The 57671-nt window shown below is 38.0% G+C and carries 48 protein-coding genes and 1 tRNA gene (2 of these 49 cut by a window edge); 19 read left to right on the top strand and 30 right to left on the bottom strand.

Features of this window, described 5'->3' with window-relative positions; translation table 11 throughout:
* From HCO57_RS09005 to HCO57_RS08985, 5 genes are all read left to right on the top strand, one after another.
* On the top strand, positions 1-296 hold the 3' end of the coding sequence (locus HCO57_RS09005; protein ID WP_167989102.1) for a mevalonate kinase. It extends 637 nt beyond the left edge of the window; only the last 296 of its 933 coding nucleotides appear in the window; the start codon falls outside the window, past its left edge; its stop codon occupies positions 294-296.
* 9 nt (positions 297-305) lie between these two features.
* Positions 306-1211 (top strand): geranylgeranylglycerol-phosphate geranylgeranyltransferase, encoded by a 906-nt coding sequence (locus HCO57_RS09000; protein WP_167988771.1) that lies wholly within the window; start codon positions 306-308, stop codon positions 1209-1211.
* Positions 1208-2161, top strand: coding sequence for a carbon-nitrogen hydrolase family protein (locus HCO57_RS08995; RefSeq protein WP_167988770.1), 954 nt, complete (start codon positions 1208-1210; stop codon positions 2159-2161). Before HCO57_RS09000 ends, HCO57_RS08995 begins: the two co-directional genes overlap by 4 nt.
* A 51-nt stretch (positions 2162-2212) precedes the next feature.
* Complete coding sequence (locus tag HCO57_RS08990) at positions 2213-3055, top strand: pseudouridine synthase (protein WP_167988769.1); 843 nt, start codon at positions 2213-2215, stop codon at positions 3053-3055.
* A 100-nt stretch (positions 3056-3155) separates the two neighbouring features.
* Positions 3156-4064, top strand: a complete 909-nt coding sequence (locus tag HCO57_RS08985) for a YihY/virulence factor BrkB family protein (RefSeq protein WP_317171141.1) — start codon at positions 3156-3158, stop codon at positions 4062-4064.
* Here HCO57_RS08985 and HCO57_RS08980 read toward each other — a convergent pair.
* The 4 genes from HCO57_RS08980 to HCO57_RS08965 all read right to left on the bottom strand — a co-directional run bounded on the left by HCO57_RS08980 (position 4061) and on the right by HCO57_RS08965 (position 14564).
* On the bottom strand, positions 4061-4984 hold the full coding sequence (locus tag HCO57_RS08980) for a PorP/SprF family type IX secretion system membrane protein (RefSeq protein WP_167988768.1): 924 nt from the start codon (positions 4982-4984) through the stop codon (positions 4061-4063). The genes HCO57_RS08985 and HCO57_RS08980 overlap by 4 nt on opposite strands.
* 3 nt (positions 4985-4987) lie before the next feature.
* Entirely contained in the window at positions 4988-12118 is a 7131-nt protein-coding gene (locus HCO57_RS08975; RefSeq protein ID WP_167988767.1) for a BspA family leucine-rich repeat surface protein, read from the bottom strand.
* A 270-nt stretch (positions 12119-12388) separates the two neighbouring features.
* Complete coding sequence (locus HCO57_RS08970) at positions 12389-13996, bottom strand: AraC family transcriptional regulator (protein WP_167988766.1); 1608 nt, start codon at positions 13994-13996, stop codon at positions 12389-12391.
* A 34-nt stretch (positions 13997-14030) separates the two neighbouring features.
* Entirely contained in the window at positions 14031-14564 is a 534-nt protein-coding gene (locus HCO57_RS08965) for a hypothetical protein (protein WP_167988765.1), read from the bottom strand.
* A gap of 369 nt (positions 14565-14933) precedes the next feature.
* Here HCO57_RS08965 and HCO57_RS08960 point away from each other — a divergent pair, with 369 nt between their 5' ends.
* Positions 14934-16010 (top strand): endonuclease/exonuclease/phosphatase family protein, encoded by a 1077-nt coding sequence (locus HCO57_RS08960; RefSeq protein WP_209066122.1) that lies wholly within the window; start codon positions 14934-14936, stop codon positions 16008-16010.
* On the opposite strand, the gene argH is transcribed toward HCO57_RS08960, so the two are convergent.
* The 17 genes from argH to HCO57_RS08875 all read right to left on the bottom strand — a co-directional run bounded on the left by argH (position 16007) and on the right by HCO57_RS08875 (position 33249).
* Positions 16007-17287: an argininosuccinate lyase gene (argH, locus tag HCO57_RS08955; RefSeq protein ID WP_167988764.1), complete on the bottom strand. Its 1281-nt coding sequence runs from the start codon at positions 17285-17287 to the stop codon at positions 16007-16009. The genes HCO57_RS08960 and argH overlap by 4 nt on opposite strands.
* 38 nt (positions 17288-17325) lie before the next feature.
* Positions 17326-17682, bottom strand: coding sequence for a four helix bundle protein (locus HCO57_RS08950; RefSeq protein ID WP_167988763.1), 357 nt, complete (start codon positions 17680-17682; stop codon positions 17326-17328).
* A 29-nt stretch (positions 17683-17711) separates the two neighbouring features.
* Positions 17712-18785, bottom strand: coding sequence for a M20 family metallo-hydrolase (locus tag HCO57_RS08945; RefSeq protein WP_167988762.1), 1074 nt, complete (start codon positions 18783-18785; stop codon positions 17712-17714).
* The gene (argB, locus tag HCO57_RS08940; RefSeq protein WP_167988761.1) at positions 18782-19558 is read right to left on the bottom strand and encodes an acetylglutamate kinase; all 777 of its coding nucleotides are present in this window, start codon (positions 19556-19558) and stop codon (positions 18782-18784) included. Before argB ends, HCO57_RS08945 begins: the two co-directional genes overlap by 4 nt.
* 19 nt (positions 19559-19577) lie before the next feature.
* Complete coding sequence (locus HCO57_RS08935; protein WP_167988760.1) at positions 19578-20516, bottom strand: N-acetylornithine carbamoyltransferase; 939 nt, start codon at positions 20514-20516, stop codon at positions 19578-19580.
* A 2-nt stretch (positions 20517-20518) separates the two neighbouring features.
* Positions 20519-21283 carry a glutamate 5-kinase gene (proB, locus tag HCO57_RS08930; RefSeq protein WP_167988759.1) on the bottom strand — a complete coding sequence of 255 codons (765 nt, stop codon included), beginning with the start codon at positions 21281-21283 and terminating at the stop codon, positions 20519-20521.
* 1 nt (position 21284) lies between these two features.
* The gene (locus HCO57_RS08925) at positions 21285-22409 is read right to left on the bottom strand and encodes an aspartate aminotransferase family protein (RefSeq protein WP_167988758.1); all 1125 of its coding nucleotides are present in this window, start codon (positions 22407-22409) and stop codon (positions 21285-21287) included.
* 40 nt (positions 22410-22449) lie between these two features.
* Positions 22450-23244 carry a pyrroline-5-carboxylate reductase gene (gene proC, locus HCO57_RS08920; RefSeq protein ID WP_167988757.1) on the bottom strand — a complete coding sequence of 265 codons (795 nt, stop codon included), beginning with the start codon at positions 23242-23244 and terminating at the stop codon, positions 22450-22452.
* 23 nt (positions 23245-23267) lie between these two features.
* A complete protein-coding gene (argC, locus tag HCO57_RS08915) occupies positions 23268-24242 on the bottom strand; it encodes an N-acetyl-gamma-glutamyl-phosphate reductase (RefSeq protein WP_167988756.1) in 975 nt (324 codons plus the stop codon).
* Between the two features lie 2 nt (positions 24243-24244).
* Entirely contained in the window at positions 24245-25426 is a 1182-nt protein-coding gene (gene argG, locus HCO57_RS08910) for an argininosuccinate synthase (RefSeq protein WP_136951449.1), read from the bottom strand.
* The gene (locus tag HCO57_RS08905) at positions 25423-26040 is read right to left on the bottom strand and encodes a GNAT family N-acetyltransferase (protein ID WP_010518203.1); all 618 of its coding nucleotides are present in this window, start codon (positions 26038-26040) and stop codon (positions 25423-25425) included. Before HCO57_RS08905 ends, argG begins: the two co-directional genes overlap by 4 nt.
* A 233-nt stretch (positions 26041-26273) precedes the next feature.
* On the bottom strand, positions 26274-27620 hold the full coding sequence (locus HCO57_RS08900) for a mannosyltransferase (protein WP_245167573.1): 1347 nt from the start codon (positions 27618-27620) through the stop codon (positions 26274-26276).
* Positions 27621-27623: 3 nt separating this feature from the next.
* Complete coding sequence (locus tag HCO57_RS08895) at positions 27624-29108, bottom strand: cellulose synthase family protein (RefSeq protein ID WP_010518208.1); 1485 nt, start codon at positions 29106-29108, stop codon at positions 27624-27626.
* A 2-nt stretch (positions 29109-29110) separates the two neighbouring features.
* Positions 29111-29800 carry a glycosyltransferase family 2 protein gene (locus HCO57_RS08890; RefSeq protein ID WP_136951448.1) on the bottom strand — a complete coding sequence of 230 codons (690 nt, stop codon included), beginning with the start codon at positions 29798-29800 and terminating at the stop codon, positions 29111-29113.
* On the bottom strand, positions 29800-30273 hold the full coding sequence (locus HCO57_RS08885) for a toxin-antitoxin system YwqK family antitoxin (protein WP_167988755.1): 474 nt from the start codon (positions 30271-30273) through the stop codon (positions 29800-29802). Before HCO57_RS08885 ends, HCO57_RS08890 begins: the two co-directional genes overlap by 1 nt.
* A gap of 4 nt (positions 30274-30277) precedes the next feature.
* Positions 30278-31882, bottom strand: coding sequence for a 4Fe-4S binding protein (locus tag HCO57_RS08880; RefSeq protein WP_167988754.1), 1605 nt, complete (start codon positions 31880-31882; stop codon positions 30278-30280).
* Positions 31883-31902: 20 nt separating this feature from the next.
* The gene (locus HCO57_RS08875) at positions 31903-33249 is read right to left on the bottom strand and encodes an NAD(P)/FAD-dependent oxidoreductase (protein ID WP_167988753.1); all 1347 of its coding nucleotides are present in this window, start codon (positions 33247-33249) and stop codon (positions 31903-31905) included.
* Positions 33250-33482: 233 nt separating this feature from the next.
* Here HCO57_RS08875 and HCO57_RS08870 point away from each other — a divergent pair, with 233 nt between their 5' ends.
* From HCO57_RS08870 to HCO57_RS08855, 4 genes are read left to right on the top strand one after another with little or no spacing between them, the layout of a single operon-like run.
* Positions 33483-34202 carry a DUF547 domain-containing protein gene (locus HCO57_RS08870; RefSeq protein WP_167988752.1) on the top strand — a complete coding sequence of 240 codons (720 nt, stop codon included), beginning with the start codon at positions 33483-33485 and terminating at the stop codon, positions 34200-34202.
* 25 nt (positions 34203-34227) lie between these two features.
* A complete protein-coding gene (locus HCO57_RS08865; RefSeq protein ID WP_167988751.1) occupies positions 34228-35118 on the top strand; it encodes a hypothetical protein in 891 nt (296 codons plus the stop codon).
* 47 nt (positions 35119-35165) lie between these two features.
* Positions 35166-36188: a glycoside hydrolase family 113 gene (locus HCO57_RS08860; RefSeq protein WP_167988750.1), complete on the top strand. Its 1023-nt coding sequence runs from the start codon at positions 35166-35168 to the stop codon at positions 36186-36188.
* Positions 36189-37442 carry a POTRA domain-containing protein gene (locus HCO57_RS08855; protein WP_167988749.1) on the top strand — a complete coding sequence of 418 codons (1254 nt, stop codon included), beginning with the start codon at positions 36189-36191 and terminating at the stop codon, positions 37440-37442.
* 139 nt (positions 37443-37581) lie between these two features.
* On the opposite strand, the gene HCO57_RS08850 is transcribed toward HCO57_RS08855, so the two are convergent.
* The 6 genes from HCO57_RS08850 to HCO57_RS08825 all read right to left on the bottom strand — a co-directional run bounded on the left by HCO57_RS08850 (position 37582) and on the right by HCO57_RS08825 (position 41660).
* Positions 37582-38283: a TIGR04283 family arsenosugar biosynthesis glycosyltransferase gene (locus tag HCO57_RS08850; RefSeq protein ID WP_167988748.1), complete on the bottom strand. Its 702-nt coding sequence runs from the start codon at positions 38281-38283 to the stop codon at positions 37582-37584.
* 7 nt (positions 38284-38290) lie between these two features.
* Positions 38291-39256, bottom strand: a complete 966-nt coding sequence (gene arsM, locus HCO57_RS08845) for an arsenosugar biosynthesis arsenite methyltransferase ArsM (protein WP_167988747.1) — start codon at positions 39254-39256, stop codon at positions 38291-38293.
* A complete protein-coding gene (locus tag HCO57_RS08840) occupies positions 39253-40068 on the bottom strand; it encodes a purine-nucleoside phosphorylase (RefSeq protein WP_167988746.1) in 816 nt (271 codons plus the stop codon). Before HCO57_RS08840 ends, arsM begins: the two co-directional genes overlap by 4 nt.
* Positions 40068-40679, bottom strand: coding sequence for a TIGR04282 family arsenosugar biosynthesis glycosyltransferase (locus HCO57_RS08835; RefSeq protein ID WP_167988745.1), 612 nt, complete (start codon positions 40677-40679; stop codon positions 40068-40070). The genes HCO57_RS08840 and HCO57_RS08835 overlap by 1 nt, the downstream gene beginning before the upstream one ends.
* A gap of 18 nt (positions 40680-40697) precedes the next feature.
* A complete protein-coding gene (locus HCO57_RS08830; RefSeq protein WP_167988744.1) occupies positions 40698-41204 on the bottom strand; it encodes a rhodanese-like domain-containing protein in 507 nt (168 codons plus the stop codon).
* 383 nt (positions 41205-41587) lie between these two features.
* Positions 41588-41660 (bottom strand) — tRNA-Phe (locus HCO57_RS08825).
* 137 nt (positions 41661-41797) lie between these two features.
* Here HCO57_RS08825 and HCO57_RS08820 point away from each other — a divergent pair.
* The 7 genes from HCO57_RS08820 to HCO57_RS08790 all read left to right on the top strand — a co-directional run bounded on the left by HCO57_RS08820 (position 41798) and on the right by HCO57_RS08790 (position 49617).
* Positions 41798-42526, top strand: coding sequence for a type III pantothenate kinase (locus HCO57_RS08820; RefSeq protein WP_167988743.1), 729 nt, complete (start codon positions 41798-41800; stop codon positions 42524-42526).
* Positions 42527-43792, top strand: a complete 1266-nt coding sequence (locus tag HCO57_RS08815) for a hypothetical protein (protein WP_167988742.1) — start codon at positions 42527-42529, stop codon at positions 43790-43792.
* Positions 43793-43891: 99 nt separating this feature from the next.
* Positions 43892-45265, top strand: coding sequence for a tetratricopeptide repeat protein (locus HCO57_RS08810; RefSeq protein WP_167988741.1), 1374 nt, complete (start codon positions 43892-43894; stop codon positions 45263-45265).
* 3 nt (positions 45266-45268) lie between these two features.
* Positions 45269-45877, top strand: a complete 609-nt coding sequence (gene lptC / locus HCO57_RS08805) for an LPS export ABC transporter periplasmic protein LptC (RefSeq protein ID WP_317171140.1) — start codon at positions 45269-45271, stop codon at positions 45875-45877.
* Positions 45870-46070 (top strand): hypothetical protein, encoded by a 201-nt coding sequence (locus HCO57_RS08800; protein WP_167988740.1) that lies wholly within the window; start codon positions 45870-45872, stop codon positions 46068-46070. The genes lptC and HCO57_RS08800 overlap by 8 nt, the downstream gene beginning before the upstream one ends.
* 6 nt (positions 46071-46076) lie before the next feature.
* Positions 46077-47366, top strand: coding sequence for a hemolysin family protein (locus tag HCO57_RS08795; protein WP_167988739.1), 1290 nt, complete (start codon positions 46077-46079; stop codon positions 47364-47366).
* 130 nt (positions 47367-47496) lie between these two features.
* Positions 47497-49617 carry a SurA N-terminal domain-containing protein gene (locus tag HCO57_RS08790; RefSeq protein ID WP_167988738.1) on the top strand — a complete coding sequence of 707 codons (2121 nt, stop codon included), beginning with the start codon at positions 47497-47499 and terminating at the stop codon, positions 49615-49617.
* Here HCO57_RS08790 and HCO57_RS08785 read toward each other — a convergent pair.
* Both HCO57_RS08785 and HCO57_RS08780 read right to left on the bottom strand, forming a co-directional pair.
* Entirely contained in the window at positions 49614-50522 is a 909-nt protein-coding gene (locus HCO57_RS08785) for a GYDIA family GHMP kinase (protein ID WP_136951430.1), read from the bottom strand. The genes HCO57_RS08790 and HCO57_RS08785 overlap by 4 nt on opposite strands.
* Position 50523: 1 nt before the next feature.
* On the bottom strand, positions 50524-51831 hold the full coding sequence (locus HCO57_RS08780) for a hydroxymethylglutaryl-CoA reductase, degradative (protein ID WP_136951429.1): 1308 nt from the start codon (positions 51829-51831) through the stop codon (positions 50524-50526).
* Between the two features lie 134 nt (positions 51832-51965).
* Here HCO57_RS08780 and HCO57_RS08775 point away from each other — a divergent pair, with 134 nt between their 5' ends.
* On the top strand, positions 51966-54122 hold the full coding sequence (locus HCO57_RS08775) for a S9 family peptidase (RefSeq protein ID WP_167988737.1): 2157 nt from the start codon (positions 51966-51968) through the stop codon (positions 54120-54122).
* A 25-nt stretch (positions 54123-54147) separates the two neighbouring features.
* Complete coding sequence (locus HCO57_RS08770; protein ID WP_136951427.1) at positions 54148-55683, top strand: peptide MFS transporter; 1536 nt, start codon at positions 54148-54150, stop codon at positions 55681-55683.
* On the opposite strand, the gene HCO57_RS08765 is transcribed toward HCO57_RS08770, so the two are convergent.
* Positions 55680-57671 carry the 3' portion of a ComEC/Rec2 family competence protein gene (locus tag HCO57_RS08765; protein WP_167988736.1) on the bottom strand. 21 nt of this gene lie beyond the right edge of the window, so 1992 of the gene's 2013 nt are visible here — the last part of the coding sequence; its start codon lies off the right edge, out of view; the stop codon is at positions 55680-55682. The genes HCO57_RS08770 and HCO57_RS08765 overlap by 4 nt on opposite strands.

Below are 57671 nucleotides of genomic sequence, written 5' to 3'. Positions count from 1 at the left end.
TAAAAGATAAGTTTGTAAAACATACAAATGCATGCGTGGACCATTTTCTTAATGGAGACATCAAAGGTCTTTTTGGTCACGTAAAGCAACTTTCCCACGTAGTATTAGACAATTTTAAACCCATGATTCCAAAGCAGTTTCACCAACTTTGGCAAAAAGGTATTGAGTCTAATGAGTATTACCTAAAACTTTGTGGTTCTGGTGGTGGCGGCTACATATTAGGCTTTACAGAAGATATAGAGAAGGCAAAAAAAGCATTGCAAGGGCACAAATTAGAGGTAGTCTATAATTTCTAGAGAATAGGCATGTTGAATAGGCGGAATAAGCTCCTACTTTATAAGTTATTGAGTCTTTTTTCCGTGGTCAGGGGGTATAATATTTTAATGATAACCCTTGCCCAGTATTTGGCTTCTATTTACATTCTTGCTCCAGATAGACCACTTAGGTCGGTAGTTTTTGATGTTAATCTTTTTTTAATTGTCACAGCATCTGCTTTAGTTATTGCTGGTGGCTATATTATCAATAATTTTTACGATGCAGAAAAGGATTTAATTAACAAGCCCACCAAAAGCATGTTAGACCGCTTGGTGAGTCAGAAATTTAAGCTAACTACTTATTTTGTACTTAATTTTGTCTCTGTTGTTGCGGCAAGTTACATTTCCTTTAAGGCCGTACTATTTTTTTCGGCCTATATTTTTGGCATTTGGTTGTATTCTCACAAATTAAAGCGCCTGCCATTTATTGGGAATTTGGTATCAGCAACCTTGGCAATTTCTCCTTTTTTTGTGGTGTTTGTGTACTATCAAAATTTTCAATTGGTCATTTTTGTACACGCCATTTTTCTTTTTTTACTCATTCTAGCAAGAGAAGTCATTAAAGATTTGGAGAATCTGGCAGGGGACTTGGCACAAAATTATCGTACAATCCCCATTCTATACGGCACAAAAAAAGCGAAGATGCTCATCGCATTACTCATCTTACTTACCTATATCCCAGCTTTTCTTCTAGTTAAAAAGTTCATAGTGGGCCATATGTATATTTACTTTTATGCCTGTATTGTTCTTTTTGCTGTTTGCCTTTTTGTACTTTACAAAGCAAAGGAAAAAAAGCATTTTGTCTGGTTGCACAACATCCTTAAATTTATCATAGTTGTAGGGGTATTTAGTATCCTATTAATCAATGTAGATTTGTTCCTCAACCGGATTATATGAAAGACTCCATTTTAAAAGTAGCCCTCGCACAAATAGCGCCAGTGTGGCTTAATAAAGAAGCAACCTTAAAAAAGGTAGTGACCACCATAGAAGAGGCCGCTACAAACGAGGCAGAATTAGTAGTATTTGGTGAGGCTTTTTTACCAGGATATCCGTTTTGGTTAGCTTATACTGATGGAGCTGCTTGGGATTTAAAGGTTAATAAGACTGTACACGGACACTACGTAGCTAACGCAATACAAATAGAAGCCGGTGATTTAGATGAGGTTTGTACAATAGCTAAAAAACTTAAAATTGCCGTTTATCTAGGAATTATGGAGCGCCCACAAGACCGCGGTGGTCACAGCATTTATTGTTCATTGGTATATATTGATGCCAATGGGGTGGTACAATCTGTACACCGTAAATTACAGCCCACCTATGACGAAAGGCTAACGTGGGCACCAGGGGACGGTCATGGATTGCGCGTACATCCGCTTAAAAAGTTTACTGTCGGTGGCCTAAATTGTTGGGAAAATTGGATGCCTTTGGCAAGAGCCTCATTATATGGTCAAGGAGAAAATTTACACGTTGCCGTTTGGCCAGGCAACCTTAATAATACCCAAGATATTACACGCTTTATAGCGCGGGAATCTAGAAGCTATGTTATTTCTGTTTCGTCTTTAATGCAAACTAAAGATTTTCCTAAAAACACCCCTTTCTTAGATACTATTCTAGAAAAAGCACCAGCCGTATTGGGTAATGGTGGTTCTTGCATTGCAAGTCCAGATGGTGAATGGTTAATAGAGCCTGTTGTAGATAAAGCAGGACTTATTTATGCCGAATTAGATTTTGAAAGAGTCTACCAAGAAAGGCAAAATTTTGACCCCGTAGGGCACTATTCTAGGCCAGATGTTACCAAATTAAGCGTAAATAGAGAACGGCAATCTACGATAGAAATTAAAGACTGAAAATCCTTGTGAGACAAGGAATTGATTACCTTTGCAAAAAATTGAAGACTGATGAGAAAATCAGACAACGAACGCAATCGTAGACCTTCTAACAATAAAGGAGGCGGTTTTAAAAAGAAACCTTTTAATAAAGGAGGTTCAAAGCCATTTAAATCGGCTCCTAAAAAAACGAATAGCAATCCAGATTTAATTCGTTTAAACAAGTACATTGCCAACGCTGGCATTTGCTCACGTAGAGAAGCAGATACCTTTATTGCAGCTGGTAACGTAACGGTAAACGGGAAACCGGTAACAGAACTTGGTTATAAGGTAAAGAAGACAGATGACGTTCGTTTTGACGGCAGGAGATTAAATCCGGAGAAAAAAGAATATGTTCTTTTGAACAAGCCAAAGAATTTTATAACTACGACCAACGATGAGCGAGGTAGAAGAACGGTTATGGAATTAATATCTAATGCCTCTAACAATAGATTGTATCCTGTTGGGCGTTTAGACCGTAATACTACAGGACTGCTGTTGTTTACTAATGATGGAGAACTAGCTAAGAAGTTAACACACCCCAAACATAACGTACGCAAAATCTACCATGTACACTTGGACAAGGCTCTTACCATGAGAGACCTTCAACAAATTATGGAAGGACTAACCTTAGAAGACGGACCTATTACTGTAGATGAGGTTAGTTATGTGCAAGGAGCTACTAAAAAAGAGGTGGGAATAGAAATACATTCTGGAAAAAATAGAATTGTTCGTCGCATATTTGAACATCTTGGATATACAGTAGTTAAGCTAGACCGTGTGGTATTTGCCGGACTTACCAAAAAAGATTTACCAAGAGGGCATTGGCGTTTTCTAACAGAACAAGAGGTAATTAATCTTGGAATGATACGATAAACATAAAGACCGACTTACACGTCGGTTTTTTTATGAATTGAAGTCGTAATTTGTGGTTTTACGTTCACCTATATTAGGTTGATGTAATATCTTTCTTTGAGTGAAGAAATGGTTAGACATACTGTTTAAATCTCCAGAAAAAAATACTGGTTTTAGCTGGAAACACATGCCGTATTTGCTGAAAGAAACCTATCTATCTTGGATAGATAAAGAACCTTTTAAGCTCAGTGCGGTGACTGCCTATTATGCCATTTTGTCTTTACCAGCATTTTTAATTATGGTGCTTAATTTGGTTGGTTCTGTTTGGGAAAGGGACTTGGTTCATGGTAAATTATTTGGAGAAATTGCTAGTGCCTTAGGGCCAGATACCGCCCTTTCCATTCAAAATATGATTGCCAATAAGGGTAGTGAAAATACGTCTTTAACGACTACTATTTTGGGAGTAGGAATTTTGTTGTACGGTGCTACAGGAGTTTTTTATCAATTACAAAATGCCTTAAATGAGATTTGGAATGCAAAAACCAATTATGCCAATGGTATTGTGGCTATGTTTATTGGCAGAATAAAAGGTTTGGGGTTTATTGTAATTCTTGGTTTTTTATTGTTAGTCAGTTTTATTCTCACTTCTTTATTATCATTATTTTCAGAGCAACTATCAAGTTTGTTTAGTATTGTAGATTTAAGGTGGGCTATGGTGGTAGATTTTCTCTTTTCTTTTGTGTTTATCTCAATGCTTTTTTCGGCCATGTTTAAATATCTACCTAGTACTGTAGTTCCATGGAAAGCAGTAAGTAGGGGAGCCACATTAACCGCAATTTTATTTCTGATAGGAAAATACGTGTTAGCCTTTTATTTTAGCAAGGCAGAGCCTAGTTCTACTTACGGAACAGCAGGCTCTGTTATATTGGTGATGCTTTGGGTGTCTTATTCTAGTTTAATTGTATTTTTTGGAGCTAATTTCACCAAGGTATTTCAAGATAAATACCTAACTGATTCTAGTTTGGATTAATCAAACGCAAAACCCCTGCCACCTCTATAATTTAATACGATACCATGAAAATTCCCTAAGGGTGAATTTGCGTTGGCGCTAGAGTAATTATATAATACCCTAAAGTTTTTAAAGGCATACAGACCGGCGAATAAATTTAAGCTACTACTACTTCTAAAGCCCGCACCTACTTCTATTATATTTTTATAGCTTACGGATATGTTCGCATCTACCTGAAAGGGAGCCCCTGCTTCGTGTTTAAGTAAAACACTTGGTTTCATTATGTAAGTTGGGTCGTATTTGTTAGTGATGAAATGATAACCTAAGTAGCCATAGATAGGCCGTGTTAGGTTTAAGTTTTGAGAATTGGCAAAAGTATCCCCCAAAATATTTGGTGTGGATATACCTGCAAAAAAGTTTTCATGCCCAAATAGAAAGCCTAATCCAGCCATTGGCAAAGTCTCGTTAATGTTTTCGGAGAAATTGGCATCGTTCTGAATTTGCAGACTCAGCAGGTCTTCATTATAACTAAGTACACCTGCCGTTACGCCAAAAGAGAGCACGGTTCGTTCAAAGACCTGCCAATAAGGCCTGTTCTTCTTCCAATCAAAAAATAGTTTGTATGAAAATGCAGCAAAACCTTGCGTGGCCTTTGTAACGCCTATTTCGTCTGAAATTACGGCCGCACCCAGTCCCATTTTACCTTGTTGTAAAGGCGCAGTAAAGCTAAAGCTTAGGTTTTTGGGCGTGTTTTGTATTTCACTTCCAAATCCAGAATTGCTCAATACCGCCTCTGTACCATTAAAGGAGCCAGAATACGCGGGGTTAATCAAAAACGGATTTGCATTATATTCTGCGAACACGGGTGTTTGTTGGCCAAAGGAAAAATGAGTTCCTGCCATTAAAAGACCTAGGTAAAGTAGTTTTTTTATTTGGTTCATAGCTTATCTTTTTAAGACAACAAAGCCTTTGGTTGTTTGTAGGTTATGATTTTCAGGTAAGATTATCGTGAAGAAATAGGTTCCTTCCGGTAGTTGGTCCGCGCCCAATCCCATAAGTTGGTTCGCCTGCCCGTTGAATACGTTGTCCGCATTGTTATAGCCTTCTATTTTAAAGACCAAGTCTCCCCATCTGTTATAGATGTATACGGTGTTCTCCGGATAGGCTTCTATACCGTTAATTTCCCAGAATTCGTTAACTCCGTCGCCATCTGGTGAAAAGCCATATTTAGAAGCAACTTTTTCCTCCTCTGGCTCTTCTTCCGTTACGAACGATGCTATGCCGCAATTTTCAGCATTTCCTAAGGCATTATACGGGGTTACGGTAACAAATATTTCCTGTCCATATGGTAAGTCGGCCGTAAAGGAATAATTGGTCAAGATACCAAGGTCGGTTCTTGGTACTATTTCATCACCTCCAGCGGTGGTTCCTACGGTCAAATAGTACCCATCGGCATTGGCAACTGCGTTCCAATTTAAATCGGTAGCAACAGATACACCTGTGGCAGCATTAAGTGGTGCACTTAAACTAGTACAATTTGGAACAGTAGCCACGGTCTCGGTTGTAAACGATTCTTCGGTACAACCTGTTGCATCACCTACAGCATTATACGGAACTAGCGTTACGAAAATTTGTGTATTCTCCGGTAAATCGGTAGGCAAATCAAAAGTAGTACCGGTAACATCCTCGGCATCCAAGATATCGTTGCCACCAGCTGTAGTACCTACGGTCAAGTAATAGCCATCAGCGTTAGCAATAGCGTTCCAACTTAAATCGGTAGAGATTGAAACATCAGTAGCAGCGTTAAGTGGAGCACTTAAACTGGTACAACTTGGAACAGTAGCCACGGTCTCGGTAGTAAATGATTCTTCGGTACAGCCTGTTGCGTTACCAACACCGTTGTACGGAACAACAGTTACAAAAATTTGCGTGTTTTCCGGTAAATCGGTAGGTAAATCAAATGTAGTACCGGTAACATCCCCGGCATCCAAGATATCGTTGCCACCAGTAGTTGTGCCTACAGTTAAGTAGTAGCCATCAGCATTAGCAATAGTATTCCAACTTAAATCGATAGAAACGGAAACTGATGTTGCCCCGTCCAAAGGAGTTATCAAGTTGGTACAGCTTGGTATGGTAGCGACCGTTTCGGTAGTAAAGGATTCTTCGGTACATCCGGTAGCATCACCTACACCGTTATACGGAACAATAGTTACGAAAATTTCGGTGTTCTCCGGTAGATCGGCAGGCAAATCAAATGTAGTACCGGTAACATCCTCGGCGTCCAAGATATCGTTGCCACCAGTAGTTGTACCTACAGTTAAATAGTAGCCATCTGCATTGGCAATAGCGTTCCAACTTAAATTGGTAGAAACGGAAACTGATGTTGCCCCGTTCAAAGGAGTTGTCAAGTTGGTACAGCTTGGTATGGTAGCGACCGTTTCGGTAGTAAAGGATTCTTCGGTACATCCGGTAGCATCACCTACAGCATTATACGGAACTAGAGTAACGAATATCTGGGTGTTTTCCGGTAAATCGGCAGGCAAATCAAATGTAGTACCGGTAACATCCTCGGCGTCCAAGATATCGTTGCCACTAGTAGTTGTACCTACGGTTAAATAGTACCCATCTGCATTGGCAACTGCGTTCCAACTTAAATCGGTAGTGATTGAAACATCGGTAGCGCCGTCCAAAGGCGTATTCAAATTGGTACAACTAGGTACGGTTGGTAAGGTCTCGGTGGTAAACGATTCTTCTGCACATCCAGTAGCACTTCCAAAAGAATTGTAAGGAACTAATGTCACGAATATTTGTGTGTTCTCCGGTAAATCGGCTGGTAGGTCAAAGCTAGTTCCAGCAACATCTTCGGCATCCAATATATCGTTGCCGCCAGTAGTTGTACCTACAGTTAAATAGTATCCATCGGCATTGGCTGATGCATTCCAACTAATATTGGTACCTATAGCTACGTCTGTTGCAGCGTTTAATGGGTCGCTCAATGATGTACAGTTTGGCGGGTCTGATAAAGTTCCGGCTCCCGTGGTGAAAGATTCTTCGGTACAACCAGTTGCATCTCCTACAGCGTTGTAAGGAATAATACGAACGTAATGCATCCTATTTGCTTGTAGGTCTGAACTAAAGGAATAGGTGGTGGTATTACCAACATCTATATTATTTACTACTTCTATTCCACCAGAGGTTATACCAACACTAACTAAATACCCAGTAGCGTCCGCAATGGCATTCCAGCTTAAACCTGTATCAACAGCAACATTTACTGCCCCGTTAGCCGGGCTAGTAATTGAAGTACATGATGGAGGAACTGGAATAAATTCCGTTCTAAAAGATTCTTCAATACAACCAGTGGCAAGGCCTTCTTCATTGTAAGGTAAAATAGTTACATAAATTAAAGTGTCTTCTGGTAAATCCGTAGAAAAATCATATTTCGTTACATTGCCTACATCCTCATTGTTAACTAAATCCGTGCCTCCAGAGGTCGTTCCTACGTTAATTCTATATCCATCTGCATTGCCAACAATAGTCCAATTTAAATCCGTGTCAAAAGCAACATCGGTAGCGTTATTCGGGGGTAAAGTTAAGTTAGTACAATCTGGAACGGTTGGTGGGTCATTTGTAACGATAAAACTCTCTTCCGTACAAGGCCCAACCGCATCGCCATTTTCATTAGATGGAATAATGGTAACATAAACGGTAACACCAGGGTTAAAATCCGCAGCGAATTCAAATGAGGTGTTATTCACCACCACTTCGTTATTTAAGATATCTGTTCCGCCTGGTGAGGTGCCAACAAATAATTTGTATTCCCTAGCAAATTGAACCGCTTCCCAGGTAATGTTCGTATTAACGGGAACATCCGTGGCACCATTCAAGGGTGCAACCAGTTGGGTACAATCTGGGATGGGGCAATCAAGTACATCGCCCGTAAAAGTCCATCCAAAATTGTCTATCATAGATTGGCGTTCTTCAACCGCATCACAGTAAGGTAGCGTATTGGCTCCTAGGTTAATACCTGGGGTTAATGCCTGTTCTGACCATGCGATTAAGGTATTGTCGTAATTTTCTCTTGATAGGGCCGTATCGTCCAACATGCCTTGCATGTTGGTTACATTACTTACATCCCAATCCCCTAAAAATTGATTAAACGAAGTCGCATCATGAAACATATCTCGCATTGAAACGGTACCAATCAGCCATTGATCAAAAGATTGGTCTAGAGCACTAGCACCAAAGAACATTCTCTCCATATTGGTTACCCCGGTTACCCGCCAATTGTTTAAACTTTGATTGTAACTACTGGCACCATTGAACATATCTTGCATAGTAGTTACCGCTCTAACATTCCAATCGTTTATGGAGCTATTAAAGGAAGTAGCTTCTTGGAACATGCCACGCATATTGGTTACAGATGCTACGTTCCATGCGTTTAAAGATTGGTTGAAAGCACTTGCCTCTCTAAACATTTCTTGCATGGTGGTGACAAAAGAAGTGTTCCAACTAGCAATATCTTGGTCAAAAACAATTGCTCCAAAGAACATTCCGGCCATATTTTGAGCCTCACCGGTATCCCAAGTATTAAGAGGTTGGTTAAAAGATTCTGCCTCTTTGAACATGGAATCAAAGTTGGTTACCACTGCTGTATCCCAATTGTTCAAGGGTTGGTTAAAAGCAAAAGCCGATTCGAACATGGATGGCATTAGGGTTACCGAACTTACATTCCATGTGTTGATTGGTTGATTAAATACTTCGGCATGTTCAAACATATCGCTCATATTAGCAACCGCACTCACATCCCAATTATCTAAGGGTTGGTTAAAAACTTGGGCGCCCCTAAACATACCGCTCATGTTTACAACAGAGTTTACATCCCAATTGTTCATGGGTTGATTGTAAGAAATGGCGTAATTAAACATGCTACTCATGTTAGTTACGTTAGTAACATTCCAACTATCAATATTTTGATTAAAAGCTTCAGCTCTAGAAAACATGGAATTCATGGTGGTAACAGCACCAACATTCCAGTTATTAAGTGGTTGATCAAATGCTATTGCTGCGTAGAACATCTGGCTCATATCTGTAACAGATGATACATCCCAACTATTGATGTTCTGGTTAAACAATTCTGCATCATAGAACATGGCAGACATGTCTATGACGTTCCCTGTATTCCAGTTATTTAGAGGTTGATTAAATACTTCTGCTCTTTGGAACATTTCTGACATATCTGTTACCTGACTTACATTCCAACTGTTAATAGGTTGGTCAAAAGCCTGTGAGCTTTGAAACATACGTCCCATATTCGTAACACTACCAGTATCCCAACTACTTAAATCTTGGTTAAAATCCTTTGTTTGGGCGAACATAAAATTCATGTTGGTCACTTGGCTAACATCCCAATTGTCCAAAGGTTGGTTAAATAATTGAGCAGCCCCAAACATTCCATACATATTGGTAACATTGCTGGTATCCCAACTGTTTAATGGCTGATTAAAAATTCGTGCAGAAATAAACATGCTCTGCATGTTGGTAATATTGCTTACATCCCAATTGTCTATTGCACCATCAAATAGGTAACAACCAGAAAACATGTTGGAGGCTATCTCTACTTGCGAAAGGTTGGGGACATCTGTAGCGTTGTATTCCATATTTTCGCAACCATAAAATGCATAATTCATAGATTGCCAAACTTGGGTGCCCCATTGATCAATAGAAATAAGTTTAATATGATCAGAATTACTAACCCAATGATAAGGGGCTGGAAAATCTCCTATAATAGCTACTGTATAAACACCTGGTGTTAAGTACGTATGTGTAATTTCACCCGTAACATTATTATTATACTGTCCGTCTCCCCAATCAATAGAATAATTATAGGTTAAATAACCTGGATAACCTGTATTTGCTTCAATTTTTAACTGATTGGCAGGTGTTGAGCCTGATTCTGTGATGCTAGTATCATAGGTTAATTTGAAGGCATCAGGACTATTTACCCAACTTTCAACCACGGTAAATGATAGTTCTTGGCAGCCTGTTGCAGGACCCTCGGCATTATATGGAACCACTGTAACGTAGACTGTGTCACCGGCTTGAAATTCATTGGAAAAACTAAGACCAACCACATTACCTACATCATAGTTGTTTAATGTGTTCCCGTTTAGAGAAGCGTAGTTTCTATTACCGCCACGTTCAATTTCTAAGGTAATACGATAACCATCGGCATTTGGAGCAGGATTCCATCTAATATCACTGTTGGCAGGTGTCATAGTGTCTCCTGCGGCAGGCATGGTAATTTCCGTACAAAGTACATAAGTACAGTTTACATTGTCTCCTGTAATGGTCCAACCGTTGGAGTCTATTAAATCTTGCCTTTGATTTAGGGCGTCACAATACTGTAAGTTATTAGCCCCAAAAGTCACGTTATTTTGAACGGTCTGTGATGCCCAACCTATCAGTGTATTGTCATAATTTTCTTGGGAGAGTGCGCTGTTGGAGAGCATATTGCCCATCTGAGTGGCAGCAGTAATGTTCCAGTTGCCCAAATTTTGATTAAAAGTGCTGGCATTGAGAAACATTGCTGCAAACTCACTTGTGTTGGAAACGTCCCAAACGGTAATGTCTTGGTTAAATGCCGTGGCCGAACGGAACATATCCCTTAGTGAATTTTTTCCTGTCATGTCCCATAGGTCCAATGGTTGGTTGAATGAAGTGGCTCCGTAAAACATTCCAGAGATATTGGAAACGGTACTAACATTCCATGTATTTAGGGGTTGATTGAATGCTGTAGCATTTCTAAACATCCATGTCATATTCCCCGCACTACTCGTATCCCAACCACTGATATCCTGATTGAATATCTGGTTATTATAAAACATTTCGCTAAATGAAGTAACCGAGGAAACATCCCAATTGTTCAACGGTTGATTAAAAGCCCTTGCGCCTTCAAACATCTCAGACATATTTTCAACATTGCTCACATCCCAGCTATTGATGTCTTGATTAAATGCGGTTGACTCCTTGAACATAGCCGTCATATTTGTTACATTGGTCACATTCCAATTGTTCAAAGGACTGTTGTAATTTGGTGTGGAGTCAAACATACCAGACATATTGGTCACTTTAGAGACGTCCCAAGAGTTCAGGGGATAACTAATGGCGCATTCGTCGAACATTCTGGACATATCGGTCACATTACCTACTTGCCAACCGCTAAGGTCTTGGTCAAAATTGTTTGTTCTGAAGAACATCAAATTCATATCGGTTACACGGCTAACATCCCAGTTATCTAAGGGTTGATTAAATTGCCTACAAACAACAAACATTTCAGACATATCTGTAACTTGGCTTACATTCCAATTATTGATATTTTGGTTAAACTGAACACAGGCGTATAGCATTTGCCTCATATTAGTAACGCGATTTGTATTCCAATTATCTAGCGGTTCATTAAAAGCGTTACAATTATAAAATAGACCCTCCATAGTTGTTACACCACTTGTATTCCATTGGTCTAAAGGCCTATTAAAAATCATACAATTGTTAAAGAGATTGGCCATATTAGTTACGGTGCTAACATCCCAATTATTAACAATGCCATTAAAGGAACTGCAATCCCTGAACATATTTTGTAGTGTGGTAACCTGAGAGAGGTCTGGTGCATCAATAGCGTCAAAATTGAGATTCTCACAACCAAAAAAGGCATTTTCCATAGTTTGCCATTGGATGTTACCCCATGCCAATATTTCTATAATTTTTAGTTTATCGCTTGCGTTTTCATCGTTAAAATAGATAGATGGAAAGGTGCCGCTAATTTCTATAGTATACGTGCCAGCAGTTGCATAGGTGTGGGTTATGTTTCCGGTAACGCCCGTATCTATGTTGCCGTCTCCCCAATCAACATCATAATTATAAGTAGTGTAGGCTGGGTTGGTGGGTATGGTGACTTCGTTGTTGGCAGAAGAACCCGATTCTGTATTGTTGGTATTCCATACAGATCTAAAAGACTGACCATGTACATTTACTATTAGTAAAAAAATACAACTAAAAAGTAATTTTTTGAACATATACTTAGGTTTGGTTTGGTAACAACGATGATTGGTTAGTGGTTATTTTTTTTCTGTAGAAACCACCATTGGTTTTGTTGTAAAACTACGTTTTACCGTGGTTTAATGATTACCCTGAAAACAGGGTATTTTTAAATAACTGGTTAACCTTAACCAGAAAATCGTTGTCTTTGTTTTTTTGGTTAACGGCAGAGAAAAGCTAGGTAGTATGCCATTTGTACCACTCGGACGAGTGGTACATGTTTTTTTAAGATGTAGTAGAATTAAGGGTTACCCCAAGAACTTACTTCTGTATTCAGAAGGGGTAAGACCGGTATAATCTTTAAACAATCGGTTAAAGGTAGTTTTGCTTTTAAACCCGGAATCAAATGCAATGGCTATAAGTTTGGTCTCTTTATGCTTTTTGTTCTTAAGCATTTCTTGTGCGGCCCGTATACGATAAGAATTTATATAATTGTAAAAGTTTTGATTGAATCCTTTATTTAAAACTTCAGAAAGATGATGGCTACTGATGTTAATTTGTTCCGCTAAATCTTTTTGTGATAGTTCGCTATCTAAATAAGGTCTATTACTTTTTATATGTGAGGTTAATCTTGCCTTGTATGCTTCAAAATCTTCATCATTAATAGAAGAGCTCTTATAGGAGGCCTTCTGTTTTGTTTCCGTTTCAGAAGATTTTTGTTGAGTATCCAAAGGTTCTTCTGTTTCTTTTTGAAGTACCAAAAATTGTTCTCTTAATAGTGCATTTTGTTTTTTGGTTTTAATCCTATAAAACAACAATAACGAACTCAACAACACCAAACAACCACCAAAGACCAAACTAAATTTTTTAAACTTGCTTTCATTTTGTGCCAAGTCAAATATTGCGCGGTCCTTATCTTTTATAATCGCATTTTTGTCAGATAGGTCTTTTTGTAAATCAACTTTTATGGCATCTTGCTGCGTTGCCAAAATCTCATTTTGTATTTGTAGATAACTTTCCTTGGCTTTGCTACTAGCTTCTAGATTACCGGTAGCTTTTAAAACATCGCTTAAATGTAAATAGGTCTTCGCTTCAATTTGGTTAAGTTTTTTGGTTTGGGCTATTTTGGTGGCTTCCTCTAAGAATGTTATGGCTGCCTCAATTTCTCCTAGTTTCCATTTGGCCAATGCCAAACTAGTGAGTAGCCAAGCACGTTCTTTTGTTGGTGCGGCGGTATGTTTTAAGTTTAAGCCGTCCAATGCGGCAAGTTTAGCTTTTTTAAATTTTTTCTCTTTAAAATAAAGTTCACTAATACTGTTAAAGGCCGTTGCTACAATTATTTCATTATTAATAGCCAAACCTAATTCTTTGGTTTTGGAGTGGTATTCTAACACTTTATCTAGCTGCCCTATTTTTTGATAATTGGTAGCAAGACCGTTATAGGCAGAGGCTCTTATTTTGGGGTTGTCTTCATTTTCGTCTAAAAGGGATAACACGGTTTGCATTGCATTAATGGCTTTATTGTGTGATCCAATAGCATTATAAACGTTGCCAAGATTTACCAATACAATAATTTTAGACCTATAATCTTCTGGTGACGCATCACAAAGTTCCAATGCATTTCTATAAAGTCTAATTGCCTTATCCTGTTGTGCTCTATTGTTAAAATAGATAGCTTGGTTAACCATGCCAAGTACTTGAAATTTGGTGTTTTGGTAGGTTTTTCCAAGAAGTACAAGAGAATCACTCAATAGCTTATGCTGTTCATAGTCACCATTGGCATATGCCGTTTGTAGCTTTTTAAGATAGCTATTGGCTTTTTGGTCTATGTTGCTTTTTAAGGTGTCAACTTCCTGTCCGTAAATAAATAGTTGACCTAAAAAGAGTAAAATAAATAAGTTGGGGGATAATCTCATTTAAAATTAAATCTTTAAAGTAAACTAAATATAGTTAAAACCTGCTAATTGTTAAATCATGTTGTTTGGCATAGGGTATAGACAATTGCATCAATTTTATATATATTTTTTTAAATTCAGGTACCCGTTCTCTATCTAATTGAAGTAATATTTCATCTATTTTCTCTGAATTTTCTTTAGCGTCTATTAATTGTGCTGCCGACAAATATTCATTTACATAGGTGTCTTTAGCAAAATGATACAATTGCAAGGAAGTATTTATCAAGTCTTGTGTTTCTGGCGTAGGTTTTAACTCTTCAATCTGTGTGATGCTAGAATCTATTGCAGGAATTAAAAACGTCTGTATGTGTTGTTGTAGACTTATTGTTTTTACCTTTCGGTTGTTTTGTACTGCTACCAGATTTCCCGCATCTCTAAATTCTATAAAGCTTTTTACATTGGTACTCCCAAATCCCCACAAAATATCAGTGGATTGCGTGGTCCTCGTGTAATAAGATTCTGGTGTGTGGGTAGCGCAAGAATTTAGGACTGTTGTTAAACTTAATAGGATAAGCGTTGCTGTTTTCATCGTGGTTTTGTTTGGTTTTTTAAGACGATGTAAAATTATTAGTAGGCCTGAGGCTGCTTATCACGGTTTTCAGGGGTCTGTACCTAGCGGAATAGGGTGAATTTTACTGTTGTAAGATTTTACTAAAAGTGGTCATACGTATTAATTGAGCTAATAGTTAATTGAAAAGCAATACATTAGATTGATGTATGCCAGTATCTTGCCCCTAAAAAACATGAAAGCAGGCTCGTTATTAAGCATAGCAAAAGTTTTTGCTAAAAGTAAAAAGGTAAAGATTCTATTGGTTGGTGCCCAGTTGGGGTATCTGGGTTATACATATCTAAAGAACAGAAATCAAAATAAGACGGAAATTACTCAAGAGTAAATAAAATGATAGTAAAATGGATTTTACGGGTGTTTGCTATTCTAGTTATTATACTAACCTTATTTCCGTATTTATCTTTTAATCAATGGTACGTTCGCATTTGGGATTTTCCACACCTACAGATTGCACTTTTGACTTTATTCGCTTTAGCATTTTATTTTATTAAGTTCGATTTTAAAAGTAAATCGGATTATGCAGTAGTTATTGTCTTATTGGGATGTTTTATGTTCCAAAGCGTCAAGATTTATCCCTATACGGCTTTTGCTGATAAGGAGATGGGCAATGCCAGCGCCAATGCCACCACCACTTTGAGCGTATATGCCGCCAATGTGTTGCAGAAAAATAAAAAAGTAGAAGCGGTAGTAAATGACGTTTCAAAATACCAGTCTGATGTGGTTTTGTTAACCGAAACCAACGAAAGGTGGAAAAACGCTTTAGTGAATACATTAGAAGCAGCGTATAAACATTCCTTCTTAGTACCAAAAGATAACACCTATGGCATGTTGTTGTTTTCTAAACATCCATTGTATGAAGCAAAGGTAAAGTATCTTGTTGAAGACACCATACCGTCTATACATACCAAGGTAATAATAGATACAAAAGATACTATTCAGTTATTTGCTATTCATCCCGCACCGCCTACGCCACAACACAATCCTTCTTCCGTAGATCGGGATGCAGAGATGATGAAGATTACCCGGTTAACTCGAGAGACAGAATACCCTGTAATTGTTATAGGAGACTTTAATGATGTAGCATGGTCAGAAACCACAGCATTATTTCAAAGGGTTAGTGGACTGTTGGATATGCGAAAAGGAAGAGGGTTTTTTAATACTTACAATGCCAATAGTTGGTTGATGCGGTGGCCGTTGGATCACGTATTTACCTCTGCAGATTTTAGGGTGATGCAAATAGAACGTGGTGCCGATATTGGCTCTGACCACTATCCATTTTATGCTAAACTTTCCTTAGAACCCAAATTGGCAGAAGAACAAAAGCTTCCGCCACCTTCAAAAGAAGAAGTAGCAAAAGCTTTTGAACAAATCTCTGAGAAAGAAACTAGCCAAACAGCTAGCCATTAGGCAATAGCTTTCATCTTCTTTTTTATTTCTTCTAAACACAGATTTCCCAAACTACCTTCATGAGTGTGCTTTATGTCTCTTTTGGGTTTAAAATTGCCATTTTCTATGGCCTTGCCCATGGTTTTGTAAGCATCCCTAAAGGGCATACCGCTTTTAACCATCTCATTTAACGTATCTACGCTAAACAGGTAATCGTATTTGGTGTCCGTTAGAATGTCCGCATTCACTTTTATTTCTTTTAAACTAAAGTGGAGCATTTCCAAACAGGCTTTCATATCCTGTATAGCAGGTACAATTACTTCCTTTACCAACTGCAAATCCCTATGATATCCACTGGGTAAATTATTCATAATTAGGATTAACTGATTGGGAGTAGCTTGTACTTTATTGCATTTGGCACGTATTAGTTCAAATACATCCGGATTCTTCTTGTGTGGCATTATACTACTACCCGTAGTAAGCTCATTTGGAAAAGAGATAAAATTGAAATTCTGGCTCATATACAGCGTAATATCCATAGCCATTTTAGACAAGGTGGCTCCTAAACTAGAAATGCCAAAAGCCGTTGCTTTTTCCACTTTTCCACGTCCCATTTGAGCTGCGACCACGTTGTACTTTTGTGTAGCAAATTCTAGTTCTGCTGTTGTAAAACTTCTATCTATAGGAAAAGAGCTTCCATAGCCGGCTGCGCTGCCTAACGGATTTTGGTCCGCAATTTTATACGCAGCATCTACAAAGTACAAATCGTCTATTAAACTCTCCGCATAGGCCGAAAACCATAACCCAAAAGAAGATGGCATGGCAATCTGCAAATGTGTATAACCAGGCAAAAGGGTTTTTTGATGTTTCTCGGCCAGTTTCATCAGTAGATCGAACAGCTGCTTGGTCTGATTTTTAATTTCTGAGAGTTCTGCCTTTAAATACAATTGCATGGCAACTAAAACTTGGTCGTTTCTAGAGCGTGCGGTATGAATTTTTTTACCAACGTCTCCCAATTTTTCGGTAAGAATGTACTCTATCTTTGAGTGCATATCCTCAAAATCGTCTTCAATGGTAAAGTTTCCTTTTTCTATGGATTTACCAATAGCCGTCAATTCTTTGACCAAAAGCTTCGCTTCCTCATCAGATATCAATCCTACTTTGGCCAACATTTTTGCATGCGCTGTGGAGGCGATTACATCATATTTGGCCAATAGTAAATCGAGCTCCCTATCGTTACCAACAGTGAATGTGTCTATTTTTTTATCGGTACTGAATCCTTTGTCCCAGAGTTTCATTTTCTAGTTATTAGATTTTAGTTAGTAGTTATGAGTAATTAACTAGTACTATATTTTTTTATTAGTGCTACGGTTATTTTTTGAACTTCATCACAGTTGTCAAATAATGTGGTTAGAACATCATTGTCTAGATATCCTATTCTGTTAGAAATCTCTAATTGAGTTTTAAGTTCGTTTATAGAGCCATTTGTTATCTCTAAAAAACTTCGAAAAGATTTTTTTGAATTTCTACCAGCTCCTTCGGCAATATTACTAGGAATTGATACCGCACTTCTTCTAATTTGGCTTACGATTCCATATTTCTCTTCTGATGGAAAATCGGACGTAATTCTATACGTTGTTTCAACTAAATTCATTGCTTTTTGCCAAACAATTAAATCCCTATAATTATACATTTCTATTAACTTCTAACTACAAACTAGTATCAATTAGCCAAAAATCCCTCTAAAATATCTATATAAAGTTGTACCCCTTCATACACTTCATCCACATAGATAAACTCATCTGCAGAATGACTTCTAGGGCTATAACCAGGGCCTAGTTTTAAGGATTGACAGCTAAGTTCCGCTTGGTCTGATAGTGTAGGGCTACCATAAGTTTCCCTACCCAAGGCAATGCCAGATTGCACCAATGGATGCTCAATAGGGATAGAACTACTGCTTAAATTCAATGACCGTGGTCTTAACTTACAAGGAGCTTCACGCTGTAGCATTTCATTGATTTCTTCATTGGTGTAACAATCGTTAACACGGGTGTCTATAACCAAATCAACTTGAGCGGGTACTACATTATGTTGGCTACCCGCTTTAATTTGGGTAACCGTCATTTTTACCGGACCTAATACATCAGATACCTTTTCAAATTGGTAGTTTTTAAACCATTCCAACACTTGTATGGTATTGTAAATGGCGTTATTATCGTTTGGGTGGGCGGCGTGCGAGGGTGTGCCTTCTACGGTACCTTCAAAAACTACCAAGCCTTTTTCCGCAATAGCCAATTGCATTTGAGTTGGCTCACCCACTATGGCCACATCAATCTCAGGTAGAATGGGTAACAAGGCCGAAATACTTTTATCGCCAGCATCTTCTTCTTCTGCTGTGGCACTCATGATAATGTTATAGCTCAAATCTTCTCGCTCATAAAAATGCACGAAAGTGGCCAACAAGGAACACAGAGCACCACCAGCATCATTACTCCCTAATCCGTATAATTTGCCGTCTTCTATATGCGGATGAAAAGGGTCTTTGGTATAGGCTTTGTTTGGCTTAACCGTATCGTGATGGGAATTCAACAATAAATTGGGTTTGTTCTCATCATAAAACTTGTTAAAAGCATATATATTATTATACTGTCTTTTGGTTGCCACCCCATGACCTTGTAACCAATTGTCTATTAACGTAGCCGTTTCATCTTCCTCTTCAGAAAAAGAAGGTATAGCGATTAATTGCTTTAGTAATTCTAGGGCTTCTGTGCCCAAGGCTTTTTTATCTAACTTCATAAAACCAATGTTGTGTAGTTGGTGTTTGCTGTTTGAAACATTCCTAAATTTCCAATTTTTACTTGTTTTACCCCATTTTTTAAGGCGTGAAAACAATTATGCATCTTTGGCAACATACCGTCTGCAATAATGCCTTTTGCAACCAAGGCATCGTAGGTAGTTGTACTAATATGTTTAATAACAGAATCTTTTCTGTTGATGTCTTCCAAAACCCCATCTAGTTCAAAACAATAATAGATGGTCGTGTTAAAATGGCTGCTTAGACCAATAGCTACTTCGGCGGTAATGGTATCGGCATTTGTGTTCAGCAATTGCCCTTTTTGATTGTGCGTTAGTGCACAAAATACGGGAGTTAAACCTATGTGTATTATTTTACCAATAGTTTCTCCATCCACTCCTTTAATATCACCAGCAAACCCGTAATCAATTTCTGTAACGGGGCGTTTTTGTGCTTGTATGGTATTTGCATCCGCACCGCTTAGCCCAATGGCATTTATGCCTTTGGCCTGTAATTGTGCTACCACGTTTTTATTAACGAGTCCGCCGTAAACCATGGTAACCACCCCTAGCGTCGCCGCATCGGTAATACGGCGGCCGTTTACCATTTTTGGTTCTATACCTAACTGGGGTAACAACTGTGTTGCCTTTTTGCCACCGCCATGCACTAAAATTTTATGACCGGGCAATTGGGCAAATAGGGTAAGGAACTGGTCTAGCGCATCGCTATCCTCAATTATATTACCACCAATTTTAACGATACTTAAATCTTCCATTTAAATTTTTTGTGTAGGCTTATAAGTCTTTTAATAGTTGCTTTAGCACCACCTGTGCGGCAAAAGTTCTATTGTTTGCCTGTTCCATACATAGGCTTTGGTCACTATCCATAACGGCATCTTCTACCACTACATTTCTACGTACCGGTAAACAATGCATAAACTTGGCCTTACCCAATTTTTCTTTGGTCATCATCCAGTTGCTATCGGTGTTTTTTACTTGACCATAATCTTGGTAATTACTCCAGTTTTTAACGTATACAAAATTCGCATTTTTAAGCGCTTCTTCCTGGTCGTGCACAATTTTACATCCTTTTGTTACTTCCGGGTTTAATTCATATCCCTCTGGATGGGTAATTACAAAATCGGCATCTTGCAATTTCATCATAGCTACAAAACTATTGGCAACCGCATGCGGCAAAGCGCGTGGATGTGGTGCCCAAGACAAAACTACTTTAGGTTTTTGAGCGGTTTTGTTTTCTTCCAAGGTAATGGCATCTGCCAATGCTTGTAGAGGATGGCCTACAGAGCTTTCCATATTTACCACGGGAATGTTCGCATATTTTTTAAAGGCGTTTAAAACCAACTCGGCTTCGTCGGCCTCTTTATCCGTTAAACCAGCAAAAGCACGTATCGCTACAATATCTGCGTATTGACTCACCACTTGTGCCGCTTCTTTTACGTGTTCAGCTTTGCCTTGGTCCATAACGGCACCTTCTTCAAACTCTAATTGCCACCCTTCACTGCCAAAATTCATAACAATGGTATCCAATCCTAAATTTATGGCAGCTTTTTGTGTGCTTAAACGGGTACGTAGGCTATTGTTAAAGAACAACAAGCAAATGGTTTTGCCTGCACCTAGCTCTTTAAACTGGGTGGGTTCTTTTTTTAGTTCGATAGCTTCTTGTACCGTTTGTTGTAAACTGTCTAAATCGTTGATTTGTAAGTAATGCTTCATTGTTATGTTGCTATTATTTTGGTGAAAGGCTGCGTAGCATTAAAACTATCTAGGATAAAATTATCCAATAAGCCGTTCACTATCCAAGTTTCTATTTGTGCTTCTTGCGCAATTGCAGAAGCTTCTATTTTTGATTGCATGCCGCCTGTTCCGTGAGAGGATTTTGTGGTACTAATTTCCTTTTGCATGGCTTGCAAATCACGTACTTCTAAAATGGTTTCTGGTCTTCCCTTTTCCATGGATGCTTTGCTATACACGCCATTGGTATTGGTAGCGATTATAAGTAAATCTGCCTCTAAAAAAGCCGCGGTGTAGGCCGCTAGCTTGTCATTGTCACCAAACTTAATCTCCTCTGTGGCTACGGTGTCGTTCTCATTGATGATGGGTACTACGTTGTTTTGTAATAACACATCTATGGTGTTTTTTATGTTTTGGCGCGATTTATCATCCTGTAAATCCGAATACGAAAACAAGCATTGCGAAGTAAACAAGCCCAATTCTCTAAAATTCTCCTGAAAAATATGCATTAATCGGGGTTGCCCAATGGCTGCTAAAGCTTGTTTAACATTAATGTCTTTACCAGTATGTTCTAATTGTACAAACTGCTTTGCAGTTGCAATAGCACCAGAGCAGACCAAGATAAATTCGTATTGGTCTTTTAATGCCGCCAATTGCCTGCCAATATCCTCTATTTTACCACGGGATATCTGGTCTGTTTCTTTGGTCAGCGTATTGGAGCCTATTTTGACAAGAACGCGCTTTTTCATGCTACAATTCCGCTTTAAGGGCGTTAAAGAACAGGTCTATTTCTGGTTTACCGATAGTTAAAGCAGGTAAAAATCGAAGTACATTTTTATTGGCTGCGCCACCAGTAAATACATGCTGATTAAAAATAAGTTTCTTGCGAAGTTCCGCTACCTCAAAATCAAACTCGAGGCCTAACATTAACCCTCTACCTTTTACCTTTTTTACTTGTGGAATTTTGGCTGCCTCAGCTGTGAAGTATGTTCCCATAGCTTGGGCGTTAGCCAATAGGTTTTCTTTTTCAATTACTTCTAGAACCGCTAGGGTTGCAGCACAAGCAAGGTGGTTACCACCAAAAGTGGTGCCTAGTAAACCATAAGAAGCCTTAATATCTTCATGAATTAAGATGCCACCTACGGGAAACCCATTACCCATACCTTTGGCGATAGAGATAATATCTGGTTGTATGTTGTGGTGTTGAAACCCAAAGAATTTACCACTTCTACCAAAACCGGCCTGCACCTCGTCTGCAATAAGCACTACACCATGGTTTTTACATTCATTTTGAATAAGCTGGTAAAATTCGGTAGTAGGTTCGTCCAAACCGCCAACCCCTTGTATGGCTTCTAAAATAACCGCACAATAGTCACCAGAAGCTAGTTCTTTTTTCAGGCTTTCAGCATCGTTAAAATCAATAAAAGTTACCTTTTGTTGTTGATTAATAGGCGCGTTGATTTTTGGATTGTCCGTTGTGGCCACTGCAGCTGAGGTACGCCCATGAAAGGCTTTTTTAAATGCCAAGACCTTGGATTTCCCAGTATGGAAAGATGCCATTTTCAAGGCATTCTCATTGGCTTCTGCTCCAGAATTGCATAAGAATAAGTTATAATCTTCACAACCAGAGAGCTGGCCTAATTTATTTGCTAACTCTTCTTGCAATGGATTTTTTATAGAGTTACTATAAAAACCTATCTGTTGCAATTGGTCGGTAAGCATATTAACATAATGTGGGTGGGAATGCCCTATGGAAATCACGGCATGGCCGCCGTAAAAATCGTAATATTTTTGACCCTTATCATCAATCACCTCAATGCCTTTTGCACTTACAGGGGTAACATCATATAATGGGTAAACATCAAATAATTTCATGTTATTGATTTTTCTAGTTACTTGGTAGTATAGCCTAAGTCTAGTTGTTTTTTATGTCGCTAATTTTCTTGTAAGAGCTTACAATACCTTGGATTAGGGAAGAGCTCAATCCCTGATGTTCCATTTCATTCAAACCTTCTATAGTACAACCTTTGGGTGTGGTTACACGGTCAATTTCTTGCTCCGGATGGTTGCCAGTTTCAATTAATAAAGCTGCGGCACCGTTACAGGTATGCATGGCCAATTCTTGGGCTTCCTTAGATTCAAATCCCAATTGTATGGCACCTTGTGTGGTGGCACGTATTAAACGCATCCAAAAAGCAATACCACTGGCACAAATAACGGTCGCCGCTTGCATTTGCTCTTCTGGAATTTCCAAGGTATGTCCCATTCTATTAAAAATGGCCTTGGCCAAGTCTACTCGTTTTTTACCAACGCCGTTACTACAAATACAAGTCATGGATTTGCCTACGGAAATAGCGGTGTTGGGCATACAACGTAATATGTACTTGTCTGCTCCAATGATAGACTCGATTCTAGAAATTGGAAAGCCGGTAATAACACTAATTACCACATGTTTTTCAGTAAGTTGGTCTTTAACGTCGTACAAAATGGCTTCAAAATGACCTGGTTGCACGGCAAAAATTAAAATATCCGAATTGTTTACCGCTTCTTCGTTGCTAGCCGTAACGGTTACATTACCGTACTCTTCAAAATGCTTTAATTTTTCAGGATTACGTTTGGTAAGGTACATACTGGTTGCACCATTAGAATTTAGAATGCCATTGGCAATAGATTGACCCAAGTTCCCGGTTCCTATAATTGCAATTTTCATGGTAAAGTTTTACGGTTTGGTTTTTAAAATACGCCTGCCTTTAATTTTAATCCTTTAGATTCTTTAAAGCCTAGCATTAAATTCATGTTTTGTACTGCTTGTCCAGATGCGCCTTTTAATAGGTTGTCTATAGCAGAGGTAATCAATAAGATATCATCATGTTTGTGCAAGTGAATATGGCAATTATTGGTATTCACCACTTGTTTTAAGTGTATGGGTTCATCTACTACTTGGGTAAATTTGGCCTCTTGGTAAAAATCTGTAAATAGACTTTTTGCTTCTTCCACGCTACCATTGAATTTGGTATAGGTTGTAGCCAATATGCCTCTAGTAAAATTACCACGATTGGGTAAAAAATAAATTTTACCTGTAGGATTGCCAAAAGAATTCAAGCTCTCCCCAATTTCTCCTAAGTGTTGATGAGTAAAGGGTTTGTACCAACTTACGTTGTTGTTTCGCCAGCTAAAATGGGTGGTGTCCCCTGGTTTTACACCAGCACCCGTACTGCCCGTTACCGCATTTACATGAATATCTTCTTGTAGCATACCGGCTTTTGCCAAGGGCAATAATCCCAATTGAATGGCGGTGGCAAAACAACCTGGATTAGCCAGCGCATCTGTTTTTTTAATCGCTTCTTTGTTCAGTTCAGGTAAGCCATAAACATAGGTTCTACCTTGAAATGTGGCATCTGCTTGAAGCCTAAAATCGTTACTCAAGTCAATAATCACGGTTTCTTCTGAAAACTTATGCTCCTTTAAAAAGTTGCTAGAATTTCCATGCCCTAAGCACAAGAAAACCACATCTACCTGGGTATTAACCTCACCCGTAAAAGTAAGGTCTGTAGCGCCAATTAAATCGGCATGGGCACTACTAATTTTTTTACCAGCTCTGGTAGTGCTGTATACAAAATCTATAGTAACATCGCTATGGTTTAAAAGCAGGCGAATTAACTCGCCTCCGGTGTAACCAGAACCTCCTATTATTCCAATTTTAGCCATATTTAGCCGTTTACGTGATTAGAGATTTTACCAGGATTGGATAGGATTTTAATAAAGCCCTTGGCATCATCAGCTGTCCAACCTTTGTTCATTTCGCCATAGCTGCCAAAAGAGGCATTCATTAAATCGTTGGGGGATTTAATTCCGTCTAATCTAAATTGGAAAGGATACAAGCTAACAAATACCTCGCCCGTAACGTTCTTCTGCGTATCAGTTAAAAAAGCTTCTATGTTGCGCATCACTTCGTCTAGGTAGTTGCCTTCGTGCAACAACATACCATAGAAGTTACCCAACTGTTCTTTTTGAAACTGTTGCCACTTACTCAAGGTGTGTTTCTCTAGCAAATGGTGTGCTTTCAAGATTATTAATGGTGCAGCTGCTTCAAAACCAACCCTACCTTTAATTCCGATGATGGTGTCACCCACGTGAATGTCCCTACCAATGGCATATTTGTTGGCAATAGCTTCTAACTTTTCAATATTGGCTACGGGCGAATCCTTCTCACCATTAATCGCTACCAATTCGCCTTTTTCAAAAGAAAGACTTACCTGTGTAGGTTCTTTTTCTTTTAGTTGGCTAGGGTAAGCACTATCTGGTAAAGGTTTTTCACTGGTCAAGGTTTCTTCACCGCCTACAGATGTACCCCAAAGTCCCCTGTTGATTGAATATTTTGCTTTTTCCCAAGAATAATCTACCCCATTGGCTTGTAAATAGGCAATCTCTTCTTCTCTTGCGAGTTTATTGTCTCTAATAGGAGTAATAATTTCAATTTCAGGAGCAAGTGTTTGAAAAATCATATCAAAACGTACTTGGTCGTTACCCGCTCCAGTACTACCGTGAGCAATATATTTAGCTCCTATTTTTTTGGCGTGTTCTACAATCTCTACCGCTTGTACAATACGTTCTGCACTTACAGAAAGTGGATAGGTGTTGTTTCTAAGGACATTGCCAAAAATGAGGTATTTAACCACTTTATCATAAAAATTCTGTACGGCATCTATAGAAGTATAGGTGCTAGCCCCTAAAGCCAAAGCTTTTTCTTCTATGGTTTTAATTTCTTCAGGTGAAAAACCACCTGTGTTAACGCTTACTGCGTGTACTTCAAAACCATGCTCTTTAGATAAATTCATGGCGCAATAAGATGTATCTAAACCGCCACTATAAGCCAATACAAGTTTTTTCATTTTTCTTTCTTCTTTACTAGCATTTTGTCCTTAATACTTTTAAGACGTTCAAATGCTTTGTTATTTAGGTTTTTATGTTTTTGGTTTTCTTTTGCCAGTGGATCATACAACATTCCGGTACACAAGCACATCTTACGTTCCGTACGAGTTAGAATGTCAAAATTTTTGCAGGTTTGGCACCCTTTCCAGAATTCTGGATCGTCTGTTAATTCAGAAAAAGTAACCGGCTTATAACCCAAGGCATAATTCATTTTCATTACCGCAAGCCCCGTGGTAATACCAAAAATTTTGGCGTCTGGGAATTTCTCTCGGGATAATTCAAAAATGCGCTGTTTTATCTTGCTGGCAAGGCCTTCGCCTCTATAGTCTGGGTGCACAATAAGACCAGAATTGGCCACAAAGTCTTTGTTGCCCCAAACTTCTATATAGCAGAAGCCAGCAAATTTATCACCATCTAAGGCAATGATAGCGTTGCCATTTCTAAGACGTTGCGCAATATATTCTGGTGTACGTTTGGCTATACCCGTACCGCGAACCTTGGCAGAGTCTGTAATAGTCTCGCTAATAATAGTTGCATATTGTAAATGCGATGCGTTGGCTACAACAATTTTCATCGTTGGCGTATGAATTAAATTTAAAAATGAATTTGTTTGCTGTGAAATACGGGATTGGACTCACCTAATCCCAATAATAGAATTGCACCCTTACGGGCGACGGCGGCGTGTAAAGAAAGGACGAACGGGAGACGGGATGCTCGCGTTTCTAGATACTGGTATGTGTCTTTGTTCTTTCATTGTTGATGTAAATGTACAAATAGTGAGAAACTGACCTAACCGATTCTAAATTTTTAACGAAAATGAAACGTTTTGTTTCGGTTTTTTAATATTTCGTAGGTCATGTAGCCGAACACCAAAATATATTCAACAAAGAGCAGTGGCAAATATTCCTTAAAGTCTGGTTGTGAGTAAGTATAGTAACTCAAAAATACGGTGGCAGACCAAAGCAATGGAAATCTATATGTAGTAAATAAACAAAGACCGATTGGGAATACAAGATACCATGGATGCACTGTGCTTGTTATAAAGTAATAGCCCGTCATTAGTATAAGCATGCCAGTTAGTAGGCCGCCTATACTTTTCATCCGTTTAAAAATTAAAAGCCCAAGTGCAAAACCAATAGTAAGTAGCGGTATTATTTTACCATAGGTTTTAATAAACAACCAGGATTTGGCATCAAAATACGTTGTAGCTACATATTCAGCTGCATTATAGATGCTAGCGTTAAATTCAAAATTAGAAAACCACAAGGCAATAGTTTTACTATAATTAGCGGCAAAATCTTCCGTATAGAAAGGCAAAAAGAGCAATATGCAGCTAACTGCGATACTAGCATAAAACACTGCCGATTTCTTAAGGCCTAAAAAGGGTAAAAATAGCTGTATAAATAACAGCGGAACCAGTTTTAGCAGAATGGCCATGGCGTAAACTAGGCCCGCAAAAATGGGTTTTTGTTTTTGTAAAAGATAAATACTGGTAATAAACAAAAAGAACATAACACCTTCAAAATGTAGGTTGCCCGTAAGTTCTATTATGATCAAAGGATTAAGAAAATACCAAAAGATTAAATGTGGAGACAAATTGTTGTGTTGCAGTATTTTTTTGCCGAACCACAACACACCAACATCTGCCATTATTATAAATGAACGTAGTGCAACAATTTCTCCTTTTATACTGCCAAAACCTAAAAAAGCGGCTACAGTAAAGAGCAGTTGATTTAAAGGAGGATAATTGCTGTAATGCTTTGCACTTAAACTGCCCATGGCTTGATGCAGTAGTTCTTTATTGGGGAAAGAAGCATCCAGTTGGGTTAGCAATTCATTTGGGGTAAATAGGTAAGGGTTTACCCCATTTAGAATAAGTTGCCCATCCCATATAAATCGGTAAAAATCTTGAGATAAATTAGGAGTGCTAAAGAGAAATATCGCCCTAAAGGCAATTCCAGCAACGAGTAGAAATGTAAAATTCCACCGTTCTAATTGCATCAATTTAAAAAGGAAAAAAAACAAAGCGGCTACCAAGGTGATGAGGCGAATAAAATCTTCTCGAACCAACTGGTAGCCGAATATATAGTAGAACGCCATACTACCCAATACCATTAGGATTGGGAATTTATGGAGTTTCCAATACGTAAGCATGGATTATGCTTTTGCTGTCAAAGATTTAAAGAATACAAAGCCAAAACCTAAGAACAACATTAAATGAAATGGGAACAATCCATAATCATTAAACGGAATTGCAATGTACATGCCATATAAGAAATATAGCATAAGGGCAAACTCCAAAATCATGTTAGGCGATAATTTTTTAGCAAGGTATTTGTTACCCTTCCAACTATCAGACAAGCTATTAATGTTGAATTTTGGTGTGCGTACAAACTCACTCTTTTTACCCATGTGGCCTTCTATAACTGCCAAAGCATTGTGTAAAGACAATCCTAAGGCTACGGAGAAGAAGGTAAAAAACAGTTTTACATAGTCTACAAACTTATCAAAACCACTGCCTTGAATGCTTTTGTAGGTAAACCAATAGCAAAAGAATAAGATTACGGTACTAGCTATAAAAAAGCTGGTTACCTCGAACACCCAAGCCAAGTGGCCAAAAGTATTTTTGATGATAAGCATAGGCACACTTAAAACCGCTACTATAAATACGCAAAGGAACATAGAGCTGTTTAGCAAGTGCATAACCCCATGAAATTTTGTTTTAAAGTTGATGTTTTTAGCAGAAACAACACTCCAAACTGTTTTTCTGAAGTTTTCTGCACCACCTTTGTTCCAACGGAATTGCTGTGAACGTGCCGCGCTCATTACCACAGGTAATTCCGCAGGGGTTTCTACATCTTCTAAATATTTAAACTTCCAGTTCTTTAACTGCGCGCGGTAGCTTAAATCTAAATCTTCTGTAAGGGTATCTCCTTCCCAGTTCCCAGCGTCTAAGATGCAATCTTTACGCCAGATACCAGCCGTACCGTTAAAATTGATAAAGTGCCCTTTTGCGTTTCTACCAACCTGTTCTAGGGTAAAGTGGGCATCTAAAGCAAAGGCCTGTATACGGGTTAGGGTAGAGTAGTCTCTATTGATGTGTCCCCAACGGGTTTGCACCACGCCAATTTCAGGGTCTTTAAAATACGGAACCGTTTTCTTAAGCCAGTCTGTTTCTGGTAAAAAATCCGCATCAAAAATGGCGATAAAATCACCTTTAGCAATTTCTAAGCCTTCTTTTAGTGCACCGGCCTTAAAACCCACTCGGTTTTCCCTTCTTATATGCTGTATATCCAATCCGGTTTCTTTTAATTCCTGCACACGAGCAGCGGTGTCTACTACGGAGTCGTCTGTAGAATCATCTAAAACCTGAATTTCTAATTTACTCTTTGGATATTCTATTTTGGCAATATTGTCCAATAGACGTTCCATTACATATTCCTCATTGTATACCGGTAATTGTATGGTTACAAAAGGAATCTCCTTAGGGTCCAAAAGATTGTATTTTGGAGCCTCTTCATTCTGTCTTTTATTGCTTAGGTAGTTGATTAGCAGGTTTAACTGCGCCAAGCTGTAGCAAAAAATTAAAATCAAGGCGATGCTATAGATAGCGATGATGATGTAAGCGATTGTAATTCCCATGATTATTTAATGCTGTATTTAAAAATCCAACCCAATATTTTTATGCCTGCAAATATAGTACCTTTTACGGTTCCTGAAACTTTTGAGACACCTATTCGTTGTTTGTAACGCACAGGTACCTCTTTGTATTTCAATTTTTTACGTAAAGCTTTCAATTGCATTTCTACCGTCCATCCGTAGGTGGTGTCTTGCATTTGTAATTCTTTGAGCTTTTCGTATTTAATGGCCCTAAAAGGTCCTAAATCCGTAAATTTTGCGCCAAAAAATAATCGCATTAAAAATGTGGCTAATGCGTTGCCAAAAACCTGTTGCGGTGTCATTGACCCAGGCTCGCGAAGCGATTTTTTTCTCGCTCCAATAACTAAATCCATATCTTCTTCTAAAATGGGAGCTACAATTTTCTCTAATTCTTCTGGATAATCAGAGTAGTCTCCGTCTAGAAATACGATAATATCTGGTGTATTGGATGTGGATGCCACATAATTTAAGCCACAAAGGCAAGCATAACCGTAACCCTTTCTAGTTTCTGTAAGTACAGTGGCGCCAGCTTGTTTGGCTACTGCTACCGTTTGGTCCGTAGAGTTGTTGTTCACCACAATAACCTCTGCCACAATAGCTGGTATTTCTGCAATGACCTTGCCTATGGAGTCCGCCTCGTTATAGGCGGGAATAATAACTTTTAGTACAGGCATTATTTTAAATCGGCTAGGTTATTTTCTCTTTTAAAGCTGGCAAAGCTAAACCATTCTTTGATTTTTTTACCCTTGCTATATTTTTCTGCCGATTTTAAATCGTTGTTCCTATACTTTAAGCAATAGCCATTTTTAATTCCTTTTTGCAGTTGGCATTTGTGGTTGATGTTGCCTTTGTCATCATAAAACAACCACCAACCGGTCTTTTTATTTTTTTGATATCTGCCTTCGGCCGATTTAGCGCCTGATGCATCAAAATGAAACCAGTAGCCATTACGATGCCCTTCGGTGTACTTGCCTTTTGCGGCAAGCGAACCGTTTGCGTGGTATTGGTGCCAATAGCCCACTTTTTTATCGTTCTTAATCCAACCCTGTTCTTTTAGTTCACCATTTTCGTGATATACTTTTACGTATTCCTTGGCGAAGGAGACGAGAGTCATCCAACAAAAAACGAAAAGAACCCAATGCTTCATGGTTTTATTTTTTGTTTACCAATTGCATTAAATCAACATCGTTCCCCAACAACACTTGGTTGCTGTCTATTCTACCCTCTAACGGGCCGTTCTCCAATTTAAGAACACCTCTTGGGCAAACAGCGGAACAGATACCGCAACCAACACAGCTAGAACGCACAATATTTTCTCCTTTTTGAGCGTATGCGCGTACGTCTATACCCATTTCACAATAGGTAGAGCAATTACCACAAGAAATACATTGCCCACCATTGGTAGTAATTCTAAATTTTGAGAACATACGTTGTTGAAATCCTAGAATAGCAGCCATTGGGCAACCAAAACGACACCACACCCTATTTCCAAAAATGGGATAAAAGCCAGTGCCAATAACACCAGAAAAAATACTACCAATTAAAAAGGAATAGGTTTTGCGTAAGGATTCTGATTTGAATAAAAATACATTGCCTTCGCCACTAAAAAAATGCATGCCTATTAATGCCAATATGATAACGAAATAACCTATAGCCCCATACTGTGCATCTTTTTGCAACTGCTCTCTTTTAAATAGCATGGCCCATCCAAATACTAAAGTTAAGAATACGCCTACGCCAATTAAAAAGCTAGACTTGGTTAGCCAATATTTGCTAGTATCTGTACCTAAATAAGAGTAGATAACCGCCGTGGTCATTAAAGTAACAAAAACCACTACACTGTGTATAACCCAACGTTCTACTTTCCAAGCAAAGGTAGATTTGTCGCTCAATTGCCTAAAGGCATCTCCCGCAGTTTCTGCTAAGCCACCACAGCCACAAACCCAAGAACAATACCAGCGTTTGCCGTATTTGTAGGTTAGGATTGGGGTGATAACGAATATAGAAGCGATACCAAAAATGAGTAAGGCAAAGCCTATTTCCCCAGAGCTCAAAAATCCTTTTATGCGGTAACTTTCAAAATTGTAATAATTTAACGGCCAGATGTTTTTTAAATCGTAATACGGTAGGCTGCCTCCGTTAAGTACTGAGCTACCATTTAAACGCGCCATTAATTCGGGAATAATGAAGGCAAAAGCGGTTTGGAAAAACATTACACTGGCGGTACGTAAACGTTCGTATCTATTGTGTCTATATTTCCATAAGAATTTGATTCCGAAAGCTAAAATGGCAACCGTGTACAAAGTACCATAAACAAACCATTGGCTGGCTGGGTTACCACTAAGAGCTTTGCTCAAGGGGTCAAACAAAGCAATAACACCCTTGTTGTCACCATCATTGACCAAGCCAAGGTATTGTGGATAAAAATACAAGACAATGTAAAATCCAGTAAGGGCAATACCTGCTACCCATCCCCAAAGTCCACGACTAGAAACTGATTTAAACCAAACGCCATCGTTTTTAATGCCTGGTTGTTTGTCTTTATAGGCTTCCCAAGAAAACAAAGTTATACCTACAAATAAAGCAAGAAGGGACACACTTAGCCATAAACCTTGCTGGGGGAAATTTATGTTGAAGGCCGCCAAAAGCATTATGCCTAAACCAGACATACCCAATACAACTGCCAATTTTTGCGGTAACGATAAGCTTGCCGGTGGTTGCCCAGTAAGCGCCATACTTTTATCTACAGTACTCATGTTCTTAATTTGTATTTAGGTTAGCCCAGTTGAAAAATGCGTTTAAGGCTTTTAGATTTTAGTTTGATATTCTTATTTCTAGTTTGGTTATAGCTGTCCAAAATGAGGCGCTCATAGGGTTTGTAGAATTCTGGGTCAAAATTGGCATCTTTAAGATGGGCTATCACATAGTCTATATCCTTTTCTTCGGTTAACCACCTATCAAACATTTGATGACGCATGCGCATGCCAAATGTGTTAATGCCCAAGAATTTCTCGGTATTTTTATCATAAGCTATGGTAACACAGATTTTTTCTTCAGGATGGCGCCAATGGTAATGGGCTTCATACTCTGGCTTGCCTTTTCTACCAAAAACCCAACCATAGGTTTGGTATTCAATGTCTAAGAATTTTGCGGAGTTGAACCAGTGTCCTGGTTTGTATTCGGTAGGGTTGCCACAGATGGTCTGCGCAACGGTTTCGCCCATCATCCTGCCCGTATACCAAACAGCTTCTATGGGTCTTCTATTGCCAATACCCGAATGTTGTTCGGCACAATCGCCAATGGCATACACATCTGGGATGTTGGTTTCTAATTTTCTGTTTACGAGTACGCCACGGCCGGTTTCTATAGCAGAATCTTCTAGGAAATCAATATTAGGACTTACCCCTGCCGTTAAACCTACTAAATCACATTCAATAGTTTCGCCTTGGTCTGTAGTCACAGCCTTTACCCGGCCAGCCCCATCGTCAAGGATGGTTTCCAGATTCGTGCTCAATTTTAAGTCTATATGGTGTTCCTTAATGTGTTCGTTTATCATGGCCGATTCACCTGCTGGTAAAACGCCATTCCAAAAACTATCTTCTCTTACCAAAAAGGTTACAGGAATTTCTCTTGTACGTAGCATTTCTGCCAACTCAATACCAATTAAACCGCCACCAACAATAACAGCCCGTTTACAAACTTTGTTGTTTGGAGCGTTTTCTTCTAACAGTTCTAAATCCTGTTTAGAATATAAGCCCTGTACACCCTGTAAATCTTGACCTGGCCACCCAAATTTATTGGGTTTAGAACCCGTTGCAATGATGAGTTTATCATAACTAATGGTATTACCCATAGCCAAATGCAAAACTTTTGCATCAGTATCTACCTTTTCTACAAAAGCCTGCAGCAAATCAATACGATTTTTCTTCCAAAACCCATTTTCATAAGGTTGGGTATGCTCAAATTTCATATGACCCATGTACACATACATGAGCGCTGTACGCGAAAAAAAATAAGGGGTTTCTCCAGAAATAATGGTAATGCGCTTATCCGATAACTTTCGGATATGCCTTGCGGCAGTAACACCTGCAATGCCATTACCAATGATTACAATATGCTCCATATTGGTTTGTTGATGTTCTTAAATGTGTCGCACTTAAAGTTACGAACTTTACACCTCAAGTATAATTTAGATGCATTATAAATACACTGGGAGGGTGTAAGGAATAGTATCGCTTTTCGAACGGGCAATTCGCTGTAATTCAATGTGATAAAAAATTAAAAAAAATTGAGATGGAGTGTAGGGTATTATTTTTTGTTGCGACAGAATGAGGGAATGACAATTAAACGATAGCTATGAAATATATAAAAACCATATTACTAGCAGGCCTTTTGTTGGTAGTACAACAAGGAACTTCACAAGTCACAGACCAATTTTTTGCCAAGGCAGATAGTTTTTTTAAAAGTTATGTTTCAAATGGGCGGGTTAACTATAAAGCAGTAAAAGAAAATCCGGAAGCATTACAAGAAGCGCTGCAATTAGCAAAAACAATTCACGTAACCCCAGATGAAGCTAAAACGTACCAAGCATTTTGGATAAACACCTATAATCTATTGGTAATAGAGGGTATTGTAGCAGCGTATCCGGTAAAATCGCCTATAGCAATCAATGGTTTTTTTGATGTTAAAAAGCATAAAGTAGGTGGGGAAAACATCACCCTAAATGCTATTGAAAATGATTTGTTGCGGAAAAACTTTAAGGAAGAGGCACGGTTTCACTTTGTATTGGTATGTGCAGGATTGGGCTGTCCACCCATCATCAATAAAGCATATTTGCCCAGTACTTTAGAATCCCAGTTGCAAGAACAGACTGTTTTAGCATTGAACAATCCCTCTTTTATTCAGCAAAAAGGAAAAAAAGTATTGCTGAGTCAAATCTTTGAATGGTATAAAGAAGATTTTACAAGAAATGGGGATGAAATCGATTTTTTAAATCGCTTTAGAAAAGAACCTTTAGATTCAAAAACCAAGGTGGGGTACTACCCTTACGATTGGACTTTGAACGACACCAAATAATTTCAACAAAATAAATAAACCAGTAATGAAAAATTTTAAATTCTGCCTAGCGGCGGCAGCCCTGCTAGTGGCTCAATTAAACGTAAATGCACAAGACGACCAAGGTACAGACGCACCTGCACAAAGTAACATTCAGCAATACACACCTTCTAAACTTATTGGCAAGGGACAGTGGGACCTTAAATGGTTCAACAATTTATATACCCAAACAGAAAGTACTTTTTCTGATGGCAAAGAACCCAGACAATCTTTTTTTACCTCTACACTAGAGGCATATACCGGAGTGGGGACCAATAAAAGATGGAATATTGGCGCTATCGTAGAATTTAGGTCTAATGTAGTAAATGACCGTAGCGCGCTAGATGTTTTTAAGTTTGATGGAGAAGAAGGTTCTGCGCGTTCCGGTCTTACTTCTATAGCACCTTCTGTAAAGTTTGTTCCAATAGCTTCGGTAAGTAATTTTTCTATTCAAAGCTCTTTCTTTTTTCCATTAGTTGACAATGAAACCGAAAACGGCGTGTTTTTAGACCAAAAAGGATACACCTGGCAAAACCGTTTTTTTTATGACTATTCTTTTGCAAGTAGAAAATGGCAGTTGTTTTCAGAAATAAATTCGGAACTTAATTTTGGAGATGCTGCAGATAGTTTTGCAAACAATAGTTTGCGGTTAACTCCAGGAGTTTTCTTAAGTTATTTTCCAAGTGCTAAGTTTACCGTGTTGGCTTTAGCGCAACATTCACAACTCATAGATACTGGGGGTACAGAATTCTCGCAAGATTTTACCGCCTTAGGCGGTGGTGTTAAATACCAATTAACCAAAGCATTGAATATAGAAGCACTTTATACCAATTTTGTAAGAGGTACGGATACAGGCTTAGGAGAAACATTTAACATAGGTCTTAGAGGTATATTCTAGCGGAAATAGCGTTAAAACATTTAAATTAGTCCTAAACCAACGTACAAATGAGGAGTTTAGGGCTATTTTTTTTGTGTATACTTTTTTCTGGGTGCCAAGGACAACAAACCATTCAAGAGAAAATAAATGGGGTAAGTTTTGTTGCTACCCGTGATGCGGTTGGTCCTGAGCATTTGGGGCCTGTAGAACAACTACATGCCAATTACGCCGCCATAATGCCCTTTGCCTTTATTAGAAGTGTAGACGAACCAACTGTCGTTTTTAATAGGGAGCGTCAATGGTTTGGAGAAACAGAAGAAGGTGTAAAGCAATACACTAAAGAATTGCATAGCAAAGGCATTAAAGTAATGCTTAAACCGCAAATCTGGATTAGAAATGGCGAATTTACAGGTGAATTTAAGCCGAACACTGAAGCGCAGTGGCTGGCATTAGAAAAAAGCTATGCTGATTTTATTTTGACTTTTGCCAAAGTAGCTCAAGAAAGTAAGGTAGATATTTTTTGTATTGGCACAGAATTGCACAGGTTTGTAGAGAATCGCCCCGAATATTGGCATAACTTGATAACCCAAGTAAAACAACAATACAAAGGTAAACTTACCTATGCCGCCAACTGGGACGAGTATACCAAAACCCCTTTTTGGAAAGACCTAGACTTTATAGGTATAGATGGTTATTTTCCGCTTTCTGAAGAAAAATCGCCAAAAAAAGAAGATTTGGTGAAAGGTTGGCAAAAATGGAAAGACCAAATGCAAAAGTTGCATGTGGATTTGGATAAACCTATTTTATTTACCGAATTTGGGTACAGAAGTATGGATTATACGGCAAAGAAACCATGGCTGGTAGACCGTAATCAAGAAAATGTAAATCTAGACGTACAAGCATTGGCGTTGCAAGTGGTTTTTGATGAGTTGTGGAAAGAAGAGTGGTTTGCAGGTGGTTTTATCTGGAAATGGTTTCCGCACCATAATGAAGTAGGAGGCAAAGAAAACAACCGTTTTACCCCACAAAACAAACCCGCAGAAGAAACCATACGCCAACACTATAAAAACCAATTAGAAAATCAAGGCTAAATGCGATTCCTTCTGTTGTGCTTTTTATTAAGTTCTCTGGCTTTTGGGCAGACAACACAGACCATAAAAGAAATTACGATAACAGGTAATACACGCACTAAAACAGCACTCCTAAAGAAGCTTATAGGTCTAGAATTAGGTACGGTGGTAGATAGTACCAAATTAGCAAACACTGCTGCCCGTTTAATACGTTTGCCCGGGATTGCCCATGCCTATTTCACGGTAGAGGAGCAACCCAATGGTGCTAAGGTTGTTTATACTTTAGAGGAGCAACATACATTGATTCCTTTTGCCAATGTTTACAGTTCGGACAATGAAGATTTGGCTTTTAGATTGGGCTTGCAGGAATTCAACTTTGCCGGTCAGATGATGACCGTTGGCGGATTTTACCAATACGATGTGTTTCATAGTTACGGATTGCAATTTCGTGCTCCGTATTTATTTTCTCCACAATGGGGTTTAGAAGTCAACTACCAAGACTTAACCACACAAGAACCGGTGTTTTTGGCCAATGGAACTGCAGATTACAAATACAACAACAGATCAATAGAGGTTTTGGGGCTTTACGCGCCTAACTATAAGCATAACTTTGCATTAGGTCTGTCTAGTTTTCAAGAAGATTACGCCTACCTTTTTGGTAGTACGGACCCCAATGTACCGCAAGAACTCAAAGTAGATAAATGGCTTACAAAATTGTTGTATACGTATGATAACATCAACTATTTCTACTACTATTTAGATGGATTTAAAAGCAGTTTAAACTTACAGTATGTACAATCTAACGATGGTAATTTATTGCCGTTTTGGTTGGGTTTTAACGATTTCACCTTTTTTAAACGGATTGGAAAAAGAGGGAATTTTGCGACTAGATTACGCCTTGGGCTGGCTAAAAATATTGCATCACCGTTTGCCCCTTTTGCGGTAGATAACAATTTAAATATTAGGGGAGTGGGTAATACTATTGATCGTGGCACCGGGTCTGTTGTATTGAACACGGAATATAGATTTACCCTGCTAGATAGAAATTGGTTGGTACTGCAAGGAAATGCTTTTATAGATAGCGGAAGTTGGCGTAACCCAGGTGGTACTTTTGACGATTTTATTCAGAGCGAAAACTTACGGGTGTATCCTGGGATAGGTATTAGGGTGATGCATAAAAAGATTTTTAATGCCATATTTAGAATAGATTATGGTCATGGCATTACGCGAGACAGTTCCAAAGGTTTTGTATTTGGGATAGGGCAGTATTTTTAGTACTTGTGGGTATGGATTGATGTGGTTGGTGAAATCAATTGCAATTTTACCGTTAAGATTAAAACATAAATTTTAATGCACTGGGAGATTCAATAATCTCTTTTAATATAGATACTCAATGAGTAATTATGAAAAAAACTTAAGCCCCAAACTTGCGTTGATAATATCCGTAAAGTTCTTGCGGTGGTACTCCCAATCTATTTTTTAAGTGGATAACGCCAAAATAGTACTGAGTTTGCAGCCAACCGGTTTCTTTATACCTGCGACTAGAGGTGGTTACATAGCTTGGCAAGACCTTAAAGCGTGCTTGTTGGTATATACGTTTTATAAATTCTGAATCCTCGTAAATGGTATAGCGTTCATCGTAGCCGTTAAGTTGGTTGAATAAGGTTTTGGTGATAAAGAGGGACTGGTCTCCACCACGACAGATAAGTAGATTAAACCGAGTTAACCAAGCAAAAAACTGTAGTATTGGGTTAGTGGTGTCAAAGCGCATTCTAAAGCAACCTGCTTTGCTCCCCTTTTTATAGGCGTTTTGTATTGTGATATCAAACTTTTTGGGCGGAAAAGTATCTGCATGCAGAAAGTAAAGGATTTTACCGCTAGCATGTATTGCCCCATGGTTCATTTGTTTGGCCCTACCTTTATTGCACCTTAAGGCCAGAACAGGGTAGTTCTCGGCTATTTGTATTGTTTGGTCTGTACTACCCCCATCTACAATTATAATTTCTTTAGAAATAGTGCTAGAAGCATTGGTAGTCAACCAATCTAGTAAACTGCCAATGCCAGCCTCTTCATTTAAGGTGGGGATAATTATGCTTATTTCCGGGCCACTATTCATTTAATCTTTAGCAGCAGCCACCACCATTGTAGTGATAGGTGCTTTCACTTATGTGTATCTGTGGATGTGCATTACCCAAAGCAGCAGCTGTTTTGTCACAAACAGCCAATGGCTGATTTTGCATTAACACGTGCCCTGCTCCATCATCAAAATAGGCTTCATCGCCATAATAAATAGCGGTTTTACCTGTAAAAACACAGGGTCCGTCTGCGGGCATAGGGTCTTTTATTGCTGCTATTTCTATGGATTCAATGTGAATTAATTCGTCCGTAGGGTAATGGTTGGGGCTCAGCACACGGTAAGAGTGCTTTGCTCTAATTTCTATGGTTCCAAAACCAGCATCCGTGAGTACCTTAATGTAGTCTTTCATAGGAATACTTCCGCTTAGGCAAAGAGCCCTTAGACGGTCGTCATTACGTAAGGCATCGTTCATGGGTTGTTCGCAAATAGGGTCGCTCATTACCAATCTGCCATGTGGTTTTAATACACGGTACATTTCTGCTACCGCCTTCTTTAAATCTTCCATCTTAAAAATATTGAACAAACAGTTTTGTGCTGCTACATCAATACTTTCATCTGCTACAGGTAAAGCCAAGGCATCGCCCTTAACCAGATTTACAAAATCACTTTGGAACCAATCGTTTTCCTCTTCGGCTATTTTAAAATTCTTTTTGGATGCTTCTAGCATTTCATCTACAGAATCTACTCCAGTTACACCACCAGTTTGCCTAGAGAAGTAGGAAAATTGCAAAAGTTCCATACCACCGCCAACACCTACGTATAGAATTTTTGGATTGTTTACCAAATCTTGAGCAGATACGGTGCTCCCGCAACCATAGTTCATTTCTTGCATTATTTTAGGGATGGAAAGCCCTGGAAATTGCCAGATGGGGTTGGTGGTGCAGCAAAGGCCTACATCTGGTGTAAGTGCCGCTGCTTTGTAAAGGTCTTGGGTAGCATCTAAATAACTCATATTCTTTTTATTAATTCCTTAAATAACGTTATCATTTTTGGTTCTGCTTTACCGGCAATTTCTATGATTTCTTGTACGTTGATAGGTTTTAGGTTGTCTGGGTCGCACTCGTCTGTTAACACAGAAACAGCTACTACTGGTAATTTTAAGTGATTGGCCACGATTACCTCTGGCACGGTACTCATGCCCACGGCATCTGCTCCTAAGATTTTTAACATACGGTATTCTGCTTTAGTCTCCAGTTGTGGCCCTACAACAGATGCATAAACCCCTTGTCTAAGGGTAATGTTATGGGTTGAAGCTATATCTTTTAAAAGATTGCGCATTTCTACATCATAAGGTTCGCTCATATCTACAAAACGCTCTCCAAATTCGCCAACATTTTTAAAGGCTAAAGGAGAGCCACCTTGTAAGTTGATGTGGTCTTCTATGAGCATAATATCTCCCTTTTTAAAATCTAGGTTAACCGCACCTGCTGCATTGGATACAAACAATTTTTGAATGCCCAATTGCTGCATTATGCGGATAGGATAGGTGATGTCTAAAAAATCATATCCCTCGTATAAATGGAAACGTCCTTGCATAACCACAACTTTTTTGCCCGCAATGGAACCATAGATTAATTTACCGGTATGGAATTCTACGGTAGCAAGGGGAAAAAACGGAATGTTGTTATAATGGGCAACTATTGGGTCTTGTATTTGGTCTACTAATTGCCCAAGTCCGGTACCTAATACGATACCTATTTCTGGGTTTTCAAATCCTTTACTTTGTAAATAAGCAACCGATTCTTGCAATTGTTTTTTTGTCATTATTTTACGTGTTTTATAAAAGGTTCAAAGGCAGGTATGTCTTTGATGTCCTCAAAGTAATCAACATCATTTTTTTCTTCCAACAAAAAGTAGGTCTCTTTTTGCAAATCTTGTAATGTGTTTTGTAAAACACTATCTGTGCCCCATTCTTTGTTGCTAAATAGCGATGGTAATAATTTGTTCATTCCTAATAAATAATAGCCACCATCTTCTGCAGGGCCAACTACAAAATCATGTTCTCCTAATTGTTCAAAAGCATGGGTTAAATCTTTTGGTTGTATATCATACAAATCACTTCCAATAACAATAATGTTTTTGTAGCCCGCGGCAAACCCTTCTTTAAATGCGTTTATCATTTTTTCGCCTAAATCTGAGCCTTCTTGTAATTTTTTCTCATACGTGTTGGCATTCCAAACATCGTCTTGCCAAATTTCTTCAGAATAATACACTGCTTTATCACAAGATAATTGGCTGGTAACCTTGGCGGTATGTTGTAATAAAAAATTATAAATGTCTAACGCGGCTTGGTCACCTACGGTTGCTGCTAATCGTGTTTTGCATTTCCCTAATTCTGGATTTCTGGTAAAAATGAGCAGAAGATTCTTTTGCATAAGGTTAAAGCTGAAATTTTAGTGATACACTTTTGTGCCATTGGTCAGTAACTTGCCCCAATGCTTACTGTAAGGATGTATTTTTTCTGTGAGATTACCGTATTGGTCGTATATAGGGCGGTCTTCATTAAGCCATTTAAAAATACCTCCGTATAAATTTTGCACATCGGTATAGCCAGCTTTTAATAGTTTAGTTGCAATGTTTTCTGAACGCACACCAATGGAGCAATAAACAATTATAGGAGTGGTCTTATTAGAGTATTTTTGTTTAAAGGCATCTAAATTAAAGTTTTTGTAACCAATATATTCAGCATGGGCTAGATGACTTACTTTATACTCTTCTAGTTCTCTGGCGTCTAAATACAATGCTTGGGTTTGGGTAGATGCTTGAGCTGTACTTATGTAAGGTGCGCTGTTCCGATTGTAACGTTCTAAGGCTTTGTCAATACTTTTTTGAGCGCCTAAGGTGATAGGAGCCAAGCTCAAAAATAGTAAGTAAACTAATTTGTTAAGATTCCAATACATAGCACCCCAAAGATACGGTTAATACCTTTTCTAAAGAAGCTATAGACTGCTACTTCAATTGCAGTTCTGGCCTATCCCTGGTTTTTTAGTAAATGTAAAAATATAAGTTGGTTAGTAATAGGGCGAAAGAGAGGCCCAAAACCATATACCAGCAAAAGTATCCTAATTTATCTCCTATAGTATTCATCATTTGGTGGTTTTAATATTTGATGATGAAATTATAAGATGAAGCCTAGCTGACCATCTCAATTTTTATAATTGGTACAGATTTGCGTGTATTTGGTAATTTTAAATGGTGCGTTTTTAGAAGAACTGAATACACCCTGTAAAAAGACATAAAATAAAAAAGCCCCGTAAAAACAGGGCTTTAAGAGTTTGAATTGTGGTACCTCCAGGAATCGAACCAGGGACACACGGATTTTCAGTCCGTTGCTCTACCAACTGAGCTAAGGTACCAGGATTTCAAATTTTGTAGTTAAACTACATGCCTGTGATTTCTCAAAGGCGGGTGCAAATATAATTTCAATTTTAAGATTTACAAACTAAATCATAAAAAAGACGAATCTTTTTTTTCAATTTATGACCTTTGTTACATGAATCTAGTTGTGGATAAGGGGAATACCCAAATTAAATACGGAATTTTCAATAAAAATAAATTGATAGATTTAAGAATAAGTCCTGCAGACCAGTTCTTGAAAACTATAAAATCTGTCTTTGAGGACTACCCTTCTATAGCAAGGGCAATGTTATCTTCTGTTGGGGGGTTAGAAAATAATGAATACAAGACACTTACGTTATTTTGTAAAACGCATTTGCTCACCTCAGAAACTAACGTTCCTTTTAAAAACAGTTACGCTACACCAAATTCTTTGGGGGTTGACCGTTTAGCACTAGCCACTGCTGCCTATTACCATAACCCAAAAGGGAATACTTTAGTGATAGATATGGGTACGTGCATTACGTATGATGTGGTAAATGACTATGGAGAGTACTTGGGCGGTGCAATTTCGCCAGGTGTACAAATGCGCTATAAGGCCATGCATCATCAAACTAAAAAATTACCCCTTTTAGCCGTTGAGCCCTTGCTGGATTTTATTGGCAACTCTACAGAAACAAGCATGCACAGTGGCGTAGTTAATGGAATTACCCAAGAACTAGACGGAGTTATAAATCAATACCGTACTCGCTTTCAAGATTTAACAGTTATTTTAACAGGGGGTGATGGGCAATTTTTTGCTAAACGAGTAAAAAATTCCATATTTGCGCATTCTAAATTCCTGCTAGAGGGGTTGAATTACTTGCTGGAATACAATAAACTTTAAATGGTTAAACAATTTTTGATAGCATTTACATGCCTAATTTCCGTTGGGATGTATGCACAAAACAGTACAATATCTCCGTACTCTTATTTTGGTATAGGTGATTCTAGAGAAAAAGGGACGGTAGACAACCAAATGATGGGTGGTTTGCAATTGTACGCAGATAGCATTCACTTGAATCTTAAAAACCCAGCATCCTTAGCGAAGCTTAGATTAACGGCGTACACGGCTGGTATTTCTAGAAAAGAATACCGCCTTAAAGATAATTTGGAAGAGCAGCGAACCTCTGTTAGCAATTTAGATTATCTAGCTATTGCTTTTCCTGTAGCAAAAAATATGGGTGCATCTTTTGGCTTGCAGCCGTACTCATCTGTGGGTTATAATTTAACACAAGTAAGGCGTAATAGCGAGCAAGATTCTATTGTAAATATATTTAATGGTGAAGGGGGATTAAACCGTGTGTTTGTTTCTTTTGGGTACATGCCACTGAAAGACGTGGCTATTGGAGCAACTATAAATTACAACTTTGGAACAATAGAGTATGCGCGTTTGCAAAGTGTGGAAGGGGTGCAATTTGGTACGTTTGATAACAGAGAATCTCGGGTAGACGGTTGGGATTTTAATTACAGTATTAATTATACGCCCCAAATAGGTGATAAGCATAGATTACATACCTACTTTGGCGCAAACACACAAGTGAACCTGGTTTCTAAAAACACACAGCGTATTGGTTCTTTAAATCTAACAAGTGGAGCCGAGGTAGAGGCTTTAGATGTTAACCTTGATGCTAATGGTTTAGCTAATGGAGAGATTAAAATACCAACAGTCTTTACCTATGGTCTTGGTTATGGAGAAGAGCGTAAGTGGTTTGTAGGGGCAGAATATGCTACCCAGGCTATGAGCGAGTTCGAGAATAGATTTATAGCACAACAGAATGTAGGTTACCAAGATGCTACTAAGATAAAGGTTGGCGGATTCTTTATTCCTAACTACAGAGCATTGTCTAATGTTTTCAATAGAATAACCTATAGAGCAGGTTTGCGTTATGAAGAAACTGGCTTAATGATTGAAAATAAAGAGATTAATGATTTTGGCATAAATTTTGGTTTGGGTGTACCACTAGGCGGAAACTTCTCTAATTTAAATTTAGGTTTTGAGCTTGGCAGAAGAGGAACTAGGGCAGCAGGTCTTGTGGAAGAAAGTTACTTAAATATAAATGTTGGACTCTCTTTAAATGACCGCTGGTTTATCAAAAGAAAAATAAACTAGGGTATATTTTATAAATATGCTAATTAAGCCTGTAAACCCTTGCTAGTAAAGGGTTGGTTCTATAAAAATTTGTACATTAACCACTTTAAAATTAACAAAATGAAGAAGAAATTCTACTTAACGATGTTTGTTGGTGTCATGTCGATAGGATTAAGTATGGCTCAGGCGCAAAATCCTGAGTGCATGACCAATTTATCCATATTTGCAGAGCACGGCAAGGTAAAAAATTACGACGCAGCTTACGAACCATGGAAAATGGTTTATGAAAATTGTCCAGGTTTAAACAAGGCAACATTTTCTTACGGGGAAAAAATTCTTCAGCATAAAATAGAAAGTTCTACTGGTGCCGATAAGGATAAATACATCAATGATTTGTTAGCATTACACGATGCCAGTATGAAGTATTTTCCAGATAAATACACTGAGGCTCCTGTAACTGTAGATAAAGTATTGTTAAAGCGTGATCATGATATGATTTCTGATGACGAAGTGTATAATCAACTTGGTTCTGCCTTTAAGAATGATGCTAAGAATTTCAAAAACCCAAAAGCATTGTATCTGTATTTTTCTAGTTTAGTAGATTTACATAATGCGGGTAAAAAAGATTTGCAAGAAGTTTTTGATGTTTATGATGAGGTCACAGAAAAGATTGAAGTAGAGAATAAAAAACTTACTACTGCCTTAGCAAAATATAATGCAAAAGAAGATGCGGGTACAGCGCTAACCTCTAAAGAAAAAAGATACGTAAAAGCGTATACGGTTAACTCCAAGGCATTTGGCCAGGTTGCTAGTAGTGTGGATGGTAAATTAGGGGCATTAGCAGATTGCGGTAACTTAATTCCTTTATACCAAAAGAATTTTGAGGCTAAAAAGAATGATGTTGCTTGGGTAAAAAGAGCAGTAGGTAGAATGTTTGCTAAAGAATGTACGGACGACCCATTATTCGCTAAGTTGGTAGGGGTGCAAGCAGAGTTAGACCCTTCTGCAGATGTATATGTATACTTAGGTACCTTAAAATCTAAATCTGGAGATAACAAAGGTGCTATCGCAGATTTTAATAAAGCAGTAGAATTAGAGACAGATGCTTATAAAAAATCTAATATTCTTTATAAAGTAGCTACTATTGTTAGAAGATCTAGCAAGTCTCAAGCAAGAAACTACTTAAACAAATCATTAGAGGCTAATGGTTCTAATGGTAGAGCGTATATTTTGTTAGCTAGTTTATACGCAAGTAGTGCTAATGATTGTGGTAACACTCCTTTTGAGAAAAGAGCTATTTATTGGAAAGCTGCCGCAACAGCAAGACAAGCTGGTCGTGTAGATCCATCTTTGGCCTCTAAGGCAAGTGCAGCTGCATCTAGCTATGATCAAAGAGCTCCTTCTAAATCAGATATTTTTAACTCTGGTATGGCAGGTAAAACAATTACCTTTCCGTGTTGGGTAGGTGGTAGTGTAACGGTGCCAAACCTATAAGAATTGACACAACATAAAACATATATGTATGGAAGATTTGCCACAGCGTTCGCTGTGGCAATCCTTTTTTGGGCCTGCAAGGACAACTATGAACGTGTAGGGGAGGAGGCTGCAGCAAACGTTTTTCCGCAAGGTGTCGCAGAAAATTTTGAGTTGATTTATACGCAAGCTAGAAAAGAATTGTCTACGCAAGATTCATCTACCACCCGAGCCGTAGCTATTTTAAAAAGTCCGTTGAACGAGGATTATGATAATATGGCTTTTAAGCATAGGGTTTTTCCTAAAGGGTTGTATGTAGAGTTTTATGATGATAAAGAGCAAAAAAGTACAATAACCGCAGATTTTGGTATGGTGTATACCCAAACAAATGTTATAGATTTGCGTGGTAATGTGGTTATAAAAAGTCATGATGGTAAAAAGCTAGAAACCCCACAGCTGTACTGGGATAGGTCTCAAAATTGGATTTTTACAGAAGAAAAATTCACTTATACTAATGAAGAAGAAGGTACAGTAATGGATGGAGAAGGCATGGATTTTAATAAGGAATTTACTTTCTTTAGAGCTAACAAGACTTTTGGGGTTATGACTATTAAAGACGAAGCAGATGACTAGGATTTTAAAGTATACAGAGTACCTTTATTTAGCTGTGGCAGTAGCATCTTTATACAAGATTATTACGTTATGGTCCACAGCCCCATCGGAAACCTATATCTTTATTTTCTTTTTGGTGGTTTCTATTGCCATGTTTTTGTTTAGAAGAAAATATAGAAAACGCTTCGAGAATAGAAGTAACGATTCTAAATAATATAATTTGGAATTTTCAATACTGGTAATCGTACTCTCATTGGTGTTCTCAGCTTTTTTTTCTGGGATGGAGATTGCATTTATCAGCGCCAATAGAATCCATATAGAGCTAGAAAAAAAGCAAGACGGATTTTTAGCTAAAGTTCTGGGTTGGATTACAGAAAAACCTTCCAAGTTTATCGCAACTATGCTTATTGGCAATAATATTGCCTTGGTAGTTTATGGTATGTATATGGGAGATTTGCTTATGGATTGGTTTCAATCTATGGTGCCTACAGCTTACAATTTCTTAAATGTGCTTTTGGTAGAGTTTAGTCTTCTTACTCAAACTATAATTTCTACCTTGGTTATATTAATAACAGCAGAATTCTTACCCAAAGTACTATTCCAAATTTATTCTAACACCCTTTTAAAAGTATTGGCACTACCTGCTTATATCTTTTACATTCTCTTTTCTGGAATCTCTTGGTTTGTTATTAAGATATCAGATTTTATTTTAAAATACCTATTTAAGACAGATGGTGATGAGGTGCAATTGGCGTTCACAAAATTAGAGTTAGGCGATTATATTACAGAGCAAATGGAAGCCGTTGAAGAACAAGACCAGGTAGATTCAGAAATACAAATTTTCCAGAATGCGCTGGAGTTCTCAGAAGTAAAAGCCAGGGATGTTATGGTGCCAAGGACAGAAATCATGGCGGTAGAACTAAAGGAGACCACTAAGAATCTAAAAAATTTATTTGTAGAGACAGGCTACTCCAAGATTTTGGTTTACAAAGAATCAATCGAAGAAATAATTGGTTATGTACATTCTTATGAAATGTTCAAAAAACCAAGAACTATAAAGCATATTCTTAGACCGGTAGAATTTGTGCCAGAAACCATGTTAATACATGATATATTGAATGTATTAATTAAAAAGCGCAAAAGCATGGCTGTTGTGTTGGATGAGTATGGTGGTACTTCTGGCATTATGACGGTAGAAGATATTGTGGAAGAGCTTTTTGGTGAGATAGAGGATGAACACGATACTACAGATTTAATTGAGGAGGCATTGGCAGAACAGAAATTTCGGTTTTCAGCACGCTTAGAAGTAGATTACCTAAACGAAAACTACAAATTAGAATTGCCAGAGAGTGAAGAGTATGGTACCCTTGGAGGACTGATAACGAATTATACAGAAGATATTCCGCAATTGAATGATGAAATTAAAATAGAAGGTTTCTTGTTCAAAATCATAGAAGTATCTAATAATAAAATAGATTTAGTGGAGCTGCAGTTGTTAGAACAAGACTAGCGGACTTTTATTTTTTTATCGGTTTTTGGTAACCCAATACCACCCTAAGATTCCCTTTGTTTTTTTGCTTTCTATTTTAAAAAGAAAATGGTATTTTCGCCCACTAAATTCAGCATAAAGCAGCACGCAAATGGCAATATTGGAGAATATTAGAAAGCGAACCACTGTACTAATTTTAATTATTGGTCTGGCATTGTTCGCATTTGTTATTTCTGGAGTAATCACAGGAAGCGACTTTTCTGGTGGTAAAATAAGTTCTACCCTGGCAGAAGTTAATGGAGAGGCAATATCTAGAGAGGATTTCACTCGTAAATTAGAACAAGCGCAACAACAGTTTGGGTCCAACTTTTCTTCTACACAATTGGTTAATCGAGTATATGACCAAGAGGTGAGAAGCACCTTATTAAATCAAGAATTTGACAGATTAGGAATAGATGTAGAAAGTGACCAAATTGTAGATTTTATTAAAAGTACTGGTTACGCACAAGACCCATCTTTTCAAAATGAAAATGGCGTTTTTGATGCTGAAGTATTTAAATCTACGATAGCAGATTGGAAAGAAACCAATCCATTATTGTATGATAATTGGTTGCAAATAGAAAAATCTATCATCCAGTCTGCAAAAGAGCAAATCTATTTTAATCTAATCAAGTCTGGTGTAGGTGCTACCCTGTCAGAAGGTGAGTTTGATTACGCCCTGGCTAACGATAAAGTAGATATGCAATACGTACGTGTACCGTATTCTTCTATAGCAGATAGTACAATACAGGTGTCTAAGAGCGAAATAGAAAGCTATATAAATTCGCACAAGGACGAATTTAAACAAGACAAATCTAGAGATATTCGTTTTGTATACTTTGAAGAGAAACCTTCGGCTGCAGATGAGCAAGCTAAGAAAGATGAGATTGCTAAGTTGATGGAAGGTTCTGTGGAGTTTAATGCGGCTACTAAAACTACGGATACTATCAAAGGTTTCAGAAATACAGATGACATGATGGCTTTCTTAGATAGAAACTCGGATTCTAAGTTTGATACTATTTATAAGGCAAAAAGAGATTTGCCAGCCGTAGCAGCAGAGCAAATTATTGCATTAGGTGTGGGCGAAGTATTTGGGCCGTACCGTGATGGAGATACATTTAAGGTAAGCCGAGTAATGGATAGAAAGGCGAATGGTACCGTAAAGGCAAGCCATATTCTAATAGCTTATGAAGGCGCAGAAAGAGCTAATCCTAATGTAACAAGAACAAAGGAAGAAGCTGAGGCAGAAGCAAAACGTTTATTGGCAGAAGCTAAAAAAGCTGATGTAGATTTTACTGCTTTAGCTAGGGATAATTCTGATGGCCCTTCTGCTCCAAGAGGTGGAGATTTAGGTTATTTTCAAGAAGGTGTTATGGCGGATGAGTTTAATGACTTCTGTTTTGGTAATCCAACTGGTGCTATCGGATTAGTAGAAACTCAATTTGGATTCCACGTGATAAAAGTGGATGATAAACAAGATGTGGTTCAGGTAGCTACCATGACTAGAGAAATTGAGCCATCTGAAGAGACCATCAACACATTGTTTACAAATGCAACTCAATTCGAAATGGAAACTACGGATGCAGATGCTAATGCATTTGCAGATATCGCCAAGAAAAAGGAGTATTCAGTAAGGCCAGTGAACAAAATTAAAGCGATGGACGAGAACTTGCCTGGGTTGTCTTCGCAAAGAAATATAGTACAATGGGCTTTTAATGAAGAGACTAAGGTAGGTGCTATCAAAAGATTTGACTTAGCAAATGGATACGCTGTTGTACAGTTAACTAAAAAATATAAGGAAGGCGTTATGTCTGCGGAAGATGCTTCTGCTACTGTATTACCTAAACTAAGAAAAGAGAAAAAGGCGGAACAAATTATGGCAGCTAACAAAGGCAAATCTTTAGAAGCTTTGGCCAAGGATAATAATGTTACTGTTGCTACAGCTTCTGCAGTGTCTAGAAAAACACCTACAATACCAGGTGCGGGGAGAGAAGCTTATGTGGTAGGTAAGGCTTTTGCTTTAGAAGAAGGCACTTCTTCTGAATTACTAGAGGGTGAGACCGGTGTATTTATGGTAAAAGTTACTAAGAAAACACCAGGAGCCACTTTACCTAACTTTAGCACGTTTGCACAAACATTAACTACGCAAAACAGAAACGCTGTAAATAGTGCAGTATACAATGCCCTAAAAGAAGGCGCAGATATAGAGGATAATAGAGCTACTTTTTACTAGAGCACCATTTCCTCATAAGAAAGAACAGTAGTAAAACCCTTGGCTTTAAAATAGTCAGGGGTTTTTTCATTTCCTGTAGCCAGAATGAAATCGCCACCCCAAGCACCTAGGCTTTTGAGTGCGCCAAAATAATCTGGAAATTTACGTTTTAAGGGAGCTATTTCTAAGATTTCGGAAAGTGCCATTTCGTGCTCAATTAAAAGCGATTCAAACAACTCTAAAGAGGATGCCTCTAGCATTTGTTGAGTGATATGATTTATTTGCTCTAATAAGGCTTGTTTATTGAATACCTTACTTCTGTAGGTGGCAATAGCTTCTCTGCTATTTTGTTTTTGATTTAGGTGTATAAAATAAAGTCGGTCTGCAAATTCTGGTTTAAAAGCTGTAGGGAAAACCTGTGGATTTCCTAAATCTAAATGATATAAAATAGGGGTCATGTGCTGTGCACAAGCTAAATCATAACCGCTGCCACCTAAGGTCTGTCCTAATAAGTTAAAGGCATCTATATTAGCCCATTGCGCAATATTATTGATTAAGGTAGAAGAGCTGCCTAATCCCCAATCTGTAGGGAAACTCAATTTGGTTTCTACTGTATACCCCGTCTTTAAGTCGTTTAAAAAACTTGACTTTTGTAAACGAACGGCTTTTAATATTTTTTGTAAAGTAGTTGCCTTAGCCTCGTCGTTGCTTTCAGTTATTTGGAGTTCTGGCAGTGAATATTTTGCAGTAAACCAAGGCTTGTCATTATGGTCTAAACTGGTCCATTGCAGTTGGTTATTGTTAGCTACATTTACGTGGAGCCACTGCCCAAATTTAGTGGGGACCGCTAAACCTGTGGCGCCATCTAGTATGGCATATTCTCCGGTAAGCAATAATTTGCCATTACTGTAGTAAGATGTATTCATGTTATGCTCTTAGGGCGTTAATTGCTGCCTCAACGGCTGCATTGCTTACCGTTTTGTCCTTAAAGTCTTTTACTAATTGTTCTTTTTCTGCAGTGGTAGCACCAAAGCTATTGAGAATATTCAATAGATGCATTTTCATATGACCTTTTTGTATTCCTGTAGTTACCAAAGAACGTAACGCAGCAAAATTTTGCGCCAATCCAGCAACAGCAATTATTTGCATTAATTCTTTTGCAGATGGTTTTTTAAGTATTTCTAACGCCAATTGCACCATAGGATGTAAAGATGTTAATCCACCAACCGTTCCAAGCGCCAAAGGCACATCAATCCAAAAAGAAAACATATCGTTTTTTATGCTAGCATGGGTAAGGCTACTATAGTGGCCATCCTTAGCAGCATAGGCATGGACTCCGGCTTCTACAGCTCTAAAATCGTTGCCTGTGGCTAGCACTACCGCATCAATACCATTCATAATCCCTTTATTGTGTGTTACGGCACGGTAGGGCTCTACTTCTGCAATTTTAACCGCTTGTAGCATGCGCTCTGCAAACTTTCTACTAACACTAGCATTGCTTTTATCATCACTAATCGGGCAACTAACCTTAGCACGGACTACACAATTAGGAACATAGTTACTTAAAATACTCATAATTACTTCAAAAGGAGCTGCTTTCAACTCCTCATCTTGGCTAATTTCTCTTTCTAGAGTTTGGGCAAATTGTTCTAGACAAGAGTTAATAAAATTAGCCCCCATTGCATCTAAGGTTTCAAAAGTGCAGTGCAATTGATAATAACCAGGTATAGTATCTGTTTTATCGCGTAAGCTAATAGCTGTAATTCCTCCACCCCGTTTCTCCATATTTTTGGTGATGTCAGCACTATCTTTGCGGAAAATGGGTTGTAATTTTTCAATAAAGGATACTAATAGTTTACCATCGCCCTGAAACATAAAATGGACTTGTCCTATCTTTTCAGTACCCAAAATTTCAGTTTTGAAACCACCACGGGACAACCAAAATTTTGCGGCTTTACTTGCAGCGGCAACAACTGAGCTTTCTTCTATAGTCATGGGTATAGCCAGCAACCTATCGTTTATTAAAAAATTAGGTGCAATGGCAAATGGCATATAAAAGTTAGATAAGGTGTTTTCTATAAACTCATCGTGCTTTTGTTGTAATTGGCTATCCGTGTTCCAATACTTGGCTAATAATGCCTTAGTAGCATCTGGATCAGTGGTACATTGATTAGCCACCCATGCTATTTTTTCTTCTTTACTCAGTTTGGAAAATCCCTCTACTGGTTGTTGCATACATTTATCTTAAGACTCAAAGATAATTCTTTAACAGTTTTGGCTTGTTATTTGTGTTTCAAATATAACCTCTGGTGTGATTTTTACGTAAATTATTAGTAAACTTGAAAGTTTTTAATCAATTAATACCATACATGAACAGACTAATTTTATTTGTTGTTTGCGGATTGACCGTCATAAGCCAAGCTGTAGGGCAAAAAAAACAGCTAACCTTAGAAGAAATATGGGGCGGAGCCTTTAGAACGGAGTATATGGATGCCCTGCGTTCCATGAAAAATGGCAAACAATATACTGTGCTTAATTTTACTGGACCTGGCCAGAGTAGTTTAGATAAGTACGATTACAAAACGCAACAAAAGGTAGAAACTATTGTTGCTTCTTCTGATGCTGTTCCTTTTTTTACCTCTTACGAGTTTTCTGCAGACGAATCTAAATTGATTTTAGCAACAGAAATAGAACCTATTTTTAGACATTCTAGATTAGGTATTTATTATGTGTATGATGTAAAAAGCAAAGAGTTAACTAAAATTTCTGTAGATAAAATTCAAGAACCAGAACTTTCTGCAGATGGCACCAAAGTAGCCTACGCAAAAGAAAATAATCTTTTTGTTTTTGATTTAAAAAGTGCTAAAACCCAGCAATTGACCACTGATGGGAAATTTGGTAGTATAATTAACGGAATTACAGACTGGGTTTACGAAGAGGAATTTGCTTTTGTACAAGCTTTTGAATGGAATAGCAATGGAACCAAGATTGCTTTTTTAAAGTTTGATGAGTCAGAAGTGCCACATTTTTCTATGGATGTGTACGGACAAAATTTATATCCTTATCAACATGAGTTTAAATATCCTAAAGCAGGTGAGGCTAATGCTAAAGTAAGCTTGCATATGATAGATGTTGCCTCTGCAGAGGTAAGCAAAGTAGATTTGGGAGCACCTTATTACATTCCACGTATTAAATGGATGAATAATCCTAACTACTTAAGCGTACGTACATTGAACAGACATCAAAATCATTTAAAATTAATTGCAGTAAATGCTAAGGATAATTCTTCTACAATCTTGCTAGAAGAAAAAGATGATGCCTACGTAGACATTACTGACGCTTTAACTTTTTTAGCAGATGATAGCTTCATTTGGACAAGTGAAAGAGACGGATATAACCATTTGTATTTGTACGACCAAGATGGTAATTTACTAAATCAAATTACCAAAGGCAATTGGGAAGTTACCAGTTATTACGGATATGATCAGGCAGAAGACCGTATTTTTTATCAATCTGTAGAAGAGGGTAGTATTAATAGAGATGTGTATCATATCAGTACTTCTGGTCAAGAAAAAACCAAGTTAACTCAGAAGGTAGGTACTAATGGAGCGGATTTTAGTGCAGATTATAGTTATTTTATCAACACTTTTTCTAGTGCAACTACTCCATATGAATTTACATTACATAAAGCAGCTAATGGCAAAAAAGTTGCCGATATAAAAGATAATAAAGCATTATCTAAACAATTAGAAGATTATGCTCTAAGTAAAAAAGAGTTTAGCACCCTTACCGTAAACGGGAACGAGTTAAACATGTATATGATTAAGCCATTGGATTTTGATCCAAATAAAGCGTATCCTCTATTTATGTTCCAATACAGTGGCCCTGGTTCTCAGCAAGTAGCCAACAAATGGTGGGGAGCAAATGATTATTGGCATCAGTTGTTAGCACAACAAGGTTATATTATTGCGTGTGTAGACGGTCGTGGAACTGGTCTAAAGGGTCGTGATTTTAAAAAAGTGACGCAGTTAGAGCTAGGGAAGTTAGAAGTAGAAGACCAAATTGCGGCGGCTAAAAAATTAAGTGAATTGCCATATGTAGATGAAGAAAGAACGGGTATCTGGGGATGGAGTTATGGCGGTTTTATGTCTACTAATGCTTTATTAAAGGGTAACGATACTTTTGAAATGGCGATAGCTGTCGCCCCTGTAACTAGTTGGAGGTTTTACGATACAATCTACACAGAAAGATACATGAAAACGCCACAGGAAAATGCTAGTGGTTATGACGATAATTCCCCATTTAATTATCCAGAGCTGTTAAAAGGAAAGTACCTTTTGGTTCATGGAACGGGAGATGATAATGTACATGTACAAAACTCTATGCGTATGGTAGAAGCGCTAGTACAGGCTAATAAACAGTTTGACTGGGCCATTTATCCAGATAGAAATCACGGTATATATGGAGGTAACACTCGTTTACATTTATACACCAAGATGACTGACTTTATTAAGGAAAACTTATAATTAAGTAACTAAACTCAACTCAAATATGTCAGAAATGATGAAACCTGCAAGTGAGAGACAGCTGTTGGGGCACCCTCAAGGCTTATTCTACTTATTTTTTGCAGAGCTATGGGAGCGTTTCAGCTTTTATGGAATGCGCGCCTTACTTACCTTATACATGGTAGATGTAATCTTTGAGGCCTTGGCTAAAAAAGATTTTGCTACCGCTGCTGTGTATTCTTCTTATGGTTCTCTAGTATATGCCTCCACAGTTATTGGTGGGCGTGTGTCTGATAGTATTCTTGGAATGCGTAACTCTATTTTTCTAGGGGGTATATTAATGTCATTAGGCCATTTTGTTTTAGCAATAGAAAACAATGTGGCTTTCTTTTTGGCCCTTTCTTTAATCATTGCAGGAAATGGTTTTTTTAAACCTAATATTTCCACCTTTGTAGGCTCATTATATAAAGACGGTGACCCAAAGAAAGATTCTGGTTTTACAATTTTCTACATGGGCATTAATATTGGTGGCTGGGTAGCCCCTCTATTGTGCGGTTGGCTAGCGGCCGCCTATGGATGGCACTATGGTTTTGGACTGGCGGGGATTGGCATGCTTACGGGTTTAATAGTCTTCTGGAGTGGCATCAAAAAAGGAGTATTTGGAGACAAAGGATTACCACCAGACAATGGAAACATAGATAAAAAAGTTGTTGGTATTAAGCAGGGTATTCTTGTGCCTGTTCTAGCTTTTGTTTCTGTGCCTGTTATCGCTTATTTACTTTCCTCTTATCAGGCATTAGGAGAAGAAGGTACTTGGTTGGGTGAGCAAAATATTGTGAACATTATTTTTAAGGTCATAGGCATTTCTATTTTAGGGTACTTAACCTATATCATGGTACAAGCAACAGCGGAAGAACGTAAAAAGCTCTTTGTTGCTGTTTTAATTACCTTTTTTATGACCATATTTTGGGGTTTTCATGAACTGTCTGGTAGTGTAATTACATTGTTTGCTGCTAGGAATGTAGACTTAGAAGGTATTATGTCCGCATCGCAAACAAACAGTTTAAATTCTATGTGGATAATTATTTTAGCCATTCCAATTTCTATGTTATGGCAATGGTTGTCTAAAAAAAACCTAAATCCCAGAACTCCTTATAAATTTGGCATGGGGCTGTTATTTGCAGGTATTAGTTTTTATGCTTTGGCAATAAGTGGTGCAAGTGCAAATGCTGATGGATATGTGCCTTTTATGTATTTATTATTAATGTACTTTTTATTGTCTGTGGGAGAATTGTTCATGTCTCCTGTTGGATTGTCTAAAATAACCGATTTATCTCCTAAACGTATTGTTGCATTTATGATGGGAGTTTGGTTCTTGTCATCAGCCTTTGCTTTCCAAGTTGTTGGTTTTATAGGTAAACAATTGTCTGTGGAAGATACTGGTGGTGCCATCAATGGTTTTGCTACCTTATCTGTATATACTGATGGGTTTTTGTTAATTGCAAAATACGCGCTAGGGGCTGGATTACTGGTAATCTTAGCTTCACCTTTAATCAAAAGATTAATGGGTAACGTTCATTAATCCGTTAGCCATTTAAAATAGAAGGCTCCCATTTCACCAGTATGGTGAAATGGGATTTCTTTTTTTGTACAGCTTGCTTTCCAAAGCTGAACTAAATGGGGAAAGTTGCTGCCATCTGATATTATGTATTTAGGTCTGTAGGTATCTATGACTTTCTCTAAATGAATTTTCGGAGAATGGCTTAACCATAATACATCTATTGCTTTAGTTTCTGGTAAGAGTGCAAGACTATCTATACGCACAATTGCTAGTGATTCATAAGAAAATGCATTTGGCAAAGTTGAATGCTTAATTGATTTTATATCCTCTCCTAAAACAAATGTATGGAGCATGGAAGTTGCTTTGGGCAATCCATAAACAGTTAAGCTGTCTTTGTTTTGAGCTATAAGTGCGCTGGTTTTATACTGATGCGGCAGAATTACCTGATTATTAGAGAAAAAAGAAGGCTTGAACAGCGTATAGCTTACAAGCAATAGTGCAAGTGGTATGAATATTTTAAAGGCAATTTCTTTTCTAGTGGTGAGCCAATAGAGTAGACCAATTAGGGTAGCATAGGTTAGTAGCATTTGCCAGGCATCGAATGCTATGCTATCAAAGAAGAACGCCTCTTGTTGAGCGACCCAAGTAATTAGGGTATTCATGATTTTAATAACACCATTGTAGAAAACTACTAACCACATCGGGAGCAATTTTAAAGTGCTTAAAAATAAAACTAAGAAGCCTAAACCGAGGACCAATCCTAAGAAGGGAATTATTAGAATATTTGCTATAAAAAATAGAGACGGAAATTGATGAAAATAGAATAGGCTTAGCGGTAGAACTCCTATTTGAGCAGCAATACTTACAGAAATGAGCTGCCATAGTTTTAAAAGTATTTTATTGTCTGGGTACCAAAACCGCTGTAAGGAAGGATATAACCATGCAATAGCAAAAACTGCGGCGTAACTTAGTTGAAAGCCTACCTGAAACAAAAAATTGGGCTGCCAGAGTAACATAAAAAAATAGGAAAGTGCTAAGATGTTAAAGGTGTTGGTAGGTCTATTTAGCCACAGTGCATAGCTGATAAAAGAAAACATAGTGGTTGCCCGTACTATTGAAGGCGATAAACCAGTAAATAAAGCATAGCACCATAACCCTAAGATGGATAAAAGTAAACCTAAATTTCTTCCTTTACTCCAATATTTTAAAGGACTTAAAAGAAACTGTAGCAATAATAAAACCACACCAACATGCAAGCCAGATACTGCTAACAAGTGTATGGCACCAGCTTTTTTATAGGCATTGTAGGTATTTTCAGTTAAGTCATTGCGCTGACCTAGAACTAATGCTTGGACAACAGCCAATTCTTGAGGTCCAAACGCTTCGGTTTTTAATTGAGCAATAATTTTTTGACGACGTTGGGCTACCCAAGTTATTATGGAGGATTTTACCTTGCCTGTAGGTAATATATCATAAGGGGCAACACTTAACTGATGATGTACTCCTATGGTTTGTAAATAGCGTTTATAATTAAATTGATGCGGGTTAAAAGGCGGTTTTACAGATTCCGGTCTATATGGTGTAACTAATAATTCACCAATAGTAAACTCGATTTTGTTATCATTTTTAATTTGAAGTAAAATGTTACCTGTGGTTGGCGTATCATCTACTGCGTAAACTTTGGCAATAAATCGTTTTCCAAAAGCAGTTGGTTTTAACTCTTCTAGTATTTGTAATTGATAATTACTTTGTGTGTTCGCTTTTGCTTTGCTAAAATGGTGTTCTTGGTACTGGGGCAATTGCAAGGAATATGAGAGAATGCCAAGCATAACAACGCCTGCAAATGCCCCAAATTCTGTCACAGGCAATCCATTTCTTGTTTGATATTTTAAACCGAGCCCAATAGTGATGAGGCAAAGTAATATGCCTATCTGGCCATAAATGGGTGGTACAGAGTAGTAATGCCCAAATAGTATACCTACGGTAATGCTAAGCGCTAATTTAACCGA

The organism is Croceivirga sp. JEA036, from assembly GCF_011882165.1.
Taxonomy (GTDB): Bacteria; Bacteroidota; Bacteroidia; order Flavobacteriales; family Flavobacteriaceae; genus Croceivirga.
The sequence above is the reverse complement of the archived record's forward strand: the minus strand, read 5'-3'. Positions and strand labels throughout refer to the sequence as shown.

Coding starts and splice junctions, on each gene's coding strand:
- HCO57_RS08965 (WP_167988765.1), bottom strand. CDS start 14,564: ATGAAAACAGCAACGCTTATCCTATTAAGTTTAACAACAGTCCTAAAT.
- HCO57_RS08770 (WP_136951427.1), top strand. CDS start 54,148: ATGTCAGAAATGATGAAACCTGCAAGTGAGAGACAGCTGTTGGGGCAC.
- HCO57_RS08865 (WP_167988751.1), top strand. CDS start 34,228: ATGAAAAATTTTAAATTCTGCCTAGCGGCGGCAGCCCTGCTAGTGGCT.
- HCO57_RS08975 (WP_167988767.1), bottom strand. CDS start 12,118: ATGTTCAAAAAATTACTTTTTAGTTGTATTTTTTTACTAATAGTAAAT.
- HCO57_RS08850 (WP_167988748.1), bottom strand. CDS start 38,283: ATGAATAGTGGCCCGGAAATAAGCATAATTATCCCCACCTTAAATGAA.
- HCO57_RS08800 (WP_167988740.1), top strand. CDS start 45,870: ATGACTAGGATTTTAAAGTATACAGAGTACCTTTATTTAGCTGTGGCA.
- argH (WP_167988764.1), bottom strand. CDS start 17,287: ATGAAACTCTGGGACAAAGGATTCAGTACCGATAAAAAAATAGACACA.
- HCO57_RS08860 (WP_167988750.1), top strand. CDS start 35,166: ATGAGGAGTTTAGGGCTATTTTTTTTGTGTATACTTTTTTCTGGGTGC.
- arsM (WP_167988747.1), bottom strand. CDS start 39,256: ATGAGTTATTTAGATGCTACCCAAGACCTTTACAAAGCAGCGGCACTT.
- HCO57_RS08875 (WP_167988753.1), bottom strand. CDS start 33,249: ATGGAGCATATTGTAATCATTGGTAATGGCATTGCAGGTGTTACTGCC.
- HCO57_RS08835 (WP_167988745.1), bottom strand. CDS start 40,679: ATGCAAAAGAATCTTCTGCTCATTTTTACCAGAAATCCAGAATTAGGG.
- HCO57_RS08895 (WP_010518208.1), bottom strand. CDS start 29,108: ATGGGAATTACAATCGCTTACATCATCATCGCTATCTATAGCATCGCC.
- HCO57_RS08945 (WP_167988762.1), bottom strand. CDS start 18,785: ATGAAGTTAGATAAAAAAGCCTTGGGCACAGAAGCCCTAGAATTACTA.
- HCO57_RS08925 (WP_167988758.1), bottom strand. CDS start 22,409: ATGAAATTATTTGATGTTTACCCATTATATGATGTTACCCCTGTAAGT.
- HCO57_RS08960 (WP_209066122.1), top strand. CDS start 14,934: ATGATAGTAAAATGGATTTTACGGGTGTTTGCTATTCTAGTTATTATA.
- HCO57_RS08840 (WP_167988746.1), bottom strand. CDS start 40,068: ATGACAAAAAAACAATTGCAAGAATCGGTTGCTTATTTACAAAGTAAA.
- proC (WP_167988757.1), bottom strand. CDS start 23,244: ATGAAAATTGCAATTATAGGAACCGGGAACTTGGGTCAATCTATTGCC.
- HCO57_RS08900 (WP_245167573.1), bottom strand. CDS start 27,620: ATGCTTACGTATTGGAAACTCCATAAATTCCCAATCCTAATGGTATTG.
- HCO57_RS08790 (WP_167988738.1), top strand. CDS start 47,497: ATGGCAATATTGGAGAATATTAGAAAGCGAACCACTGTACTAATTTTA.
- HCO57_RS08995 (WP_167988770.1), top strand. CDS start 1,208: ATGAAAGACTCCATTTTAAAAGTAGCCCTCGCACAAATAGCGCCAGTG.
- HCO57_RS08870 (WP_167988752.1), top strand. CDS start 33,483: ATGAAATATATAAAAACCATATTACTAGCAGGCCTTTTGTTGGTAGTA.
- argC (WP_167988756.1), bottom strand. CDS start 24,242: ATGGCTAAAATTGGAATAATAGGAGGTTCTGGTTACACCGGAGGCGAG.
- HCO57_RS08855 (WP_167988749.1), top strand. CDS start 36,189: ATGCGATTCCTTCTGTTGTGCTTTTTATTAAGTTCTCTGGCTTTTGGG.
- proB (WP_167988759.1), bottom strand. CDS start 21,283: ATGAAAAAGCGCGTTCTTGTCAAAATAGGCTCCAATACGCTGACCAAA.
- HCO57_RS08830 (WP_167988744.1), bottom strand. CDS start 41,204: ATGTATTGGAATCTTAACAAATTAGTTTACTTACTATTTTTGAGCTTG.
- HCO57_RS08950 (WP_167988763.1), bottom strand. CDS start 17,682: ATGTATAATTATAGGGATTTAATTGTTTGGCAAAAAGCAATGAATTTA.
- HCO57_RS08935 (WP_167988760.1), bottom strand. CDS start 20,516: ATGAAGCATTACTTACAAATCAACGATTTAGACAGTTTACAACAAACG.
- HCO57_RS08885 (WP_167988755.1), bottom strand. CDS start 30,273: ATGAAGCATTGGGTTCTTTTCGTTTTTTGTTGGATGACTCTCGTCTCC.
- HCO57_RS08890 (WP_136951448.1), bottom strand. CDS start 29,800: ATGCCTGTACTAAAAGTTATTATTCCCGCCTATAACGAGGCGGACTCC.
- HCO57_RS09000 (WP_167988771.1), top strand. CDS start 306: ATGTTGAATAGGCGGAATAAGCTCCTACTTTATAAGTTATTGAGTCTT.
- HCO57_RS08785 (WP_136951430.1), bottom strand. CDS start 50,522: ATGAATACATCTTACTACAGTAATGGCAAATTATTGCTTACCGGAGAA.
- HCO57_RS08820 (WP_167988743.1), top strand. CDS start 41,798: ATGAATCTAGTTGTGGATAAGGGGAATACCCAAATTAAATACGGAATT.
- HCO57_RS08990 (WP_167988769.1), top strand. CDS start 2,213: ATGAGAAAATCAGACAACGAACGCAATCGTAGACCTTCTAACAATAAA.
- HCO57_RS08810 (WP_167988741.1), top strand. CDS start 43,892: ATGAAGAAGAAATTCTACTTAACGATGTTTGTTGGTGTCATGTCGATA.
- HCO57_RS08980 (WP_167988768.1), bottom strand. CDS start 4,984: ATGAACCAAATAAAAAAACTACTTTACCTAGGTCTTTTAATGGCAGGA.
- HCO57_RS08780 (WP_136951429.1), bottom strand. CDS start 51,831: ATGCAACAACCAGTAGAGGGATTTTCCAAACTGAGTAAAGAAGAAAAA.
- HCO57_RS08815 (WP_167988742.1), top strand. CDS start 42,527: ATGGTTAAACAATTTTTGATAGCATTTACATGCCTAATTTCCGTTGGG.
- HCO57_RS08970 (WP_167988766.1), bottom strand. CDS start 13,996: ATGAGATTATCCCCCAACTTATTTATTTTACTCTTTTTAGGTCAACTA.
- HCO57_RS08880 (WP_167988754.1), bottom strand. CDS start 31,882: ATGAGTACTGTAGATAAAAGTATGGCGCTTACTGGGCAACCACCGGCA.
- HCO57_RS08775 (WP_167988737.1), top strand. CDS start 51,966: ATGAACAGACTAATTTTATTTGTTGTTTGCGGATTGACCGTCATAAGC.
- argG (WP_136951449.1), bottom strand. CDS start 25,426: ATGAAAAAACTTGTATTGGCTTATAGTGGCGGTTTAGATACATCTTAT.
- argB (WP_167988761.1), bottom strand. CDS start 19,558: ATGGAAGATTTAAGTATCGTTAAAATTGGTGGTAATATAATTGAGGAT.
- HCO57_RS08905 (WP_010518203.1), bottom strand. CDS start 26,040: ATGAAAATTGTTGTAGCCAACGCATCGCATTTACAATATGCAACTATT.